This window comes from Alterotamlana spongicola (genome assembly GCF_035818475.1).
GTDB lineage: Bacteria > Bacteroidota > Bacteroidia > Flavobacteriales > Flavobacteriaceae > Cognatitamlana.
Genome location: NZ_JAYMGV010000003.1, coordinates 1 through 57,671, shown reverse-complemented (window position 1 = coordinate 57,671; position 57,671 = coordinate 1). Strand labels below are relative to the sequence as shown.

Genomic DNA, 57,671 nt, shown 5'->3' with positions numbered 1-57,671 from the left:
CCATAAAGCATGATCCAGAGTTTTAGTTTTCTTAAGAATCTTATACATGGATGCGAAATTTTCCAACGCGTTAATCTTGATATCCAGGTTAACCATGATCTTTCTTTTTGCAGCTGCCATATATTCTTCAAAGCTCGGTACGGTATAATCCGTTAGGTTACCTTTGTGATCCTTAATACGAAGCGCTTTAATTTCTTCCAGAGTTAAGTCTGAGATCCGTCCTTTTCCATTTGTGGTACGGTTTACACTTCCATCATGCATCACCACCAATTCGCCATCTTTGGTTTTGCGTATATCAATCTCAACAATGTCAATACCTTTATCAATACAGCTTTGCAATGACTCGATGGTATTTTCCGGGTAATTTTTCCAATCCTGGCGATGTGCCATTACCATTACGGCACCATTCCCCCCTTGTTTAAAATTCTTTCTTTTTTTTCTGAAACTACCACTTTGGGAAAAGGCATCAGGAAGAAGACACCCAATAAATAAAGTTAATACCAGTATTTGCTTTAATTTTAATGAGTACATAGTTATTATTTAAAACTTTCAAGTTGTTTGTACATCTTTTGAACAAACAGTATTTCTGCATAAAACTGCCAATCAAAATTAATAGCTTGGTTGGCCAGGTGAACATGGTGATCCTGATCAAGGATATAATTTGAAGGTTTTTCCAATATTCGGGTTTGACCATAGACAGCCTCAAAATTGTTTCTGACCTCTTGAAAGCTGTCCAATAATTTCCTGAACTCATTGATCTCTTGATTACGTGCACCCTCATTTTCTGCCTTGTCTATCTTTTCCATGGCCAGTAATACCTCGGCAGAAAACCGGGTAAGTTTGTTAACCTGCTCATATACTTGCAGCGTATATTCAGATCTAATGGTATTGTTCTTATACTTATTGATCTGATGTTCTACATATTGATTGGTCTCTAGTGCCTTTTGGGCCTGCTCTATTCTCCCTTTATTATCTTTACTCCATTTCCCCGGCTCAGACAACTCCGGAAAATCGATTACAGCTTTAGCTTTGTCTGCAGGCTGCTCCATACGAACCAGATAGTTTCTGTTTTCTCTTTTTAACAGTGCGCCTTTCCAGAATTTCACCGGTTCTTCAAGCCGGTCTATAAATGCATAAGATGAGTCTGACAGAGTATGTGAATATGAACGATGACGATATGAGGCTTTAAAGTCATCAATGCTTTTTGAGTTCCCGGCCCAGGTATATTCGGCAAATGCCAAAATCCCCCTCCAGTAAAGTTCAAAATGTGGTGAATCATCGTCCCACAATGTACATAGTAGTCCGTTGATGTCTTTATCTATAGAGTTGATCGCAAAATCCCGAATGTTTATGATGTTACCTTCATCCTGAGGCATTAGCACCCACCGTCGTTGTGCGGCTGTTGCCCCCATTACCTGGAGACCATGATCTCTGAACCAGCTCATAGCCTTTTGGTTTCCATAGGCTTGCGGGGAAGCATAATTCCACCGCATATAAATACAGTTTTTTGGAAAAAGATCAAGAAATTTGCTGAGCTTATGTTCATTTGATTCCCAGATGCTATCTACAGTCTGAACACTCATCTTTTTGTCAAACATTGATCGGTATACTTCCGCATGCCTGAGAGGCATATCATCCCAAACTATTGGAATTCGGTTATTTTCTTCCGCAAATTTGCAAACTTTTCGAAGCCACTCCAGTTGTAACTCCAGCGGTGACCTGCCACTATTACGTCCGGTAGTACTCACCTCATCCCCGCCTACATGCAAATACCTTCCTGAAGGAAAGGCCTTAAATGCATCTCTGTATAAATCAAATTGCAACTCATAGGTCTTTGGATCCAGGGGGTTAAAGGCCCAATCACTTTTTGGGTCATCCCTTAAGGAGACATACTTGTCATGCTTCAAAATAAAAGAGGCATGCCCCAAGCCCTGTATCAGTGGGCTAATTTCAATATTTTTACTTAATGCATAAGCACTTAAAGCGTTCCATTCTTCTATACTCATAGCATCATCAGATGCTATAGTAGACTCCTTCTCAAACCTCAGCTTATCTTCTACCTCCGCAATGATAGCATTAACCTTAAACCTGGCCAGTTTATCAATCATTTGATAATAATACGCTTTGCGGTTCAGGTGGTGTTTGACATCCAAATGAATGGCTCTATAGGCTAAACTGGGAAAATCCTTAATGGTAATATTTGGAAGGTATACAGCTTGGTCTGTAGCGTCTTCTATTATTTGACTCAATGATTGCAATGCATAAAACAACCCGACCTTATCGCGTACCTGTATTGAAATTGATCTATCTTTAATTTCCAGAGCATACCCTTCGGGCTTCATGGAATCTTCGGGTACAAATTCTACATGAACCTGGTTGTTATTAGCTGATGGAGATTGCTGTGAGTTGATAAAATCATCCAGTGTATCCATGCTGATTTTATCTATTTGTGAAATAAATGGCAGATCTTTGGGCTTTAAACTGCTATTACCGTCTATGAATATTTCTTTTGGTGTTGGCAACAATACAAATTCTCCTTGCTTTGTTGATGGCTTACAGCCTAAAAGTAGGCTAATGAGCAGCATATATAATAATCGTTTCACAAATAAATCTATTTTTTAATTACAGCTATTAATATCCAAGTCAACAATTTACATCAATTTATGATTTTACAAAAGTTCTTTTCTTTAACTAATCTTTGTAGGATTGAAATTCAGTAAAACTTGAGAACATTATACCAATGAGAAAGATTGCAGTATGTTATTATATTTATTCAACAATACCCACTTAAAAAGAGCCAGGAGACATACACCTCCTGGCTATTCTAAGGTTAAATGTTATCAATCAAATTGATATTTTTTACCTGATTTTAGTTGATATATCCAGGGTTTTGTTCTAAAACAGCTCCAATATTAGCTTCTATCTCACCTCTTGGAATTGGAAACAATTCATGGTGCGGTTGAATATCATCCTTATTCAGAGGGTTATATTTTACTACACGCTCATGCAGCTTCCCAAGACGAACAAGCGTCAATCGCCTTTTTTCTTCAATCCCCAATTCTCTAAGTCTTTCATCAAGGATAAAATCTATATCCACATCACTCGCATCAATAGGTACAGCATTGGCACGGTCTCTAACCACATTTATGTCCTGAGCCGCCTGATCTGTTTGACCAAGCCCCAAGTAAGCTTCTGCACGAATCAAATAGGTTTCCGCCAATCGCATATCATACCAATCAGTATAAGTACCTCCTCCTGTTCCATATATCAGGCCGTTTGCCGGGTTAATGATCCCTTCAGGATGATTTCCCGGTGTTGTTACTTTGGTCTGATAAGGATACATACTTCTGGGCCAATCTCCTGTATTTGTTATACTTGCCACTACCTCCGGATTGGTATCAATGTCAAATATAGTTCCCAGTGGATAACTTCCATTAGGATTATTATACTCATAGTATCTCGGCAAATTGTATTGTGAATTACGAATGTCATTCAAATCCAAATTACCCATGTCATCCATCCATATGGTATGAGTGAAATGATAGGTAGGTTTCAACCAGCCAATCCCTCGGCCTCCGGTATAATCGGAGACTGGCCAGCGAAACCTTGCCTTAGAAGATGCATTATCAAGACGTTTAATATCTCTTGTTAATGGAGGGTGCACCCTTTCTGCCTTATATGAACCATCTCTTGTAGTTGACAAACTTCCACCTCCCGGCACGTCAATTTCCCATTGGATCACAAAAACCCCTTCGGTATTGCCTGCTCCTCGGTTTTGATTATCTCTTCTAAACAAATCCCAATACACATCACCGGGCTCAGATTTTCTGGAGCCAAATCGTGATTTCATTAAGGCTAATCCAGGGTTATTTATGACTTCTGAAGAAGCTGTAACCGCTTTGTTAAAATCTCCCACACTTATGCAAACCTCTGCCAATAAATGATTGGCAGCAGCACTGGAAACTTTTCCATCAGCTACCTCTGTAATATCCGGAAGATTAGCGGCAGAAAATTCAAGATCTGCTATAATTTGAGCTAGACATTCCGCTTTGGTATTTCTAACAAAATCTGTTTTAGGTCCAGAAACTTCTTCTAAAACCAATGGCACACCTCCATATAAATAAGTAAGTGCACGATAGGCTGCTCCTCTAAAGAATTTTGCTTCAGCTTCTACTAAGACGCTTTCGCTTTCATCCAATGCAGATCCCTCTAAACGGCTTAAAATAGTATTGGCATGGGCAATCATTTGATAGTGTCTGGTCCAATTCCAACTCGCTGTACCTGCTGTAGGATCTAATTGTGAGACATAATTTCCAAATCGTTCAACAGATCTAACCTGACCGTTAAGTCCAAAGTCTGTTCCATATTGATATCCAAAGCAGTGCTCCTCACTACCGATATAAAATGCTCCTCGATAATCACTATACAACTGGTTTAAAGCCGATTGAAAATGCGTACTGGTCGTATATAAATTTTCAGCTGTAAAAATCCCAGATGGATTTTCTTCTAAAAACTCATCATTACATGAGCATAGAACGAAGCTGAATAAAGTTATTAAAATTAATTTTTTCACGATAATCATTTTTATTGTTATAAATCTTTTTTAGTTTAAAAAGTCACATCAAGGCCAAATGTGTAACTGCGCATAACAGGTCTGCCTGTATAAAAGACCCCACTTCCTGATTCGGGGTCCATCCCGTCCCAATCTGTTATTGTAAATAAGTTTTTCCCGGACACATATAGTCTCAGGTTTTCAAAACCTATTTTTTGAACAAAACTATTTTCAAAATTGTATCCTAGAGAAACATCCTGTAATCTAACAAAGCTTCGTTGTTGATATCTACCTGGAGTTATTGCTCCCAGTGCTCCGGGAAGCCTGTAACGTCCGTTAGGGTTTGACGGTGTCCAATAATCCAGACCTGCAAAGGTTGCATGCTTACCACTATTTGCACTACTATTCAGGCTTCCTCCCCAGGGGTCATTCCTGGACATATATCCATTTTTTCCGCCCTGAATAGAGTTGATATTAAACATTAGTGAAAAGTTTTTATAATCTAATTTGTTAAGCACACTAAATCGATAAGCAGGAGCGCTTTGCCCAATAATTGCCCGATCGTCTGCACTGATTACACCATCCCCATTGTTATCTTTGATCTTATAAGTCCCTATTCCATATCCATCCGGTATTTCATCATCAATTTGGTAAACACCTTCTATTTCATAGGTATAAATGGCAGACAATGACTCCCCAATAAACAAACCACTTGATGCCAGATCATCCTCTTCCCCATCGCCGTTTATATCTCCAAGCAATTTTGTAACCTCGTTCCTATTTGTAGAAAAGGCTGTTGTTACAGACCAATTAAAATTCTCATTATGTATTGGCCTGGCAGTCAAAATTAGCTCGAAACCGTTATTCTTAACCTCTCCAACATTACCAATAACTGAATTAAAACCAGTAATAGAAGGGATATCCTGACTCCAAAGTAAATCATTTGTAACAGTTGTATAATATTCAGCAGAACCGGTAAGTACATTATTAAAGAGTCCAAAGTCAATTCCCAGATTAAAACCGCTGGTTTTTTCCCATCTTAAATCATCATTTGGAAGCGATGTTGTGCTATGGCCAAAAGCCGTTGTGCCGCCATCTCCAAACACATAACGGGCTCCTGAACTAGCTCTTGCCAAAGAACTGTATCTACCTACCAGATTTCCATTTACACCATAACTTAATCTGAACTTAAGCAGATCTAACCAATCTTTCGACAGAAAAGACTCGTTACTGGCTTTCCAGGCAAAGGCTAAAGACGGAAAATATGCTGTTTTTTGATTCTTGGCAAAACCAGAAAACCCATCTCTCCTAAGTGTTCCCGTAAGTAAATAGGTTCCTTTGAAAGCATAGTTTATTCTCCCCATTTGGTAAGCTGATGTTTGTTCCCAGCTATCTGAAGCTGTAAACTGATCTGTGCCCTGTTCAATGCTATTGTAACCCAATGTCATGTTAGAAAAATTCCTTGCTGTGGCTGTAGTACTTTCAAATTTTCTTTTTTGGTACCCTGCAACCAATGTCAAATCAAGGTCGTGATTCTCATTGAATGATTTTTTGTAGTTGAAAATATTATCCAGGGTTACATCTTTAGCACGGCCATTTCGTTTTCTTACCTCTCCACCCTGTGAAGCTGCAAACTCATCGGCATAATAGTCACGGCTATACCTTATATTTTGCCCGTGATTAAGCCTATAGGTCAAGCCTTCTATAAACGGAATATCTATTTTGGCAAAGAAATTTGCAAAATAAGTATCATCTTTGCTTAGATCTCTTCTTTGTACCGGAACAAGAGGGTTTTCAATAGTTTCAAAACGGAATAATAAATCGCCGTTTTCATCATAAGGTGTTCGTAAAGGATTGGAAAGCACCAAATTTCCTATAGAGGGGGAAGCTCCGGAATTATCTGAAAAGCTTGCAAAAGACTGGGTTCCTACTGTAAGCCATTTGGTAATTTCTGACTCCAGGTTTAAACGAATTGATGTTCTCTTAAATTTATCATTGACAATCCAGTTCTTTTGATTATCAAAAGAACCTGAAACAAAATACTTCATACCAGGCTTATTTCCGGAGATACTTATATTATTCTTCAATAAATAGGCATCGTTTGTTGCCAGGTCGTACCAATCTGTATCTGTGCCATTTTGAAGTCCAACAATGTTTTCGGGACTCACTACATAGTTTTCAAAATCAAAGTCAGGATTGATTTCCGTATAACCTGATTCTTCGGTATAACCTTCATCCCAATACACGTCTCTAACATAGGTTAGATATTGGTCTCGGTTAAATAAATCCAATCTTTTAGCCGGTTCTATAAACGATGAAGACGTACTGAAAGAAATTTGCGGTTTTTCTGATTTTGATCCATCTTTAGTCGTTATCAATACCACTCCATTGGCTGCCTGCGCTCCATAAATTGCCACACTACTGGCGTCTTTCAATATATCTATGGACTCAATATCATTTGGATTTAGGCCATTTAAGTTTCCGTAATAAATAATCCCGTCTACAACAATCAGTGGATTTGTATTTCCTGAAATTGTTGTGGCTCCACGTATTGATAAAGAAGGGGTTTCTCCTGCCTGATCCACCATACCTATGTTCAGACCAGGAACCGTACCTTGTAATGATTGCAGTACGTTAGTATTAGGAGATTGTCTAAATGATTCTATGTCTGCTCTGTTAACAGCCCCTGTTAAATCACTCTTCTTTACGGAACCAAACCCGATTACAACTACCTCATCTAATTGTGCTGTATCTTCCTGTAAGGTAACCTTAAGGTTTGTTTGCCCATTAACAGCTACCTCTTGTGTTGTAAATCCTAAATATGAGAAAACAAGGATAGCATCCCTATTTGACACTACAATTGAATAGTTTCCGTCAAAATCGGTGCTTGCCCCATTTGTTGTTCCTTTTTCAACTACGCTTGTACCTGGTAATGGCTGGCTATTATTATCTACTACTGTTCCTATTACCTTAAAGCCCTGGGCCGTATTTTGACCAACTTCATCTATTTTTTCCTGTACAACAACTGTATTGTTTTCTGTAACTATAATACTGAAGTTACCGGTTAACAAACTCTTATTTAATAAGTCATTTGCTAATATTGTACCTTTTTTTACCTGAACCTTTGGAAAATCATTAAATATCCCTTCCTGATAGATAAATTTGTAATCCGTTTGATCCATTATCAGATCAAAAACTTCATCAACAGTTAAAATTTTATCGGTACTAATCTTAATCTTAGAATTTTGTGATAAAACATTATCAGGCACTAAACTGAATACTGTTGTGAAGCACAAAAAAATAAAAGCTCGCATAATGTTAATTAGTAGTTTTCTTCTAAAGCAGAAGAGAACATTTTGTAAATTAATTTTCATAAATTTGATTGTTATTAGTTGATTAAACAGTTAATTAATAATGATACAGCGGGGATTGAGTATTGTACTTTCCACGGTCTAAACTCTGTCCCCCTTTTTTTAGTAGTTGTACTAGAAAAAGGTCTTATTCTAATGTAATTATTTTTCCATTTATTTTATAGTTTTTGATTATACTTAAGGTTTTAATAGTTTCTAAAATTTCTTCAAGATCTTGGTCTTTCCCTAACACGCCTTTAAAGGTGATTTCTTCAAGCGCTTTACTTTCAAAAACAACATCAACATCATACCATCGGGAGATGACTTTCATTATATCTTTTAATGGTTTATTTCTAAAACAAAAGATGCCATCTTTCCAAGATACTTCATCCTTAACATCTACTTTAATAACTGAAATTGTATGGTTTGATACATCTAAAACAGATTGCTGACTTGGTTTTAAATTTTGACTTTTTTCTTCATAGTCAACTGCAACCTTCCCTTCTACCAGCGTTGTATAAATATGAGATTCATCTTTATAGGCTTTGATATTAAACGCTGTACCTAGAACTTCAACCTTCTGGGATTCGTTTAACACTATAAATTTACTTCCCTTGTTTTCCGTACTTGGGGTGACATCAAAATAGGCCTCTCCATATACTAATTCTACTTGTCTGTTCTGGCCTTCTAAAAACTCCTTCGGGTATTTTAGCTGAGTTTCTGAATTTAACCACACTTTTGTACCATCAGATAGCACTATATGGTATTGCCCTCCTCTTGGTATGGTCAAGTAATGGTACAAAAGCTCACTTTCCTTATTATCACCGGCCTGATAAACAATTTGCTCTCCATCACTATTTACATTCGACGTTTGGTAAGACTCCCCTTTTTCCAGAGCTATTTGAGAATTGTCTTCTAATGTTAATGTGGCCTTGTTTGTTCCTGGTTCAATTGTATTTGTATTGACTATTATTGGAGTATCTGCATCGTTAGCAACTTGATCAAGCAGATTATCCTTAAAGAAATAGGCAGTAGCCAATACTCCTACCAGTACAGCAGCAGCTGCATATTTATGCCAGGTCCTGTCAAATAATTTAAAAACCGATTTTGATTTACTTTGAGTCTTTCTAGACTTGGCCTCTATAGCCTCCCAGGCTTTATCTTTATTTATAGTTGAATATGAAGAAACCTTATCTACTAAATCTTCAATCTTAACATCGTTAGAAAAAGAGTGCTTCTGGTTTAGTTTCTCTAAATCTGCCTTTTCAGAATCTGTTAAAACCTTTAGCTTCTTTTTTATTATCAATCTCGATATGCGAAATATATCATTCATCTACAGGTGCATTTACATATAGAACAACTAATAATTAAAAAGGTACCATTAAAAATTGTATTTTTTTAAAAAAAATCAAAGACCAAACATTTAATCACTGTAAACAAGTGATTTAACTCATTATTAAAAAATAAATAAGTGTGTCGTATGCAATAAACTGCTCTCTTAATATTTTATAAGATTGCGATTTAAGTGTTTTAACGGTTTGAAGTTTTATTCCCAGGTCTTCAGCAATTTCATTGTTTTTAAGGCCCTTAAGGCTTAACTTAATAATTTCCTGCTTTCTGTCCGGAAGTCTACTGATAGCCTTATGGAGCTGCCTTACCACTTCTTCCTCAAGGATCTGCTTTAAAAATAAGGTATCATTCTCTAAAACTTGTACAGCTGTAGCCGCAAATTTATCCTTTACCTTATTATGCTTAATGACATTGTAACACTTGTTTCTGGTTATTTTATATAAGTAAGCCTTCAGTGATGTTTCGTCCGGAAACATACTTTCCTTTTCCCAAAGACCTACAAAAATATCCTGGACCAAATCTTCACATTCATCCTTAGAAAACAAAAAACGATTAGCGTATTGAACGAGTGACTCATAATACGTATCAAATATTTTTCTTAAATCGGTTTTTGTAAGTATGTGGCTACCAGCTACCAATTAGGGTCAATAATTAGGGTTATTGTCTTGCAAAATAACTAAAATAATAACAACTCCTTTGTTATATAAATATCAATTTTGTGTAAACGCATTGAAAAACATAATTAACTGCTTTATTTCAAACAATAATTTTTATAAGATATATAAGTGCATTGCCTTATTGTTTGAATACGGGTTTGGGGTTGGTTTTAGGCTTTGATATTTTACAGATGAGAGGATTTTGATAATCCAATTGCATCGTATTTGGTGCAAATACTAAAAGTAAGACTTACGTCTTTATCTTTTTTAGTGCTTGTCGGGATGACAGAACCAAATTAATAGTCTGTCATGTAGTATTATCACTGATAATTGTACAATAATCATTTTGGTTGTTCACCTAATTGCACACTATTTTCTGAAAGAACTATTAAAGAATAAAATTTGATTGTCTTTAATATCATAAAGATACAATTTTTGGCAAATACTTAAAATTAATATTTGTTCAACTCGTGGCTTTCCAGAAATGATAAAATAAGAAAGGGTTTTAAAAGAAAGAATATGCAGAAAATTAATGTATCCCTTTTAACTTATAGTCCAATATTTCATTGCTCTTTGAACTTACCTTAATATCAAAATTTTGCCCAACAAACAATAATTCTGGATGAACTACACCTTGTGTCTTTACTATCGACTGTCCAGTAATATCACTAAATTCGAATTTAAAGAACGATTTTCGTTTTTGCCCTAAAATAATTCGAACCTCTTCTATGGTAGCTTCAGTCCAATAGAATTCAGAATTAAGATTTTCTTTTCGATAAAAATTAAACAATAAAATCAGGGGTAGAATAATTCCAATTATGAAAACACAAACCAACACTTTTTTCCAATGTGTTTTAAAACTACAAAAGTTCATGTTATTTAGTTTTTAGAATTCGACACATGTTCAATACAATAAAAGTAACCAAATTATCTGTAATACAAATTAATAGGCATTGTTAGAGGACAATTTAATTGTTGATACAGTTTAAAAATAAATCTTTATAATTACCACTTATGGGGATTTTATAAGATTCAATACTCACCTGATTATTTTCTATTTTAGAAGTGTTTTTAATATTGATAATATAAGACTGATGAATTCTTATAAACTGAGTTGAAGGTAATTTTTCTATAATTTCCAAAAAGGTCATTCTTGATGAATATATTTTTTCTTTAGTTACTACATCCAAATAATTGCCTGATCCTTTTATGAATAAAATTGAATCATATTCAATTTTAAAGTTTTTAAATCCGTCCTTAAGAAAAAAATAGGTATTCAAATTGTTTTGTGAGTTGATTCTTCGTTTTACTTTTTGAATGGCAATTAGAAAACGCTCAAATTCGAAAGGTTTTAATAAATAATCAATTGCATCATGGTTATAGCTTTCTAATGCAAATTCTGCGTAAGCCGTCGTAAAAATCACATGTGGTTTTAACTTTAGTTCTTTTAACATTTCTAGACCAGATTTATTTGGCATATTTATATCAAGAAAAATTAAATCAATAGGGTTTTGCTTCAGAAAAATTAAAGCATTTTCTGCATTATTGAAATGAGCTATTAAATCAATATTTTTAATTTTAAGCAAATGATGCTCAATTACTTTTATTGCTTTTGGTTCATCATCTATGGCAACAGCTCTAATCATTCCTAATGGTGTTTTATTCTTACTTACTCTAACATTTAATGTTATTCAGCAATATTAATACTTAATTTTACCAAAAACATATTCTTTTCTTTTTTAACCTCTAAAGTATGTTTTTTAGGGTATACTAATTCTAAGCGTTCTTTTGCATTTTTAATTCCAATACCAAAACCACGTTCTTTATAATAAGTTTTAAAGTTTTCATCGTAACTGTTTACACACCTAAAATTAATAATGTTTTCAATACAATTTACTGAAACCGATAATTTTGAAGGTTTTGAAGGGTCAATCCCATATTTAAAAGCATTTTCAACAAATGGGATAAATAATCCAGGGCTTATGTTATGGTTCTCTATTTTACTAAATTGTAAATCTATTTCTGGTATTATTGCACATCTTAATTTTTGAATGACAATATAATCTTGTAAATATTTGACCTCGTTTTCTAGCGGAATAAAATCTTTAATAATATCTTCCTGCATATAACGAATTAGGTTAGCCAATTTAGCTGTACTCTCAGCAGTCCTAGAGGCGTTTTCTTCTAATGCTGTGGAATACAGTGTATTTAAAGTATTGAATAAAAAATGGGGGTTTACCTGTGATTTTAGAAGTTGTAACTCAGATTCTTTGGATTTTAACTTTGAATCCTTTTCATTGATTCGTTCTCTTGTATATGCATATAAGAAAGAAACAATCCAAATCACAAGATTTATAATAATATCATTCAATAGAAATCTATAGTTTATGTCATTCAAACCAAAACCGAGAAGAGAAAATGAAAGTGAAATGATTGCAGTTATGAAGGATAAAATTGTTAAAACCAGATATTTGATGTAGCGCTTCTTCTTTAATAAAAGTGGTGTTAAATAGAAGGTATTAATATAAAAGAATATTATAAAAATAGAGGTTGCAATAATATTTCGGAACTCAATTTTGTTTGGCATTATAAGAACATAGAAGAATATAAGACTTATTATTACACCATTTAAAATAAGCTCAAATCGTTTTATTGAAAAAACCCTTTTTAAAACTTTAATATCGATTACTAAAATACAATATAATAAAGCTATAATTCCCATAGGGATTATTGTTATTGCTAATGAACAAATTGATTCGAAGGTAAAGTATTCAAGCGGTTCAACCGAAATGCCTTTCCTCAAGAAAGCCGAATTACTTCTTTGAATAGCCCGTATCCAAGTCAGCAATACAGAATAAAAAATGGCGTATAAAATGGCTACGTAAAGATACTTTTTCCAATTCTTAAAAAGCAAAGGAATTATGTATAGAGCAAGAATGTAAATTGTGAAAATAAAGAAAAGAGCATCGAAAATCCCCCCTTGAAATAACTTCTGGTCGGTTTTTAAAATTCCAATTAATGTTACTGCAATACTAAAAATTGAAAAAACAGCAACAAAAGTATGCACAATTAGCTTGTACCTTGGTTTCAGAAATGATGATATATTCATATTATATTATTTTCGAGTAAAACTATATCATGTGATAAAAAGTAAAAAAAGAATGTTACATCTTAGTAATTTAATGTTATGAAATTATACTTTCGTGTGAAATTTAATTCTAAATCTTATAACATATTATAAGATTTCTATAACTAAAATTAGATCTAAGATTTAATATAAAAAAGGGGCAAAGCAAGAGGGTAGCGTGCTATCGCAGCGCTACGTTTCATTTGCTCCGCAAAGCCCCTGTTCATAGGGTGTTTGAAAAACGTGGAAAATTGAATAATTATAATTTGACGCAAAACCTCTGGAATCCCCTATAAATAGGCGTTTTTTTGCGTCAAACTTTGAAACAAAAAATACTGATAATCATACAATTAACAGTGTTTTGTTTTTACCTAAATATTAGGATTGTCAAGATGACGGAATTTTGATAATCCAATTACATCGTATTTGGTGCAAATACTAAAAGTGATGCCTTGGCATCACTTTTAGTGCTTGTCGGGATGACAGGATTTGAACCTGCGACCACACGGCCCCCAGCCGTGTACGCTAACCGGACTGCGCCACATCCCGATTTAATTTTTCTCTAGGAATCTTTTTATTCCTCGTTTCTTTATTTTACGCTCCAACTGCATAGCTTCAGAACGTGTTATGCAAATATACTTTTTCACCAATATCCAAGGTCGTCCTTTTGATGTATATTTCTTTCCTCCACTATTGTGAGTACTTAAACGCTTCTCAAAATTATTAGTATGTCCAACATAATACCTGTTCAAACTACTACTAAACAATATATAAACCTCAAATTTCAAATAAATAAACTATTGCAACCATTACGCCCTAGCGTAATACGCTAACCGGACTGCGCCACATCCCGTTTAAATTTCGGTTTCCAAAGAAAACACTTTTTGTTAAATTTTAAAACTAAAATTCAAATTTTATTATATAAAAAGCCGAAGCTATGCTCCGGCTTCCTTTAGTATCTTTTACTTTTTAATTATAAGTTGAAGTAGACACTTCAAAAGTGGCTTCTTTAGCCGCTAAATAACGCTCAGCATCCAAGGCTGCCATACAACCTGTTCCTGCTGCTGTTACCGCTTGCCTGTATACATGATCTGCCGCATCTCCGGATACAAATACACCTTCAACATTGGTTTTAGCGGTTCCCGGAACGTTAATGATATATCCTGTTTCATCTAAATCTAAAAAGCCCTTAAATATATCTGTATTAGGCTTGTGACCTATAGCTACAAAAAATCCTGTTGCAGGAATTTCATGTTTTTCTTCCGTTTTGTTATTGAAAACACGCACCCCGGTTACCACCTGTCCGTCTCCTAAAACTTCATCTGTTTCCGTATTAAAGAGTATCTCAATATTTTCGGTATTCTGTACTCTGGCTGCCATGATCTTAGAAGCTCTAAACTCATCTCTACGTACAAGCATAGTTACCTTTTTACATAATTTTGATAAATAATGTGCTTCTTCACAAGCGGAATCTCCTGCTCCAACAATCACGACTTCCTGATTTCTATAAAAGAAGCCATCACATACCGCACATGCTGAAACACCTCCACCAAGTTTTAAATATTTCTGTTCTGAATCCAAACCTAAATATTTTGCTGATGCTCCTGTAGAAATAATAACGGTATCACAATGAATCTCCTTTATATCATTTACCCATACTTTATGAATATCTCCGGAAAAATCAACTTTAGTAATCCAACCATCACGAATATCTGCATCAAAACGCTCTGCTTGCTTTTGTAATTCCAGCATCATCTCCGGTCCGGTAACACCTTCCGGATAGCCAGGAAAGTTTTCCACTTCATTTGTTGTTGTTAGTTGTCCTCCTGGCTGAGTTCCCTGATATAATACAGGACTCATATTAGCTCTGGCTGCATAAATTGCTGCTGTATAACCCGCAGGCCCAGAGCCTATTATTAAACATTTTATTCTTTCTATTGTATCTGACATAATCTCTATTTTTATCTTTACAAAAGTAGTTTTTTTGATAGAAAACTTACTTCTAAGTTATCAACAGTTTTTATCCAATAATAAGATTATATTATAAAAAAAAAGAGCCTCAGTGTATGAGACTCTTTTTTTTATATTTTTTTGATAAAGACTCCTTATTGAATCTGTGTTTTAACTCGGTTATCTTCAATATCTGCAGCTTCTTTCAAAGCATTATAAAGTTTTGTGTTTACAACATTAGACTTTTGCTGTTCCACTCTATTAGCTGCTGCCTGATAATTATCCAACTCTACAGCCGGTGTAACTTTAGTAACCTGAATCATATAAACACCTCTGTCTCCTTCTATTAAACCAGAAGTCTCTCCTTCACTTAAACCAAATGCTGTTCCTACAACTAATGGTTCTCTTCCCGCTCCTGATATCGTTGGGTTTTTCATATCAATCCCATTAGCAGTTCTTACTGTAGTACTTTCTGCTGCTGCTAAATCTTCTAATGTTGAAACTGATACTCTGTCTTTAATAGTTTGTGCTTTCTTTTCTTTTCTAACCAAAGGTAAAACCTTGGCTGTGGCATCTTCAACTGACATTAGTCCTTCCTTATGTTTTGCCACTAACTGTGCAATAACATAACCTCCGGGAATATTAAAACGTTTAATATCTCCAACCTCGGCACCATCTTCAAACGACCAACGCACTATAGGCCTTTGATTCCCTACTCCGGGTATGCTTTCATCCAACGCCTTTATACCATTAACAGGTCTAACGGTGTAATTATTTTCTTTTGCCACACTTTCAAAATCACTTTTTCCTGCATTGATTTCAAAACTTGAAGCATCTCTAAATACTTTATCTGTTGTTGTTTCAGAAGGTTCTATTTTTCTTGCTATAGTACCAACCTGAACAGCCTTTTTCTTATCTTTCTGACCTTCAATCTCTATGATATGAAATCCGAATACCGTTTTAACAACGCCTAAATCACCAACTTTTCCTTCAAACTCAAAATCATTGAATTCCGGAACCATAGTGTTATAAGGATGCCAGTCATAACGCCCTTCTTTAGCAAGGCTTCCTCTATCAGATGAAAATTCCTTTACTAACTCAGGAAATTTAGAACGATTAGTTTTTATAACAGCTAATAAGCTATCTGCAAGTGTTTTTGCTTCATCTTCTGTACGGGTTATGCTCTGATCTGAGCTTTGCGCTCCAAGAAATGGCACTAAAATATGTCTCACTTTAGCTGAATCCGGAATTTGCTTCACTGCAACTATTTTAGATACTTTAAAGGTTCCATTATCTTTATATGGTCCATACACTTCACCTTCATTCAGATTATAAATATCGTCTGCAAATTCAGTAGATAAACCGGGTTTAAAAACAAAACGGTTATCAAATTTTAAATCTGAAGCTGCTATTGAATTAATATATTCTTCGTTGTTCTTAACTTTTGAAAACGCTACAATAGTATCTTTTCTTCCTGTTTCATCAACTAATCTTCCGTTTACATAAGTTTCCAATTCTGCTTTAATGGCATTCTCATCTTCTACAGAAGCTTCTTCTTTAAATTCAATAAAACGAATATCTCTGGAAGCTTCAACTTCATATTGCTTTTTGTTTTCATTTATATAATCAGAGATTTCAGATTTTGATACTTGTACCGTACTATCCGGAATAGCTGAATAAGCCACTTGCACATATTTGATATCTACCTTATTTCCTTCAAATTTGTGCTCTAACTCCCCTTCAGTCAATGTCCCTGTTAGACCTGCCTTAACCATATTAAAGTAGTTTTGGTTTAAAGCATTGGCTGCTATCTGTTTTTCATAATTAATCCAGTTCTCATAGGCAGCCGGAGAAGTTTCTTTTAAATTAACAATGTATTCGTTTAATTTATTTTCATCAAATAATCCTGCTTCATTTAAAAATTCAGGACTTGTTGCTAATGCCGTTTTTAATAAATCTCTCATTTGATCTTTTTCAACAGAAATACCAAGTTCTTCAAACTGGATTTCCATAACAGCTTGTCTCACCTCCTGCTCCCAAACTCTATTCATGACCTGGGTGCTGGTTGCATTTGGCCCTGCTTGTCTTTGTGCAACCTCTACTTTTTGTAAAAAGTCTTCGCGAGTGATATCTTTTCCATTAATGGTTGCTACTACATTCTGTGACTTAGAGGTGAGGGCATCACTATTTTTAAACAAGTCTGCTAAAACAAAAGAAAATAAAGCTAATGCTATTATTAATATTAAGAATAGTGAACGTTGTCTTATCTTATTTAAAACTGCCATTTGTAAATTAAATTTTAATAATCCGTTATCCGGGATTGCTGTTAAGTTGGCGTCAATTATACAGTAACTGACAAAAATATCGTGCGCGAAAATACCATTTTCTATTTAATAATAAAAGCAGAACCTTGTATTTTAATCTTCTTCTAACACTTTAAGTTCTATAAGATCTATTTTGGTATTTGATACTTCTAAAATTGTGAATTGGTAGACCTCAATTTGAACAATCTCACTCTGATCCGGAATTTCTTCAGTATGATTTACAATAAGCCCTCCCAGCGTTTCATAATTTTCATTCTCGGGAAGGTTTATTTTATAGGTTTCATTAATATAATCCACTTCTAAACGGGCTGAAAACCTAAAAGTTGCTTTATCAATAGTTTCTTCTATTAAATCAACTGAATCATGTTCGTCCTCTATCTCTCCAAAAAGTTCTTCAACAATATCTTCAACAGTCATCATACCTGAGGTTCCTCCATATTCATCCAAGACCACCGCAATGCTCCTTCGTTTTTTTGTCAGCACATTAAGCACATCTTTTATAAGTACCGTTTCCGGCACAAATTCAATTGGCGTTAAAATTGACTTTATACTTTTTACGTTCTTAAAGAGTTCAAAAGAATGTACATAACCTAATATATCATCAATAGTGTCGTTATAAACCAATATTTTGGTTCTGCCCGTTTCAATAAAAAGTGTACTCAGTGATTTTATTGAATCATTAATCTCTACTGCAATAATTTCGGTTCGTGGCACCATAACTTCTCGGGCTTTCACTTCTGAGAATTCCAATGCATTCTGAAATATTTGTATTTCACTATCTACATCTTCATGGGCTTCTACAGATTCCATCTGTTCACTTATGTAATTCCCCAACTCTACTTTGGTAAAGGCTAATTGAATCTGATCACCTTCTGTTTTAAAAAAAACTTTCAAAATAAAATCTGAGATCCAAATCACAAAATCTGAGATAAAAGTGAAAATAATATAGAATATATAGGCAGGAAGTGCCAGTGTTTTTATTAGTGTATTGGAATAAATTTGAAAAAATACTTTAGGTAAAAATTCGGCTGTAATTAAAATGACAAATGTTGAAATTACTGTTTGTGACAGTAAATTCAGATCTGTTAGCAAATAATCTAAAAAAGCATTTGAGGTTGGTAATAAAGATTGAAACCAATTCATCAACATATCCCCCATAAAAAACCCATAAATAACCAATGCAATGTTATTGCCAATAAGCATTGTAGTAATGAATTTTGAAGGTTTTGCTGTTAACTTCCTTAAAGCTAATGCTATAAGTCCGTCCTGCTTTTTTTCGATTTCAATATGAATTTTGTTTGAAGACACGTACGCAATCTCCATTCCTGAAAAAAAGGCCGATAGCATTAATGAAACAATTATGATAATTACATAAATGCTCATTTATTTTGAGTTATTTCTTTTATCAAATTTCTTAATAAAATTTCTTCTAAAGAAAAACACAAAAATAGCTGTAGCTGAAAGTAATATTGACGGGTAATCAATGGTTCCTGCTTCAGTATACTTTGTAATGGCCACGTAAGCAAAATAGATTGCAAAAATGAGATAAGCGTAAAGAAAAACCCTGGAAAATTTCATTATTAAAATGTTTAGACTGTAAAGATACTTAAAAATGAGAAAGGGTTTTTATTGAAAACTCATTCTTCTAAAGTAATAATACCTGTTACTTCTAATACTTCAGCGTTTGTAAATTTAGAATTAGAATCAAAACCATTACCATTTATAAGGTCTTGTTCTGTTTTGAAAGACACTGGTTTATTAGTATACAGCCATTCTTTCTTGTTATCATAATACAATTGATCGGTTTTTAAAACTTGATTATCATGGGTGGTAATAACCACATTATCCTGCATATCAATGAGGTTTGTTTCTACATAAAAAAAGGCATTATCTGCTACTACTGTGCTTTTATTATTGTCTTTATCATATACATATAGTGTTACACCATCAACAAATTCACGAAATGGAAAATCTCGATTAGAATAATTTATAGCTTTTGTGCTTAATAAATTTGCAGTAACCCTACCCGAATCAGTATATTTTAAATTCAGGTTATAGTCTACTTCTATGGGGTCATTTTCAGATATTCCAAGTTTTTGAACCTGATCAAAACTATCATTACATGAAAAAAACATAGTCACAGCTAACACTGTGACTATGTTTAATATATAATATTTATGTTTTACTATCATTGAATAGCTGGTACTTTCACAGATGCCCCTATCCAACAAGCAATTTTTATGGTTTCTCCAGCTCTTCCTGAACTGAAAATTTCTCCTTTGTTTGGTGCTTTTGCCAAATAGTTAGCAATATTCTTTTCTGCTGCCTTTTTCACTGTAGGGTCAACTCTCGCTGCTTTTCTTGCTTCGTCAGCTGCTAACCAATATACGGCTCTTTTATCAAAAGGATTATTACCACAATTATTGGCACTAGCCGCATACATTGAAGCTATTGCTATATATGGCCTTCCGTTTGACGGATTAAGTTTTGATACTTGTCTGTAATAATTTCTTGCTTTTCCATAACTTCCTTTAGCTTTCATTTTTGTAGCAATTCTATAGTAAAGCTTTGATTTTTTGAAATTATCAGTTTCTAAACTAATGGCTTGCTCATAAAACTTAATAGCTTCAGATGATTTTTTTTCTTTATCCTTTAATAAGCCTAAATAATATGCAGAATTAGCAGAAGGACTTAATTCATGGTAAGCATTAACTAACTTAAAGAACAAGGGATCATCTGTACATTCTTTTTGAGACATTTTTCCTGCCGCTCTCTGTAACCAAATAGCATTGGTCTTGTTAGCTTCAAAGTCTCTTTGGTATAATGGAATTAAATTTTCACAATTTGCTCTGTCTCCTAATTTTTGGTCAATACTTCCAGAAATTTGATCGTAAGCTTTTAAATAACTTTCATAAAATCTTTTATAACTCCCTTCTTTTTTAGTCAATGTTGTGCCGGCATCTTTCTTTTGAATTAATTTGTTTAATTTCTCAGAGTAATTTTTCACCTCATCTTCAACTTTTTCAAAAATATCATCATATTTATTGAATAAATCTGCTGCCGGTTTTTTTCCTCCATCATACAAGTCTACCATTAAAGAAAAATAAGTATACAAACTTTTGGGGTTTGTAAATGAATCTTTATCCATGTGATAGGCATCATCAAAACATGCATATAACTCATCTTTAGATAAGCTTAAAGCCTCCCTGTTATCATATTTTAACTGGCATGCTTTTGCAAGATACTCTCCCTTAGGTGTTTTACTTGTAAAATGCTCTCCTCTTTGCTCCCATAATTTAATTAAATCGTTAATAAAAGCTATTTTCTCTGCTCCTGTAGCCTTTTTTATCTTGTGATTTAATATTTTCTCGCCATCAACATAAATGGCGTTATTAAATTTAGGACACTTATTTCTTACTGCCATCCATGGCTCATAGGCTGCGTCATAATTCTTAGCTTTTACGTATTCATGGAATATAGAAAGTTTGGTTATGCATTCTTCATCTTGCTGAGCAAAACCAAAACTTAACCCTATAAACAATAAAAAAAGTAATGTAATTTTTGTTTTCATGATAATAATTGTGCTTTATTGAAATTTTCTTTTCTGAAACCATCTATCGTTCAAAGATAAACTTAATTGGAAATTAATAAAATTCTCTTGTATTAATTTGCTATTAGTAGTTCCTCTTTGGCCAATTTCGAATCCTATATTAGCATTTGACAACAATCTTGCATCCCCAACTGGTATACCTACTCCAAAAGATATGCCAAACTCATTAATGGACTCATTATTAATATTTAAACCTGTTTTTTCAAATCGTGCTCCTGCTCTGTAAACACTGCGTTTAAGGAAACTTGAAAACGAATTGTATTGTGGAATATAAAAGCCTCCAATTGAGATTATAGAGCCATCTTCATAAGATGTATCTACACTACTGTACAAAATATTTGAAAAATTACTGGTCTTTTGAGTGGTATATTCAGCTCCTAAAAACCAGCTTCTGGGTTGTCCTATTCCCAATCCAAACGATAATTTAGACGGCAATGTTAAATCCGTATCTACTAAGCCTAAGGCCCCCAAGTCCACATCAATAGTATTTATAACAAATTCCTGCCCTGAACTTGAGTTTAAACTTATTGTTGAAATTGATCGTTCATTATTAGAATCGATAATACTTTCCGGCGCATAGGTTAAACCTGAAACAAGTTCTAATCTTTCAGTTATTTTGGTTTTATAGGTCAATCCAAAATTCAAACTCAGGCCACTTAAGTCAGATCTGTTATTTTCACGAGATTGACGTTCAATAGGTATGCCGTCATCATATTGAAAAGCTACTATACTATTTTGAATATTTCCAAAATTATAATGTAAATCAACACCAATAGATAGTCCCTTTGCTAATTGATAACCTGCTCCAAGAAAAACTTTATTAAGTCCTCCCTCACCTGTAAATCTATTTTCCAGATCTCCGCTTCCATTTAAAGATTCTAGTCTATATCCTACAGAGGTATAAGGCATGAGTCCAAACCCAAAACCTAATTTCCCTACGGGTATTGACATTGCCAGATAATTAAGAGCAGTAGCAGAAGCCTTTCCTTTACTAGTTTCGCTTTTTAAATTCGTACTTTTATAACTGCCCCCAACTGCTAATTTAACCGGTCTACTTTCATTACCCCAAATGGCTAGGTTTTCACCAGCATATGAAGCCGGGTTACGAAGGTTTACATGAATACTATCTGTATATATACTAAGCCCTCCCATACTCCTGTTTTCAACAGTTCCTTTGAAATTAAGGCTTCCAATACCATAAAAAGAATAAGGTGAGGCCGTTGCCTGCTGACCATAACTTTGAATTGCAAATATTGCAATAAAAACTAATACAAGTTTTTTTATCATTCGTTTGAGTTAAATTGTAAAATATAATTCAATCCCTCTAAAAGAAAATTAGAATTGGCAAATATGCTACTTTTTAATTGTTTAGACAAGAATTTAGCATCCCCTCCTGTTAAAATAACTGTTAAATCTGAATATTTGCGTTTATAAAGTTCAATAGTTCCTTCAATTTCATTTAAAACACCATATACTACACCTGAGTGAATTGATGCTTTAGTTGAGTCTCCAATAATACTTTTAGGGGCATCTAATTCTAGTAACGGCAAATTTGCTGTTAAATTATTTAATGACCTATAACGCATGACCAACCCTGGAGAAATTGCTCCTCCTAAGTATTCATTATTCTGGTTAACAAAATCGTATGTAATGCAGCTTCCGGCATCAATAATGAGTACATTTTTATTTTGAAACTGATCAACAGCAGCACACACTAGTGCTATTCTATCAACTCCTAATGTTTTTGGGGTCTTATAAAGATTTACAAATGGTAATTTGATTTTAGAATTTAAAACCAAAACGTCAAAATATTCAGAGATTTGTTCAGCGTCTTTTTTATTAAGCCTACCCACGGAAGAAATAATAGCCTTATTTATAGATCTGAACTTTTCTTTTACAGCTTTAACCTGTCTTAAAACTGTATTTATCTCAACGATCTCTTTATACTTTAATACACTTCCTTTAAATACAGCAAGCTTAACAAAAGAATTCCCAACATCAATAACTAAATTCATCTATCTTTTAAAAAGCCCTAAATTTACAAAACCAGATTTAATAATAATTCAATGTTATTATAATCTTAACAATAAATGAGTTATCTCACTGTTTAAAAAAATATATTAGAAATATATCATTTTTTACAATTTTAGTTTGGCGAATAACAAAATTGAATTTATATTTGCATCCGCATTTAGCGAGGTACCTTAGCTCAGTTGGTAGAGCAAAGGACTGAAAATCCTTGTGTCCCTGGTTCGATTCCTGGAGGTACCACGAAAAAATCCCGAAACTTCAATGTTTACGGGATTTTTTGTTTTACAGCGTGCTAATTAGGTAGGAGATCAGTTCATTGGAGTTGTTGAGTAAAAGTATTTTAAACTCCTCTTGATATTCTAGAGTGTTTGTATATATTGTTATAGAATTGTATAAAGGGTTGAGTATCGATTGAGATTTATTACTTCTTTTTCTTGGGCTTACCAATATCAAAGGCATAGGCATAACCAAAAGTCACTGTTACCTCATTTAAAGCATCTTGATTGGTTACACTTCTAAATACTTGAACTGCATTTAGATTTAAATTATGTTTTTTTGCAACAACCATAGATACATTGGTTCTAAAATTAAGAACACCTGTTTTTATTGCTTTGTTACTATTGGTATTATAAGCTATTCCAAATGTTGAGTTGAGTTTGTTCTCAAAAAACTTTTTACTAATACCTAAAGCACCTCCGTACGCATTGCTATTATCTCTACCAATATCACTGTATGTGTAATTTAATGACGTAGAAATGTTTAAACTCTTTTCGGGGAATCCAATCGTGTATACCGCATTTGCATTGTGAAAATTATTTACCTGTCCAACACGTATAATTCCTGCTTGCTCATTTGCCGATGATGCTAAGCTATAATTTAAATTCAAATTTTGACTGTTTTTTTCTCCTTCTACCAATACCCAGTTGACATTTATATTGGCATTTTGAGAGAGCTGCTTAAAATCTAATGCTTCTAAATCTTCATCGGTAAGATCACTATCATTTATATCATCAAATTGATTTAAATTTTTATTGGTATGGGTAGAAAAATTAGAATATGCCCCAGTAATCATGATTTTGTCTGTGACTTTTAATGTTGCATTAACGGCACCAACCAATCTACTAGTTGCTTGTGTTTTTTGATTTTCTAAATCATCACGCTGATACCCTACATTAAATGATAGGTTTAACTTATCATTTAATAAGGGACGCGAACCATTCAATGTAATGTTTTCAAAATCATTGTTAAAAAAGTAAGCTCCGAGAGTTTCATATCCTGGATCTATTCGTTCATAGGCCAAACCTATTTTCATTTGATCCAATTGAAAATCAAAACCTAATTTATAGGCATCATAATATTCTGTAGAACCTTTACTATTAAACAGTAAACTTGCCAAACCATTCCCCTCATCACTATTTTCTGCTCTTGTGTCTTGTGTAATAGCTGTAGAGGCATACTCTGCTTTTATGGTATAGTTTTCTGCAATAGTTAATTCTCCATCTAACCCAACTACTAAATTTTCTTTAGGTGTAATGTTCCTATCATCAGGTACTACTATAATAGAGTTTAGTTTATCTTTTGCATAAAAACCTATAAGCCCAACTTTATAGGTTTCTTTTTTCCATCCTAATTTTGTACCATAACCCATCCGCTCAAATGCAGGTAACGTTTGTTGTTGCCCATCATCTTCAGTAGCTTTTAGTAAACGACCAACCATAGCACTAATACTAAAAGAGCCTTCTGGTGTGAGTTCTACTCCCCCTCCTGTGAATTGATGCCCGCTTAAGGTATAGGGAGAAAATGTCATAGCCACATCTCCGATATGACTTTGTATCCATTTGTATTTAGGGTGAATGCTTAGTCTATTGAACTTAAATGGCGTTTCATAACTTATATTACTACCCTGGTTAGAAAAACTATAACTAAGTGGCATGCTAAAGGTAAGCCACCCTATATTTAAATTTCCTTGTAGAAAATAGGTAAATGGTTCTCGTGAGCTACGCCCGTTACTATTAAAAAAAACACTATTAGTTGAAATGCCTCCATTTATTTTTAAAGGGCTGTTTTTTATTTTATTTACCGTTTTACTGCCTATGTTTTCTAAATCCTGAGCTATAATTCCTAAAGAGAATAAGCATAGTAAAACAACTGGTAGTGTTTTTTGTGTGAGGTTAAGTTTCAAAATTAATATTTGGTATCTTTTATTTTATATGGAATTTATATTAGTTACTCATTGTTTATTTTCTTTTAACTGTTTTCTCTCACCTCATCACGAGTAGGGGCTCTCACTGGTAAGGTGAACTTTTTAATATGGCTTTTTATAACTACACGGTTGCAAAACTTATAAAGTATGCACCTTGTTTGTTATGAAATTTATACTTTCTTCTCATTTTATATTCTGTTTCTATCCCAATTACTAATATTGTCGCGAGCGGGACGCTCGCGCTAGCAGGGGGATGCCTTTAAAATTATTCTAACCCCGTTGTCTTCCTGAGCATTAATAAGAAAAGAGGTTAAGAATATTATTATACTCAGTATAAATTTATATTTCATTTAGTTTCGTTTTTAAGTTGCTTTATTTTTTTTGTGACAATCCGTTCAAATACCCAAATTATAAAAATCGGAATAAACACAAATATGATTGTATTCCTATTAGACCTTTCGTATTTTTTTTTATTAAATTCCTTTTCATCTGATTTTCTAATTTTTACACCACTTATTCCTTTTGCACTCCAAACCAAAAGTGTATCACCCAAACTCACCCCAATACCTTTTTCTTGATGACGAGGAATGATACCTAATGACAAACTCTTCTTTTCTTGATTAATATATCCATGAGCAGTAGCAGAATACCCTGCATTTCTTGATCTTGTGGAAAAGGAATCGATAACCATTTCTTTTGATTCCATCCTATCTGCATATTCTAATAAGTTATGGTAAGAATAAAATTTACCGCCATACCAGAATAAAAAAAATATTGAAATTACCTGAAGTGTTATAAGTACAACTTGGACTCGTATTAAATTTTTCTTTTTCATCATTCTCCTATTTCTAATTCGCTCCAAAATTCTCGATATATATTAAGTATTCGAAAATGGCTATTAATTTAATCAGTTCAGTTCTTAGTTTACGCATAAGTTTGGAAATTGTAGGCGAAATTCACCATATGTATATATTTTACCTGTTTTTAAATCTTTGATAGTTTCTACCCAAACATTTTCGGGAAAATCAAATCTACTTATAATTACTTGATCAGCTCCACCCATAAATTCAGGAGCTTTTACTGGCCATGAACCTACTTTACCAACGGCTAATTTTTCACCTTTTGGAATTTTAATAATAGCCCCCCTGTAGCGCAAGCGTCACGCTTGTGCCGTTAAACATACTAAGCCTATTATTACTTACTATCATATATCTATTTTTAAAATTGTTTGATCTTCTTGGTAATTCCTTACGCTACTATATTTCCAATCTATTGGGTTGGTAACAAAACCGCATTTAAGAATCATTTTATAAATATTTTTGAGGTTGAATTATACAAATATCCTTCTTTAGAAAGTAACATAACTTCATTTCCAAAACCCGTCATCTCTCTAAGTATATCAAGGTTGCTAAGGTCTTTTAAAAAAATTAGCTAACCAGCTCCGCAAAGTCTCCCGACTTTGAGCTATTCAACTCTTTACTCCCCTTTAAGCTTATTCATTTTTTTTGATAAATGTTATTAATTCATCTAAATTCACCCCTCCGTCACTACCTATATATTCCCTTTTAAAATTAGAAAAGGAATCTATTATTAATGAAGTTTTATATTTTTTTAAAATTTCTGAAAAACTTCTAAAAAGACTTTTATTTTCAACAAAAAAAGAATCATTTATCTCGTTTATAATTATAATATTATTAGTTTTTTCTTTTCTAAATTTTATTAGATAAGATTTTCCATTATTATAATTTATAACAACTTTAGATATAAAATCTACAGGGGTACTAGGGTCTAGTATTAATAACTCGGGTGTGTTTTTAAATCTCATAACTGTTTTTGCTGTTTTTAAAATTCCTTTATAAGATTTATTATAATTTTCAATCTTGAAATTATCAACCAAAAAAGGATGACTTACTGTAAATTGATATTCTTTTAAAGGAGAATTAATTAATGCATTTCTGAATTTTTTAGAGTATCATTAAAAGATCTATTATCATAGAATTTTTCTTTTAATTTGCTATCAAAATCATTTATACTTAATGATAATCGTCTCATCGATATTATATTATTCACAGTTGATTCAGAGATGATCTTTGAAATGTTTTTATCTTTACTTTCTTTATCAAAACACTGCAATAAAAATTGCGGAGTTGTATTTCCTAATAAAAGAAGTATTTGGTTTTGATTAATTAATTTACTTAAATACCATCGATTATTTATTTTTTCTAAAACTAATAGACTTACCCAAGGAAAAGGCAATTTTTCAAAAATCATAGAATATTTTACATAGGCAAACTCCCTTTCATTATGTCTAAATAAATAGGCAGATTCTAGTTGAATGTAATCCTCATTTTCATATTTTTTAACAGTATCAAAATGTTCTTGGTTTCTTGAAATGGATTTAGGCTTTACAAAATAATCACTTAATGCCCATTCTAAATTGTCAGCAGATAAATACGACTGCAATAAACCTTCAATTTTAGAATAATTTATTTCTTTTTGAGATTCTACTTGATTTATTCTTAATGGAGGTGAATATAATTGATATTTAATATCAATATCCCTATTCACTTCTACAATAAAACCCTGTCCTAATACTATTGTATTAACACATATAAATAAAATGCTAAATATTATTATTCTCTTCATTTTTAATTTTGCTTAATCTTATTAAATAAACTATTGCAGGAATAGAACCTAGATAAAATAAAAGGTGAATAAATATCTTTCTATAGCTTATACCTTTTATTTTATCTGTTTTTATTATAATTTTATCAATGTCTTTTTTATACCAAACATCAAAATAGTTTCTATTCTTTTTATCTGTTTTTTTTGATTTTTCTAAAATATTATATGGATATCTTAATTTTCTTATTTTATTTGAATCATCCAAATACCCTCCTATTATTTGAATTCCTTTGGTCGTAACATGGTCATTAACCATATCTGAATACTGATACTTAATATAAAACTTTTTCGTTTCAAAATTTTTAGAATAGTCAAAGCATAGATAATATAAAGTTTTTGAATACTTAAATCCTGTCAATACATCTGCCGATATGAAAAAAAAAGCAAATACTAGAAAAATAATAATCAATAATTTTCTCATTTATTTTAGTTTAGCAGGGAATTTATACTTTCTATTCATTTTATATTCTGTTTCTCCACTTTCTTACTCATATTGTCACGAGCGGGACGCTCGCACTAGCGAAGGGGTTTTTCTAATCAACCAAAACAGCTAAATCATTTCTTAATTCTTCAATAGAAGAAATTGTTTTTTTTAGATGCCCAACCTCCCGGCAATTAAAATTATTATGTGCAGCTTGGTTTTGTACAATTTTACTCGTCTAAATATTTTGATAAGGAATCTTTATTTTCTTTAATTACTTTACCTAGTTTTTCTATGTTTAGAATACCATTTGCATCTTTTACTAATGGCTTTAGTTTATTTATTTCTGGATACTTAGAGTTATTCTCATTGTTGTAAAATTGCCAAAAAGATTTATTAGAAAGTTTTAAAACTTCTTTAATTTCTTGTATTATTTTTAAAGAAGATATATTAGTATAGATTTGGCTTTCTTTTTCACCATGGTTATTCACTGTATTAAAATTTATACAAATAACGTTCTCATCATTCCATAGAAATTTTAAAACTGATTTAATTTTTAAATAATTTCCTGAAGCATCTTGAGATGTAAATAATACTGAATCTTTATAGTTATTTTGTAATTCTTGAAGAAAAGGATTTTCTTTCAATTCAGTGTTTTTATAAATTTTATATTCATAAAAATTACAATATGAAACACTATTCAATCCATAAGAAAAATGACCTTCTACAGTTTTACCTTCAGTATTAATCTGTGAATAAGTATTTACAAATAATAACATCAATAGTATAAGTAATAATTTTTTCATAATGCTATTTAAATAATCTATTAGGGTCTAAAATTGATTTTAAATTTCCTCTACTCTCGGTTAATTGTTTTTGTAAATCATTGAGTACATCATTAATGTTTATAATACCATTAAATTGATTTAAATTTAAAATTTGATTTAAATTTGAATTATCTGATCTAGTATTGTTAAAAATATTATCAATATATTTTGTATCAATCATTATCATGAAAAATGAAAATTGACTTATTTCTTCTTCTGAAGTAGTAAACCACCTTTCGCCTCTTTTCTTCATTGCTTCTGCGTAACCTAATACTGGTTTTTTATTATCAAGTAAGTTGTATTTAATAATTGCATATTTAAAACCGCTTGCTTCAAAAGAAACTTTGTATAATAATTTCACATAGTAAGCTTCAGGACTAACTTGTTTTATATATGCAAAATCTTGAGAACTATTTTGTTTTTTTTCTTCTCTGTTAAAATTATACCAATCCAAGTTTGTTGCAGATATAACAGATCTCATTAATTGTTCAGGGCTTTTGTTCTTTACTTTATCAAAGCTGTTCAATTTCTCTATCTTAAAATTTTCAGGATACTTAAATATTTTAAAATTTTTAGTGATTTGATTAATTCTAATTGTATTTGCACAATCCACTTGTTGCTCTTGCCCATAGCTTGATAAATACGATGTTGTAATAAGAAGTATAAGTGTAATTTGTTTCATTTTTGAATTATTTTAATTGTTTTAATTGTTTTATAATGCAGAAAAACAGCAATTGAAAATAAAGTAACTATAACTATCCATTTGCCTAATTTCCCCCAATAATTTATTGATTTATTAATAGTTAAATATTTCCATTTGAGAACTCTTGCTTGAGTTTTACTCAAAATTTTCACTTGTATGGTATCCTCTTTTTGGACATTAGATATAAAATCTGATATTATTTTAATCTCCGGATTAGGCATATCAACTGTAGCTGAATATGGAGAGTTTTCAAATTTACCCTTGCTTATAATTTTAAAGTCAAATATTGCATCGCCTCCAAATCCAGCCGAAGAACCACTTTTATTAGAAACCTCTATTTTTTTAACTATTGCGTGTTCTATATCTCCATACAAAATATGTTCATTCCATTCAGAACGAATTAAGAGCCAAGAGAAGAATAGTGGTGGAATACTTAATAATAAAAAAAGTCCACTAACTAATATTTTAATCCCTAAACTCATCGGTTTCCATATTATATATTACTTCCTTAACTTTTCTAATATTCCATAAAATATCTGAACATGTAAAATCTTTATCTAAAGGACCTAGTTTAACAGTTGCTGTGAATGCATACATTAGAGGATTAATATATAATCTGCCTAATATTTCATGCTTATTCCCCTTGTAAGGATATTCAATTTTCCCTCCTCCTGTGATATTAATTTTTCCACCTCCTACAACTCCAACAATAAGGTTACCTTCATCATCTTTTACACCACCTCCAATTGTTAATCCTACTTCTCCTTTTACTTTTATTCCTCCATTTGATAAAATTTTCTTTTCTTTAAATTGGTTTCCTTCATGATAAAATATTTCATCTTTCAAAATAGATACATTTAATCCAGCTCCTAATTGCGCATAAATTTCTCCTAAACCCAAACTATATCCAAAAACAGAAACTGCTAATCTTTTACCACATTTTAGTTCTATAATATTATCGGCAGCAGCTTCAAATTGAAAACGTTTAGTCTCTAAAATATGTCTTGAGATATTATCTTCTCGATTAAAATTAATCCATTTAAAGATTATTTTTTTGTCAAAATTCTTAAAAAAATCAGCTTGACATGGCATTACAGTACTCGCAACATCAGAAACCTCATTAACTACTTTGAAAAACTTTAAAAAGTTTTTTATTTTATTTGCATAACTTTTTGTTTCTTTATATTCGTCCACCCATTCCACATCTACACTTTTTTCAAGTGCATTAGGATTGCCAGCATTAACCGAAGTAGTTATAATATTATCACTTTCCTCTAAACTTCTGGTTACATTTGTTTTTGCAGTTGAAAAATATTGACTTTCTCCATCATAAGACCATTCTATACTGCTTGGAGGCATTAAATTGAGTTCTAACTTTGGGTCTATATGTAAACCATATTTAACTGTTTTAACATCTTTAGTTAGGGATGGTGGATTTATTAAATACAAGGTTTCTCCAGATTTGGCTAATCGCTTTTGGTTATGTAAAGCATACAATTCTAGTAGTTTAAATTCTTTGGATTTTCGCTTTATAGTGACCTGTATTTTTTTATCATTATAATTGACTACGACATCTAGAATATGTGTTTTTTTCATATCTATACCCAAATTATCATGCATGGTTTCGTTAGTTGCGTAGGCCGATGTATTGTCTGTTCCTCCTTTTAAAACTTGCCAATTAAACGTAGCATCTTTAGGATAGTTTTTTAATAAAAGGGCAAAATGAGGTTTCTCTTCATGGTATTCAACTTCTATAACATCCCCATCGTTATAGTTTTTATTTTCATACACTATTACCACTTCAGTGTTGCCGGTGTTTGATGAATTGTTCCCAGAAGAACTTGTGTTAGTTCCAGTATTTGAAGAGTCTGTATTATTAGAAGTATCTGTATAGGAATTGGTAATATTGGTATCAGTGGTATTTGAATCATTATTACCAATGTTATCAACATTTGTGTTATCATCAGTATTTGAACTCGTGTTACCAGAGTTATTCTGATCATTTGCATTTTCATCTAAATTTGAGTTATCATTTCTAGTATTACCATCGGTTATACCTGAATCGTTATCACCTCCAAAAACCTCATCTATAATATCATCTACACTCTCAACACTGCTCCAATTAGGATCATACGTCGTTTTTACAACCCCATCATATAGTTGGTAGTCTGTATTTATTTTAATCCTGCTAAATTCTACGGCTATTTTGGTATCTGCTAAATACGGTACTACAATAAAGCCCTTACCACTAAATACACCTTTACTACCTTGTATTTCTTTTACCGTTACAGGAAAATCACCAGCCGTAAAGGTTTCGTTTATTCCTAAATTACCTAAAGGGTTGGTATTGGCAATATCTATTTCGGGTACTATCCCACAACTATAACTTACGGTTTCATCTGCCTTTGGCATGGTAAACTGGTTGGGTGTACTGTAGGTATAATAATGATTCTGATCAGTCAGAGCATCGCAACTTCCTCCTACCCTAAACTCGTAGGTAATGCCTGCTTGTAGGTTACCTATTTGGGTTTGGTTGTTATATGAAAACACTTCAAACCATTCGTGATTTTCTTTTTTAGAGGTATAGCCTTTTTCTTTTTGGCCTTTTTTGCTGCGTTTCTTGTTTTTTTGTTCTCGCTTTTCGCGTTGTTTATCGGTTTCTTGGGTATAACTTACTTTTCTGTATTGTATGTGATATTTATTATGATCGGGGTGCGTTTGCCAGCTTATTTTTACGCGCCCTGTATTTAAAGGTTCTGCCAATCTATAGGTTGGTGGATAACAGGTGTTGGTGTATTTAAAATAATAAATCTCACTATAGCCATTATTCCTGAATACTGAGTTTTCACTTAACCCTGTGGTAGATTTTGCTTGTACGCGCCATGCATAGGTACGCCCCGGATATAATTGTGGCTTGCTTATATTATATAATAAGGTGGTTGAAAAGGTGGTTTCGGTATGATATGGTGATGATGCCAAAAATCCTGCTTGGGGATCTATTTGGGTGTCCCATATTTCCCGGAGTTCAAACTCGTAACTCACATTGGTAGCATTGGCATGACGCGGTGTCCACTGGAAAATAATATTGGTTGGTTTTATATCGGTGAGTTGAGCACCACGATTGGGTACATTAAGTAATGGTGGATCATTCAATAATAATAAGATGTTTGAACAGCCCATATTGGGATCTGAGATACGTTGTCCTGTTAAAAAGTCGTAAACTTCCCAACATATTTTATAAGTGCCATCAGGTAATGGTTGATTGTATTGTTGCGGATTTATACCTACTAAATTGTTTAACTGGAAATAGGGTGCTAAATCTATATTGGTAAGTTGCTGTTGTATGCCTCCGTTTAAGAAAATAAATGGTGCTCCTGTTACAAAGTCTACAGATTGTACATTTATGCCGTGCCCTTGTATTTTTAGTTTTAAACGGACTTGACGGTTGCTAACATTTACATCTGTCATGGTTAAATACAAGCGTAGTTTTACATCTATAGATGTTGTATAACTATTTAATTTGGTGTTATAGGGCGGCATGATAGACTGATTGACTTGTACTGGAAAGCGTTGAGCGGTTACCAGTTGGCAGAATAGCAGTAGGCTGATTGCAGTTAGCAGTCTTTTAGTGGGCAGTAGGCAGTAGGCAGTAAGCAGTGGGCAGTTGGTAGTAGACGGTAAACAGTGGGCAGTAGGCAGTGGGCAGTAGGCAGTAGGCAGTAGGCGATTTGCTATATAGAGTGTATTGGTAATTAAAAACAGATATTTCTTTAAAACACTACTCATTTGCTATTAAATTTTTCAGGGTTTTGAATCATGTAGCCTAGTAGTTTCCCAACTTCTTCGGATTTATTATGTAATTCTTCCTTTGCTTCTTTTGTTATGTATGTACAAGCCAACGCAAAATCCAACCAAACACTAGTTTCACTGTTCTCCATATCTGCATCTGATAATTTTGCTATAAAATGCTTTGGATAGATCCGTTTTCTATATCCTTCGGCAATATTGGCACAAACAGAACGTGAACTACGACGTATTTGATCTGTCAATGAGTAGCGTTCTTCTTTTGGAAATGATTTTGTGATTTCAAAAATCTTCATCGCTAATTCAAATGCTTTTTTATATGCTTTTAACTGTTTGTACATCTTTTTTTCTGTCTACTTATTTACACTACCTGCTGCTTACTGAATCACTGCTTCTGTATTTTAATATCACAAATAATGTAGGAATTAAGTCCGTCATCTACATAGCCTTTTATTTTAATGGCACCTTTACGTCCATCTGCTGTCTCTAACAAAACCACTCTTGGCAATACACTATTATCAAAATTCAATAATCCATTTGCTGTTTCTGTAATGGTTAAAGTATCTAAAAGTGTATCATCAGTTATGCTATCAAATTGCGCGACTGTTAAACTAGCAGCACAACCACAGATTTCTTGTGAGTTGATAAATTTAGTGTGTGTCGCATCCGGAATGGCTATAAAACCATTGGTTGCAACTTCATCAGGTGCTATAAATTTGTTAAAACTAAAACTGCTGTTGAGCCCAAAAAATGCAATGTCAATTTCGGCACCGTTATCTGTAGTAACTTCACCTGCTTGAAAAACTTCTCGTAAGGTTGTTGACAAGAAAGCGCCTATTACATTGCTGTTATGTGCTGTGTTAACACCTAATTCTATATCTGAAAAGGTTCTTAAATTGGTATCTGGCAGTATGGTAATGTCATGCGTTAGTGTATTTGTTCGTTTGCCATTATCAGCCTTTAAAGACATCGCATGGGTTCCTGGCATATTAAAGGTAACTGTTGGTATTTTATTGGTAGAAGTTGCTGGTGTTCCATTGGGAAATGTCCACGTGTACGAAGTCGCACTTATAGAGCTGTTGGTCATAGTAATGGTAACTGGAGCCTGGTAATCATCATCAAAAAAATCGACTTTCCAATCAAAAATGGCTTCAATATCTGGTGCAACGTTAATCGTAGTGCTTTCTGAAAATGATTCAAAACCATTATACACTTCCAATGTAATTAAGTGATTGCCTGGTGTTTCAAAAATAACATTAGAAGGATGCTGTTCTGTTGAAGTTACAGGTGCTCCATCTTCAAATGTCCAATTATAAGTCAGGCCTACACCATTTGTATTATTAGTAAGTATCACTTCAACAGGCAGATAATTGCTTTCTATAATTTCTGTTGAAAAATTAATAGCAATTCCATCGACTACCGGAATTTCTTTTTGATAGGTATGGGTACTACCATCTACATTTGAGGCTGTTAATACAATAGTATAAGTTCCCGCTGTGTTGTATATAATGGTTCCGGGGTTTTCTTCTGTAGAACTTATAGGTTCAGCACCTTCAAACATCCACTCAAAAGTATCTGCACCTGTACTTTGGTTTGTTATACTTACTTGGACAGGAACTGACTCGTCTGCTCCTACAAATGACGTGCTAAAACTGGCTTTGACTGGTGTCGCAGTTTCTTCATAACAAGCGGTAAATAACACCATAATACTTATTACAATCCCCCATGTTTTATTTAAAACTCTATGCATTCTTTTAATATTACTCGATAATCGAGATTTAATACTCCGAAGCTTGCCCCGGTTTTTATGTTACTTCTTTACGACCACCCTATTGCTCTAAGGCCGTTTACTATTCTACAATTAATCGTTTTATTTGAGTTTCTTGAGCTGTTTCTAAAACCACTAAATAAACCCCTGCTGATAAACTTATATTTATAGGAATGGTATATACATTCGTTGTTGTTAATGTAGGTTGAGAAAAGATAAAACTTCCTAGATTGTCAAAAATCCGCAAGGCTATAGGGCTTGCTTCTACTAAACCTATATACAATTCAAACTGTCCGTTATTTGGATTTGGCGTTAGGGTAAATTGTTCTATAAACGGATTTTCTGCATCTCCTGCATTTGGTAACCCTGTACGTTGCTCCACCACGATATTTTTATAGCTATCTTGATAGCAATCACCTTGTGTAGCGATAAGTCCTATTTGATAAGTTTCAACTTCTGGAAAGCGTAACGTTATTGTGGTTTGTGTTTCATCTATTATGGTGGCGTTATCAGGAATATTCCACTGTGATGTTTCTCCTAATGGGTTACTTACATTTAACAAAATAACATCTTCATCTATATAGGCTTGAGAACTTACCAAAAACTCGGTATTTATTTCTGTATCTGAAACTGAAATGACAATCTCATCTGTTGCTATACAACCTAAAGATGACGTTGCAGTAACTTGATAAGTTCCTGCTTCTGAAACAGAAACTTGAGCTGTATTTGCTTTAAACCCATTATTGGATGCCCATTGATATGTTGCATTTGGATCTGAAATACTAGCATCTAAATCATGCGATTGAGATGAACATAAGGTTCTATCTGCTCCTAAATCAATGGTAATTTCTTCGGGATGCTCCAATACAACCTCTGTAAAAGCCATACATCCATTAGCATCTGTTAACGAAAATATATAAGTTCCCTGTGTAAGATTTTTTATGCTAGTAGTAGTTGCTCCTGTGCTCCAAGAGTAGGTGTAAGGTGTTATACCTCCAGTAATGTTTAAAGAGATACCTCCATCATTACCTTGAAAACAAGTTGGGTTTGTTTGTGTTGTTATTGCAATGTTTAAACCACCAGGCTGATCAATGGTGATACTCCCTGACGCTTGGCAACCACGCGCATCGGTAACGTACACTACATAATTATTAGCAATTAAACCTGTAGCAGTTGTTGTACTTTGTCCGTTAGACCATTGTATTTCATACGGTGCTATGCCTCCTATAATATTTACTGTAGCAGTACCATCATTTCCGGAACCGCAGGAAATTTCGGTGACAGTAAGACTAACTTCCAGCAATTCAGGTTCTATAAAATCAAAAAGAACATCGGTTGCAGTAATTAGATTTAAACTTTCATACACACCAATAACTACGCCACGGCTATCCTCTACATTTAAAGCGTAATTTCCATGAGATAATCCTGTAGCAATATCAGAATTTTGATTTAAATCATCAAAACCGCCACCACTGTTTTCTTTTTTCCAATAATACCTATAGGGTTGTCCAGTAGCAAAAGGTAAGCCTCCAGTTACTGTTACTTGAAGTGCTCCATCTGAAAACGGGTTATTAAATACATTTTCTTGATGACATGAAATTGGTGTATGTATACTTATGCTTGCTTCAATAGGATCGTAAAGTATAAACTCATCATCTATAATGGTACAGCCATCTACTGTAGCTGCTAATGGGAAATTAGCATCTTCAATAGTTAGGTAATAACTTCCTTTTGGAATGTGGTTCAATCGTATTTGAAATGTACCGCTAACCGTGCTTGTTGTTGTTTGTGCATTTAAAATTACTCCTGCTTCATCTTGCCAGTAGTAAGTATAACTACCATTTGCAAAATCAGTACCTCCTGTAATTTGTGCTTCTATCCAACCATCGGATGCACCTCCTATACCTGGTGTGGCAAAAGCTGTGTAATTAATACTTAGGGCTTCGGTAGGTTGATTAATTTGTATGCTTCCAGAAACTTGACAGCCATAACTATCAGTAATTGCTACATCATAAATACCTTGGTTTAAATTAGACGTTTGTTGGGTTGTATCTCCATTACTCCATAAGACAGTGTAAGGTGGTGTACCTCCTGTAATAATGGCTTTGGCCCAACTATCACTTCCATTAAAACAATACACATCTTGTTTTTCTATGCTTAATTCTAATAAAGGGGGTTCTTCGAATAAGTAGGTAACATCTGTAGCACTTACCAATACATTATTTATATAAACACCAATAATGATTCCATTGGCATCTTCAATATTTACAGCATAGTTCCCCGCATCTAAATTGGTAGCTATATTGGTAGTTTGCGTTGTTAGTATCGTCCAAACACCAGGGCCCGTTTCTTTTTTCCACGTATAATAGTAAGGCAAGCCGTTGTTGTCTGTAGGTTGTAATTGTACACCGCCTTCTGCGATAACTTCTAAAGAACCATCACTAAAGGGATTGCCATAGGTGTTGGTACTATTACAGGAAATTGGAGTATGTAATTCTATTTCTGCTGTTAATGGTTCTGGCTCAAATAACTCATAGTCACTATTTATAATCGTGCAATTAGTTGCGTTTATTGCTAAAGGATAATTTTTGTCTTGAATAGTCAAATTGTAAATCCCTGCTCCGAGGTCGTTGAGTTTTATCACATAACCTGTTGGATTAATAACTTCGGTTACTTGTGCATTTAAATTTGTCCCATTAGCATCTTCCCAAAAATAAGTGTAAGCTCCTGAATCTAAAGGTGTACCACCGGTAACGGTTGCTTCTATCCAGCCATTGGTTGCTCCTGAAAAAGTGGGTTCAAAAAATGCGGTATAATTAATTTCTAATGGATTTTCTGGCTCTTGGATCGTAATTCTTGCCTGAGCCTGACAACTCTTTTCATCAGTAACTTCAATAGTATATGTTCCTGCTGTTAAAGTGTTAATATCTTCTGTCACTGCTCCATTACTCCACGAAATAGTATAATTCCCTGTGCCTCCTGTAATGGTAGCATCTATACTGCCATCATTTCCCCCGTTACAAAACACATCTATTTTACTTAACGTAACTTGTAATAAATCTGGTTGATTTAACGTATATAATTCATCTGTAGGGGTTACCAAAACATTATTAGCGTAGGTTCCTATAATAATGCCATTGGCATCTTCAATATTTACGGCATAATCGTCTGTATCTATATTAGATAATACATTGCTATTTTCACCTGTAATTACTTGATATACTCCTGAAGCATCTTTCTTTTTCCAAGTGTAAATATAGGCGTGTTGTCCGTCAATTAATGGGTCAAATGGCACACCACCAATAGCTGTAATAGTTAATTCTCCATCGCTCCAAGGGTCACCGAATGTATTGGTATTATTGCAGGAAATGGTATTGGTTTCTGCAAGTGATAGTTCTAATAAAGGAGGCTCATTTAAGGTAAAGTTTGCACTTATAATGGTACATCCGGAAGTATCTGTAGCGTCTATATAATTGGCATCCGTTACAGTTAAAGTATAAGTCCCTGCTATGGCATTTTCTAAAGTAAGGTACCAACCGTCTGTATTTACAATATCGCTAAACGTTGTCCAGGTGGTTCCGTTTTCATGTGTCCATGTATAATTATAGGTACCGTCAGCAAGTGATGTACCACCAGTAATTTGTGCCCTGATACGTCCATTGGAAAAGCCAAATGCTGTAGGGTCTTCATGATATACAAAATTTATTGCTACGGGTGCGTCGGGTTCTTTTATATCTATGGTTTGTATAATTTCTGCACCCAAACCTACTATTTGTCCACCACCATCTCTTTGAATTACTTTAGCAATACAACCATTGGAATCTCTTACTTTTAGCTCATACTTTCTTGGTAATAAACCTGTAATAGTATGATTTGCTCCTGTAGCAAAGGCAACCCACGTTCTGTCATCTATTTGATATTCATAAGTTCCTGAGCCGCCACTAGCTGAAAGGTTTATGGTACCATCACTACCTCCATGGCACCAAACATCTGTTTTTGTAGTGGAGAATTCTACGGGGGTGGGTTGGTTGATTGTAAATGTATCGGTATGTGTTGGAGAACCTGTATAATAATTTGAATTAAAAATACGGATAGAATAGTTGCCAGGAACTAAATCCTGTAATAAAAAAGAGTTGTTGGCATCAAAATCATCCTTTGTTAAATTATTATAATTACTTGGAAGCCCCCCGTCTAGAACAACTTCTAAACCAAATATTTCATTATCTTCTACTTCTCTATCAAGATAAACTCTAGCACTTCCATTATCGCTACTATAACACTGGGAATCAGTCTCATTTTGAATGTCAATGTGAGGTGCGGAGGGTTTTAATTCGAAAAAAACAGGATCTAAATCTAATGTTTCAACCCATCTTCTTCTGCGAAATCGGTAATAAAATCTATTTAACCCACACGGGTTAATACGTAAATACAGTTCTTTACCAATAGCATCAGTACTTAGAAATGATGACGGTTTAATATTTATTTCTTTTTCTCCTAAGGTTGTAGTACTTGGTAAATCATTCCAATTTCTTACATCCAAAATTTCACCTTCACCAACAACTTGATATTCCCACTCGTAAACACTATCATCAAATCCTGAAGAGTTAGACTCAACCGTAGCAGAAAATAGATCATCATATCCAATTAGGGTGTTAGTTGGTTGTATCATATCAACAATAGGTGTTGATGAATAGTCAAAATCAATTCTATCATTTTGAAATCCACTGTGATTATAGGTAAAACGATTTTGAGCTAAGCAACCGTTATTAAGATTTAGATTATCATCCCAATTAGCATTTCCAGTGCTGCTAAAGTTTACAAACCCTCTAATATGAAATCTAATAGGTGACTCATTTCTTAAGAGGACTATGTTTGTGGGAGCTTGATACGTATCATCTCCTATACCCCTATAATATACTTGTTCAGATGAATTATCAGAGTAGTATAAAATAATCCTCATATTTGAGTCTGTACTATTTTTTACATTTCTATCAACTTTGAACGAAAAATTTAATTTTATTTCATAAACCTGTGTTTGACCATTAGTCAATAATGAAAAACAAAACCCAAACAATAATAATAATCTCTTCATAACTTAAAATTTAACAACCACCTTTTTAACTATAGAAAACTTTCCATTGCTCAGGGTCGCTCTAAAATGATAGGTATAGACCTGATTGGGGTTTACAGTTTTATCTACCAGTCGTTTTATGTTTACAGGCACAATACGCCAGGTGGTGGGGTCTTTCTCATTTTCCTGTTTGTAAATGGTGTATTCGGCAATGTTATTATCATTTGCGCGCCAAAACAGCTCTATATAATTATCTTCTCTATAGACATTAAAATTGATTTCTTTAATAAGATCAGGAGGTGTTAGATTAATAACATGAATAGTTAAGGGTGTGGAAGGCAAAGATTCTAACCCACTGTTGTCTATGGCTCTTATACGGTAGCGATAGGTTTTATTGGTATCTACTGTATCATCTGTAAATTGCTGAATGGTATCTGTTACTTTATAAATGTCTTGCCATTCACTATTATCTGTCATGTTTTTACGTGAGAGCACATGTATGGCTTCTTCTTCTGAAGAATTTATCCAGGTAAGTTTTATCTTGCTTTGCTCAACGTTATAATTAGAAAATACAGGAGCTGTTGGCGGGATCACATCTGGTTTTTCTAATACCAGAACTTCAGATTTATCAGAATGGTTAAAACGTTTATCGACTGCCACCACCTGATAGTATACTTTAGAGTTTAGATTTTTTACTTCAACGGTGTCTACAAATTCATTGCTTACTATTGGAGAAACCGTTAACTGAGAAGGTTCTTCTTTTTCTGTAAACCCTCTAAAAATACGGTAGCCTAAAATGTCTTTTTCTTCATTTTGTTTCCAGTTAAAGCGTGCAATTCCTAAACTGTCTATATGCCCTTCTAAGGCTGTAGGAATAGCAGGTGGCATAGAGTCTATAGGTTGAATCAATGTGCTAAACGATGTCTTTTGTTGTTTGGGTGTTTTCCCAACAGCGGTAATGGTAAAGTAATTGGAAGGTTCTAATTCTGAATATATAAGTTCTCTTTGTGTTGGAGGTATATTATCTACAACTACCTTGTACGGCCCTGCATCTTTTTCGGCATGGTTCAGTTGAAATTTTGCTGTGATTGCTTCGCCTTCTTTCGGGAATTCCCAAATGATAATGGCTTCATTGGGGTTTTTGGTAAATTTAAAATCTCTAATCTTTGGAGTGAAAGGCAATATAGGTTGCCCACCCCCAGAAATAGTATCGGAATATGTTCCATATTCTCCAAAAGGTGAGATACCATTTACTCGATAATAATAGGTTTTATTGTTTTGTGCCAACGAATCTATATAATACATGCGTTTGGCAGGTGCATTAGGCTTGTCATTAAGATTCACCAAAGGCTCATTACTTAAGGGAATAAATGTTTTGTTGTCTTCTGAACGCTCTAAATTATAGGAGGTATAAATGCTTTTAAAAAGTTCATACTCCCAGGTAAGAATTACATTTTTATCTCCAAAAACCCCTTGCAGGTCTATAGGGGCCGGTAAAGGCTCATAGGCGCTTAATCCAGCCAAAACAGAAGTACTTTTAATAGCCAATTGATCTTGTGGTTGCGCCGATTTAATTTTATAGACATAACGCTCATTTGGTTTAACATCAGTATCGGTATAGCCCCAGCCCGCTTTGGTTGCAGCTTCAAAACTCATATCGGCAGCCAATAATGCAAATGAAAAACGCTGTTCTATTTCTTGTGACAGATTTACAATATCTGCAAGCTCCCCTTGAGAACCTTCTATTAAAAAGCTCTCACCATAAAGTGCCTGGGCAATAATGGCAGCATAGTTGTCTTTCTCAACTATTTCCTGCCAGGTTTCCAGTAGATCTGCTTTTATGGGTTTTTGCCATATTTTTTGTGGTTGCGACAAACGTTTACCATCTTTTGAAAACAGATACTTTTCCAGTATAAAACCACTCGTATTTGTTTTTTGCCAGGCTACGGCATCGTCCACAGCCCAGCGCAATAAAATTTGATTTTTTTGTACGCGGGAAAGTATTTTAACAGTTGGTAAACTATCTTGCGCAATGCCATCTACCAAACCTAAAAAAACAAAAATGAGAGCTAGTAAATAAGTGATATAATGACGGATACTATTCAAGTTATTCTATGTTTGTAATTAGTACTCGGATGCAAAAAACAATTTACACCCGAGTACTATTTTTGTTATTGTTTTTTGAAAGTAACCATATGGACGTATTTAATGTTATCAGTCCCACTCATAGATTCTTCCACATTAGAATATGTAAGTTCATTGCTGTTTAAACTATAAGAATCATCTGGGAAGGGTTCTGGTTCTCCACTATAAATTAAGGATATTGTGTTTCCGTCTACTGTATAAGTTCCTGTATTTTCTTCAGACATACCATCCTCTACATAGATGTCAGTAAAAGTACCATCGGTTTTAAAAGTTAATTCCCAATAATTATTAGCATCGACAACGTCGTTTTCTATCCCTTGTGAAGTCCCGTTAATGAAATGCTCAGAAGCACCGGACTCTATAAACCAAGTCCCTACTATAGATGGTTCACTGCCATCATCATCGTTTTTACATGAAGTAGATAATGTTGTTGCAAACACTACAGCTATTAAAAGAATTACTGTTTTCATTTTTCTTAATTTGTTCATTGTTTTTAAAATTTATAATTATTGATTTAATTAATATTAATCTCTAAAATCGTTTGGATTCTTAAATTTATAGGTAGCAGTAGTACCAGCAATTCCACCGGGAAGTTTATAGCGTAAGGTTGTTTTATAAAACCCATAGCGCATAAACAGATAGTTTTCATCTAAGAAATTTAAAACGGAGCTTCCGCTGGGTATTAAACCATCTACCTGGTCATTTACTATTTGTGATTGTATATCTACCCAATCTTCTTTATAAGCCAATCCTAAATTGTAACGGAAAGGAAATATTGTACGCAACATGTTTTCATTGACCTGATATTCTAAACTATTAATGTAATTTGATAAAATAGGCAAGGCATATTTAGGTGGCGTTCCCAAAATTGTTCCATCTCTATGCTCAAAAACATATTGCCCTCCCATCATTGGATATTGTGAATATAATGGCGGATTCATATCGGCAGTAAAATAGCTGTCATCTAAAGTTGCCTCTACACTTACTAAAGGAATATTATTTGTATATTCTGAGCCTAAGAGTTCGGCAATATCAAAAGGTTCATGACTATTTACTCTGTTTATTAAATAAATCACATCCGAATAAATAACACCCCAACCATAATCGTTTGTATTTAATGAATTGATTTTTCTTTTGAATGTTTTATATTCAGAAGTCCTAAAATCATATGCCAATCGTTCAATCTCTCCGTCTTTTGAAAGGCTTTCTGCTTGATAGGTTTCTATAGTTGCCGTATTATCTCCTCCTGTTTGATCCCCTATATCCAATTTTTTACTAGTCGATTCATTTCCATTTGATGAGGAATCATCTCCTTTTAACCTGCTAACAATTGCCATATGGTATTGTGAAGATTGCGATATATCTGGCAAGTTGTAATTAAGCATATTATCTGCCGTGTTATAGTTAAAAGCAATATCAGATGATGACACTTCATTGTCTTTGGTAAACGTGATAGAGCTTTCCCAATCTGCGTTATCAAATAAATAATCTTGCCCTCGTTTTAATTGGATATAACCTTGGCTATACTCATCTTCAAAGAAATATTTTTGATCTATTACCGGGTAAGCGTAGGTAATATTATGTAACGGAATATAGTCTGGGGCACCGCCTGTAGTAAAGGTGCGTTCTTCTAACTCTTTAGCAGGTTGTCCATCTACCATAATAGTTTGGAAGATGCCATTTATTTTTTCTTTAAAGCTGATTTCTACTTGAACAGTTATCTCTTCATTTGGAGGTAGAATATCTGTAGATACAAAATTAGCTCGGTCTTTGTAGGTTGACCACTCTAATGTTCCTGGAATTTCTTGTCCGTTATGCAGAACAGCAAACCTTTCTAACTCAATGCGATAGGTTTTATCACCGTCATCTTCAGGAATTACCAGTGGTTCTCCAACTTTCATACTAAAAGTAGCCTGTGGTAATACAAATACATCAATATTATTGATGCCATCATCTGGCGATACATCGGTAATGATTTTTAAGACTCCTAAGGGTGTTCCATTTTCAAACTCACATGCTTCCCCAATGGTGAGTTTAAATCTAAATTTCCCTTTAACTAAACCTCCCAGGATATTAAAATTACCACCTACATAACCTCGCATCCAAATGGGATTTGGGGCTTTGGCCTGTAACAATACGGCCGCACCTCCTTTAATAATCGGAATTTTCTTTTTAATAAAAAACAGTTTAATACGGATGCCTAATTCCCCTTGCAAATACGCATAGGCTTGCCCATTGGCATACCAACCGTTAATTCCAACCTGATCTCCGGTATTAGAACATTGAGCTTCTCCATAATCTCGGAGCATGATATCAAAACCTGCACCTGCCTGAAAACGCGCATAGAATATTAAAAAACGTAAATCTCCTGTATCTATAGCGACGTCTGTACCAAAAGCAAATCCACTTCCGCTCTCTAATGCATTTTCATCACGCATATAATCTAAGACCTGTGCATCAATACCTAATATTTGAGCAACTTCTGGTGGTGGTGGCGGAGAACCTGGTAGCACAGAACCTACCATAAAATACCCTCCAGATTCAATACTTACTGGTCCGACACCTATGCGTAAACCTAAGCGATCTTCAGGTGTACCAACATAGATATACCAATCTTCCGGGGCAAAATGTAATACTGCCCAGCCTGCACGACCTCCTGAACCTCTACCTTGCACAAAACCTCCCGGAACATTTATATAGGCATCTAATTCTCCATGGAGTACATCATTTTGAAAATCATAGGTAATTCCAACTTTTGCACTGATAGACATCTGTTCACTTGGAACTTGAGGAAAATTATTTTTCGCCTTATCTAATAAATTTTTACCAACCCAAGATTGATCTTCTTCGGGTTTGCTAAGAAATTTTTCTGCTACATCTACATTTTCTTTAACCTTATTCATTAGGTCAGATATTTTTTCCATTCCAGGGATCTTCACCCCTAAAAAAGTAGCTTGGCCATAAAAGCCCATATTGTCAATACCTCCATTTCTATTAAAAGCAATTTCAAAACCTGCACTGCCTTTAATAACTTCATCTTTAACCATATTAAACATGACCATTGCTTTTAACCCTAAACCTAAGCTCGCATCAGGAGTGTACCCTATTCCTGTTGGAGAAAAAGATGAAGAAAAATCTTTACGCTTCATCCTATAAGATGCACCTCCGGCAAATCCACTTATATTAATTAACCCTGTGCCTATTGAAAGCCCATCTACCATAGCTTCAAATTGCCAATACCTAAAGCTTGTTTTTCCAAAAACACCTTTAGCTGTAGCTTGTATTCCTAGACTTTTAAAATCTACTTGTAGATTTGCAGAAAAACCATCACCATATTCTGGATCATCATGCATTATTAAAAGATTTCCTTTTATCTCAAATCCTCCTAAATCTGCATTAATGGCTATGGCATCTATTTCTATCTTATCAAATTTCCACTTTTGACGATGGTCTTCCTCTTCAAAAGAACCAATAATTCCCAAGCTTGTTTTAGCAGCGAAACCATTATTCTCGCCCATTAAATTAATCTCTAGGTCAAAGTATAGATTAGCATTATATTTATTAGCTGTAATGCCTATATTGGATATGGTAACAGGGAAACCTGCAAGTGACACTTCGTCCTTGTACCCCATGTAGTCTACACTAAACACAGGAGATTCTGTTTGTAACACTAAATTTTGAAAAACAATGCCTTTAAACTCTATCAGTTTTTTTTCAGGTACACCATCACCGTTGATATTTCCTGTTACTACTTGATTTCCTTCGTTCTCTATACTATAGACTTGATTAGAGCTAATAGCCAAACGTCCATGCAAAGTAGCCTTAGGTCTAAACTGCCCTTCCTTTACTGCAAATTCTATAGAACTATTAGGCAAAAGTTGCCCTTTGGCTTTCCATAAATTAAAATCTATGATAGAATCATTACTTACATTAAGTAAATATTCTTCAGGAGAAATGAGTCCTAAATATCGTAACCCGACTCTGTCTGGACTACTATTAGTCGATTTTTTATTTTTTGAAACAGGCAATAAAATACGTCCTTCAAAACCTGCGGCTATAAAGTTATTAGCAGCTAGAGACACTTCAATATGATCTAAAGAGTATGCCCATGCTTTACTACTATTAGTTCTCCCTTTATTTAAAGGAAAAACATTATCTGCGTAAAATGTTCCAGAAACCCCATAATTATCTACTATTAAATGATGAGCACCAAAGGCAACACGTTTATCTCCTTGGCTGATAGTCTCTGAAGTTTTAAACTCTTTAGGAAGTTTAACTTCTACCGTATTTACATATACGCCTCTCCAAGAGCGTTCATTGGGGAGTAATAATCCGTTTTCATGATAATAACTTGGAAAAGCTACTGATGGATCATTACGTAAATCACTAAAATCTAATACCGCTTGATTTACAGCAAACTGAAAATTGCCATTATAGTCTCTATTGTTACGCTTTTTTGCTAATACAAAAGGCTGTAAATCAACCCCTACTAGTAAATCATTCCAATCTGTCGCTATAACATTAAAATTACCTTTAACTCTATAAGGAACTTGAATGGTTTGTGTGCCATTTTCAGTTTGAATGGTTTCGTTAACCATCGTTTTATTTTCATCTACCTCACCATTAGTTTCAATTGGTAAAATAAGTTCTCTTGAGAATTCAACCTCTCCTTGAATCCCTAATTCTTTAACACCACTACAATTAATGATTACAAAAGTTTTGTTTTTTACATTTCCTGTTCTATAATTAAAACCTCCTTTTAACGTAAGCATCCACTTACCAGCATTAAATGGAATATGAAAATCGCCTAACAATACTAAATTAGCATCACCAATAATACCTCCTTGATGTGATAATTTTACGTTATTGGCTCCAAAAAATAATTCTATGGGATATCCATTACTATTGGTTTGTGGTAAACGTACTCGAGCAAAAACGGTAAGTTCTGTATGATCTCTTGTGAAAATAGCTTCAGTAATACCGATGGCGTATTCAATATTTTCTCTAGTATGCTTAACGCCAACTGGTAATTCCTGTATATCTTCATTTGTAAAACTATCAACCCAGGAACTACTATCTTCAATAACGATAAACGCACCTTTAGCTAAGCCTCTTGCAGAAGCAATTGAGTCTGAAACAACATGTTTTTTTTCAATATTCTCCCAAGAGAATTCATTGTTATTCTCTAAATATGAGGGAGCGGTATAGGCTTTATGCTTGAGAAATTTATCAAATCCTTCAACAGAGGTAGTTTTTTTTGTAGTATTTACATAACTATTTTCTGCAATTGGAGTAGCAACAACTTGCAATACATATAAATAAAAAAAGCAAAGAAACGCAATTTTTTTTACCATATTAATTTTAAGATTTGGGGGAAATTATCAACCTAAACTAAAATAATTGGGCTCTTATTTTAGGTATATCGATTTAACAAAAAGGCTATAATTCCTACAACAAATAAACTAAAAAATTGTTGTATATAAAAACATTCATACAAATAAAATTACCATATAAGGAAATTTAAATAACATGAATTATCGTTTATTTTTACTCATTATTCGACAAATAACATTTAAATTGTATTACAAAGAATAAAATGCATATTTCATAGATGAATTTAAGCTATGTTAGCTCTGACTTTATATCTTTATAAATGCTATAACTAATACAATTTATTACCAAAACAACCCGTGGTTAACCTAACTCCAGAAGAAAGAAAGCTCAAAACTATTGTTCAAGGTAGGATTGGAGAACACTTAAGAGCTATACGAATAAATAAAAAAATGCGACAAAAAGAGGTAGCCGACTTGTGTGGGTTTTCACGTAGCGGCTATAACCTTATAGAGCAAGGACAACGGAATCTTACTATCTTTTCGTTATATAAAATATCAAAGGTTCTTGAAGAACCTTTGGAAAATTTGGTTAAAATCTCTGATATTGATAAAATAGAATGAGCAATGCTAAATTCTTTTTTACAAATCATTTTATTACCTCAAAATTATCTGTCTTTATTTGGATAGAAACTTTGGTATAATAAAAGAAGTAGATTTTCCTCTTTTAGGATATATAATTATTAACAAATTTAAGTTTGAAATTTATAATCAAAATGTAGCTGCTTAAATTTCGCAATTAACTATCCTTATTTTTGTTGCAAGACCACTTGGAAATGTGATTTTGATTCATCATTGGAAGTTCAAGAGGATATGAAAGGGTTATTTGGAGGTTTCTATAATGTGATAATGAAAATTTAGAAACTTATCTAAACCATTAAATAATAAATACAAAGCCTCTCAATAGGAGAAGCTTTATACACTCCATATTTACTAAGGACAATTATACTTCTTATTTAATTACATATTCGCACGAATATGTAGACTAATTATTAAAAATTATAAACCATGAAATTATCAAATGATTCCACAGCACAACCAACACTTATTTTCATTCCTGATATAAGTGGTTTTACCAAGTTCGTACACGAAACTGAAATATCTCATAGCGAACATATTATTAAAGAGTTGTTAGAGGCTCTCATAGATGCTAATGAAATGGAACTTCAAGTTTCAGAGATTGAAGGGGATGCTGTCCTTTTTTACAGAATAGGCAAAAAACCTACAGCTGTTGAAACCCTTGCTCAAGTACAAAGAATGTATACTAAATTTCATGCAAGTTTACGTAAATATGATTCTCAAAGAATATGTCAATGCGGTGCCTGTATAAAAGCTAATAGCTTAGCTTTAAAGTTCATCATTCATTATGGGAATATATCAATTAATCAAGTTAAATCCAGTTCAAAACTCTTTGGAAAAGATTTAATTGTAGCGCACCGTTTGATGAAAAATGATATCTCCTTTAAAGAATATGTTTTAATTACACATCAACTTCTAAATGCATGTTCCACCTGGATAGAAATCGATCATATTGCTTGGGAAAAGCCAAGTCAAGGAAATGGTAGTTATGACTTTGGAGATATTAAATATTGTTACTTATCGTTAGCCCCTTTAGAAGCACATATCCCACAACCTACCATTGAAAATTACACATCTGACCCTAAAATGAGTAAAATTCTCTCTGTTGAATCTGTAATAAATGCACCTATTGAATTAGTCTTTGATGTTGTTTCTGATACCCATGCGAAACATCTCTGGGTGCTTCATGTAAAAGCAAGTGATAAGACAAATGGCAAGATTACAAAAAATGGTAGTACGCACAGATGTATTATGAATGAAGATGAAAACGATCCTTTTCTTACCTCCCTTAACTTTGAAATCACAAAAGACCTAATAACCTGGACAGATATAAATCATATAGCAAAATCTGATCTATTGATAACCCTTAGACGTATTGGAAACCGTTTAACAAGAATCAACTTAACGGTTTTACAAAGACAAAACCCTATTAAAAAAATATTTTATAATCTATTTAAAAAGAAAGGCTTTGTACAATTCTATAGTGGCTCATTAACAAAACTCAACGAATACTGTCAGGGTTTAGAAAGAGAAGGTCGAAGACATTCTTCAGGTATCTTGTTGGAACCTGCTATTAAAACCAGTTCTGAACAAAATAATTAGGCAAACAAACTTATTTTTTATTAGTTCTTTATTGAATATTCCCCTTCTTTTTTGTCAACAATGTAATTAAACCTATAATAGGGCCAAATGCTAAAATAGTATAAATGCTATTGGAGTCTGTTAATGTTCTGACCCCATTAATCATTTGTATACTTAAAATGGTAATACTAAAACCTATACAATTAACTATTGTAAGAGCTGTTCCTTTGATTTTAGGTGAAGCATTTTGTGCAACTAATGTAGAGAATAATGGTGAATCGGCTATCACTACCATCCCCCAAAAAAGAAGAAATGAAACGAATATAATCTCAGATTCCAAAGAAAACATCAATGGAGAAATAAGGCAGCATATACATGACAAAAATAATGATATAAACGCCATCTGTTTGGTTCCTATGACTTGAGACAAATATCCTCCAAGCACACAGGCCAATCCTCCTATGCCTATAATTAGGAATGACAAAAACGGAATATTAAATATGACTTCTGGATGCTCCTTACTATAGGTCATTAACATAATGGGTACAAAAGCCCAAAAAGCGTACAATTCCCACATGTGACCAAAATAACCAAACGCTGCTGAACGAAATTTGCTATTCTGGAATACACTAAAAAAAGCTAATAGTTCCAATCGTTGACTAGGTTTTCTATAAGGACCATCAGGAACTACAATCATCATCAATAAACCACCAAATATGGCAAGTGTTGATGTAGCTACCAATACATACTTCCATGTAAATACACCAGTAATCTCTTTTAATAAATGAGGAAATGCTGTTCCAATTACTAACGCACCAACTAAAAAACTAAGTGATTTACCAAGTCCTTTTTCATAATAATCTGCAGCTATTTTCATCCCTACTGGATAAATGCCTGCAAGAAAAAAACCTGTAACAAAACGAAATAAGAGTATGCTTTCAAGACTATTGCCTTCCCATATTATACTTGCATTAAACAGAGCACCAAGTAAAGCACAGATAAAAAAGACCTTTGAAGGAGAAAAGCGGTCTGCAATAGTCAATATTGCAAATGTCAACGTACCAATAATAAAACCAAGCTGAACAGATGATGTTAGGTGTCCTAATGCACTTATATCAAGTTGGAATTTAACAATCAAATCGTCCATTACCCCATTACCAGCAAACCAAAGTGATGTACAACAAAACTGTGAAATGATAATGATTGGAAGAGTTAGTTTAGACTGTATCACTTAAAGTTATATTTTATTGTTCCAGCATTTTAGTAAATATATAGTATTTATGCAACTATGGCCTGGCATTAACTATTTACTTCCACATCCCTTTAAACTACTAATAAACAAGATCTTATCTTCATTTATTATTTTAGTAACAAACCATATATGAAATTATTAAAGGTTCAATGCATTATTAAATACAAGGGAAAAACAATATTGTTTGACAATGAAACCAATGCCTACATTCCATTTAATATTTTTAGAAAAATTCTACAGTTACAAATTCCTTAGATAAAAAAATGCAATATCCTGGAGGAGGTTTATAAAGATTATCAAAAAATAGAGTCCGTATTAAATATGCTCTCGGATACTCAATAATGAAGTTTCAAAAACTATAAAATCTTCCTTACTTACCATCCACCTCCCAAGGCTTTATACAATAAAATATAGGCTATTTTTTCATCACGAATAGCATCATTTAAACGTAATTCAGAATCAAACAACAATCGCTGGGCATCAAGTACGTCCAAATAATCAACTACACCATTTATATGTTGAAGCTGGGCTAATTTAAGATAACCTCGTGATGCCTCCTCTAATTTTTCTAGAGCCTCCCGAACGTCTTTAGCTTTTTTAACGGCTGCCAAAGCATTATTGGTCTCTTCAAAACCTTTTAAAACCACCTGATCATAAGCCAGGGCTTTTTGTTTTAAAACGGCTCGTGCCGCTTTATGTCTTGCTTTATTTGCCCCTGCATTAAAAATAGGAGCAAATAACTGCCCCGAAAGAAATTGGTACGGGCTACTAAACAATTCTGATAAAGCAGAGCTATTTGCCCCTGTTTCTGCTGTTAAACTAATTTTTGGAAACATATTGGTCAATGCCATGCCCACTTCAGCATTGGCCGCAATAACTTCCTGTTCTGCCTGTCTAATATCAGGGCGTTTAACCAGTAAGTCCGAAGGCAATCCATTTGGTATGGAATCCGGAACCTTATATCTTGTCTTAGACGTAGCTACAATACCCTCTTCTGGGAATTTACCCATAAGTGTAGCCAACATATTATTAGTTGAAGTAATATCAAACTTAACCGAGGGTACCAAAGTAAGTGTTTTGGCCAATTCTGACTCAGCCTGACGATAAGGGGTTTCTGATGTCAAACCTCCTTTATAACGAAGCCGGGCTAAATACACACCTTCTTCCCTGGCAATCTTTGTTTGATCAATAATTTTAAGCTCTCTTTTAGAAGCCATTAATTCAAAATACGTTACCGCAACATCTGATATTAAAGCCTGTAAAACGGCACTTTTGTCTTCTTTAGCAGCCAGGTAATCTGCAACTCCTGCATCACGCTGCCACCTGAGTCGTCCCCATAAATCAAGTTCCCACGATAATTCAGCATAAATTTCATTTTTATTGAAACGCGATTCCCCTTTATTTTTTTGATAACTTTTCTCTGCTTCTAACTCTATTGCAGGAAATAAATCACTACTGGCTATTCTGCTCTGAGCCCTGAACTCTTCAATACGGGAAACAGCAATTTGAAGCTCCCTATTATTTTCAACGGCCTCTTCTATATAGTGCACTAAAAGCGTATCATTAAAAATTTCCCACCAGGATGTATTGGCCAAAGATGTCGTATCGGCTTTTTGTCCGGAAAATGTTTCAGGCATTTTCATTTGTGATCCCTGATACTTATGTCCTATTTTACAGGCACTAAAAAACAGGAATAAGAAAAAAATGTAAATCAGGCTCTTTTTCATGTATCGCTTTTTTTTGTATTAGTCTTTCTTTTAGAAGCATATATTAAATTGAAAAAGAAAGGCACAGCAATAATACCAAAAGTAATTGAAAAGAGCATGCCAAAAAACACACCTGTGCCTATTGAATGCCTGCTTGCTGCACCAGGCCCTGAAGCTATAACCAAAGGAAACATACCCAAAACAAATGCCAATGATGTCATTACTATAGGCCTAAAACGCACTTTTCCGGCATGTAATGTGGCTTCTAAAACCCCTGCTCCTGATTCTATTTGTTGTTTTGCCACTTCTGCTATCAGAATAGCATTTTTAGTAGCCAGCCCTATTAAGGTTACCAGCCCTATCTGAAAATAAATATCATTTTCCAAACCAACTACCCAGATACCTAATAAGGCGCCAAGGGCTGCTATAGGCAATGACAACAGAACAGAAATTGGAATACTCCAGCTTTCATATTGTGCCGCTAAAAACAAAAAGACAAAAATCAATACCAATACCATTACATATCCTGTTTGTCCGCCGGCTTTATTCTCCTGGTATGAAATCCCACTCCACTCCAGTCCTAAATTTTCAGGTAGTTTTTCTGCCACAAGTTCTTCCATAATGCGCATAGCCTGCCCTGTACTATATCCTGAAGCGGCCTCTCCCCTGATTACTGCCGAAGTAAACATATTAAATCGTTTAATACTTCCCGGTCCGGTAGTATAATTAAAATCTCCAATGGCAGTAACGGGAACCATACTTCCGTTATTGGCTCTCACAGAAAATAAATTGAGATTATCCTTATCTCTACGATATTCTCCATCGGCCTGAATATTAACCCTATAAATCCGGTTAAACATATTAAAATCATTGACATACATGGCACCTAAATAGGCCTTCATAGAAGAATAAACATCCGAAAGCGGAATCCCCTGAAATTTTGCGGCATCTCTATTAACATCAAAATATAATTGAGGAACTTCTGCCTGAAGTGACGAAGAGACACCCAATAATTCCTTTCTTTGTTCTGCATAGAACAGTAATGTATCTACGGCCTTGGCCAAGTCATCAAAAGAGGCCTCGCCTTTAGCCTGCAATTGCATTTCAAATCCTCCTGCACTTCCCAGTCCCGGAATAACCGGAGGTTTTGATATATAGAAACGAACTTCCGGATAGTAATAAAATTCATCCTTGAGCCCCTCTATTATGGCATCGACCTTGCCTTGAGAATCATTTCTATCACTCCAATCTTGTAAAATAATAGTTAATGTAGAACGTCCTTGTGAAGCTCCTACACGAGGACTTGTTCCTGTTACATTTTGAACACTTTTAACATACGGATTTTGAAGAATAAAATCAACTGCACGCTCAGTAACTTCTGAGGTACGTTGTAAAGTAGCGCCCTCAGGAAGCTCCAACTCAACTGTAAACTGCCCTTGATCTTCTGCCGGAATAAAAGAACTTGGTAAGGTTTTAAATAAAACAAAAATAGCAATCAAAATCATTCCAAAGGCCACTAAAACACGTCGTGACTTTTTAATAGATAAGCTGATCTTATTTAAATAATAGTTTTGACCAAAATCCAGCCATTTATTAATAGCATCAAAAACCCTGTTCCTTTTCTCAGTTCTGGGTTTTAAAAGCATGACACACAGTGCCGGACTTAAAGTAAGAGCTACAATTGTAGATAGTAATACTGAAATTACAATTGTAATGGAAAACTGACGGTACAATTGGCCTGATATACCATCTAAAAAACTAACTGGAACAAAAACGGCTACCAATACTAAAGACGTAGCAATCAAAGCTCCGGATAATTCTTTCATGGCCATATGTGTTGCTTCTTTTGCAGAGATCTTTTTCTCTTCCATTAAGCGCTCTACACTTTCTACAACCACAATAGCATCATCTACTACAATACCTATAGCTAAAATTAATCCTAATAATGTGAGTAAATTGATTGAAAAACCAAAGGCCAGCATAAAGGTAAATGTTCCTATAAGGGAAATTGGAACCGCTATAATGGGTACTAAGGTTGCTCGCCAGTTTTGAAGTGATAGGAAAACCACCAAAACCACCAAAAACAAAGCTTCAAAAAGCGTTATATATACTTCTTTGATAGATGCTGATATGTAATAGGTCATATCAAATGGAATGTCATAATTGACCCCGTCCGGAAAGTTAATACTAATCTCATCCAACGCACTTCTAACATTACTGGCCACTTCCAACGCATTGGCTCCGGGTAAAAGAAACACAGATAAAATAGCTGCATTTCTATTATCCATTCCGGATTCCTGATTATAACTGGAAGCTTCAAGTTCTACCCGAGCCACATCTCTTAAACGGATTATTGCTCCATTTGACTTAGCCCGTATTATGATATTTTCAAACTCTTCAACTTTTTCTAAACGCCCAGAGGTTACCAAAGGAATTGTTATATCCGTATCAGTAATGGGCTGTAATCCCAATTCCCCCGCTGCAGATTCCCTGTTTTGATCTCTGATGGCGTCTCTGATATCATTTACCGTTAATCCAAATCCTGCCATAACATCAGGATATACCCAAACTCGCATTGAATAATATCGGCTACCCACATTTGAAACTCGTCCAACACCGGGAACCCGGCGTAAAACGTCTAAAATATTTATGGTGGCATAATTACTCAAATAAATCTCGTCAAATTTATCGTCATTTGAAGTCAACGAAATAGTCAATAGCTGTGAAGCAGCCTGACGCTCTATTTTGATTCCATTTTGTACCACTTCAGCCGGTAAACGGGCCTCTGCTAACTTCACCCGGTTTTGAATATCTACGGCAGCAATTTCCGGATCTACACCAACATCAAAGGTCACATTAATAGACAACCCCCCTGAGTTAGAGCTGGTTGACTCCATATAAAGCATCCCTGGAGTACCGTTCAATTCTTGTTCTATTGGAGTAGCAATGGCTTGAGCTACAGTAACTGAACCCGCCCCCGGATAACTGGCACTTACCCTTACTAAAGGTGGTGTGATTTGCGGGTATTGCTCTATTGGCAAAATTATAATAGATATTGCCCCTAATAATACAATCAGAATGGAGATTACCATAGAAAGAATCGGGCGATCAATAAAGACTCCTAATTTCATATGTCTATTCTTTTAGTTGGTCTTTTTTCGTCCATATTGAATCTCCTAAAGTAGTCGGTATTACTTTTATTCCGGCTTGCAATTTATGTTGGCCTTCAGTTATAATTTGTTCATTGGAATAAAGCCCCCTACTAACAACTACCCGGGTTGTTAATTCTTCTGCAGTTTGTATAAATCTTTTTTCAACGGTTTTATCATTTCTCATAACAAAAACAAACTCTCCGCCTTTTTCTATGATGATTGATTTGCTTGGAATAATAACGGCATTTTCCAATACATTAAGAAGCACCTTAACGCGTGTAAACTGACCTGGAAGCAACTCTTTTTTAGGATTAGGAATTGCTGCCCGTAAAGTAAATGTCCCTGTTTTTGAATCCACCTGAGGATTGGCAAAGTCTACAAGTCCTCTAATTGGGTAATCAGAGCGATCTGCTCTGGTTATACCAACAGTTGGCTTAAATACTCCTTTCTCCGTTTTATCTTCCGTCAAATCCACATTATTTCCTTTGCTTTTTAAATAATCTAAGGCTGTCATATGAAAGTGTACAAAAACTGTATCTGTTTGAAAAACGGAAGTCAGTAGCGAAACACCGCCCGAACCTACTAAGGTTCCTATATCAACTTGACGCTCACTTACAAAGCCGGAAATTGGAGATCTCACCTTAGTAAAACTTAACTCTAACTGTGCTTGTTCTAGTTCTGCCTCATACATTAATATATTTGCCTGTTCTTTTTCAAGACTTGCCTGAGCATTATCTAAATCTAATTGACTAGCTGCATTTTGCTCATATAGAGGGCGTAATCTGGCAATATCTCTTTCTGCCTTTGCAGCTGCTACTTTAGCCTGCTCAACCTGGGCTTTCATTTTATTGGTTCTTGCAATGTACTGGGCAGGATCAATAGTAAAAAGTATATCGCCTTCATTAACAAACTTTCCTTCTTTAAACAACATTTGTTCCAAAAACCCATCAACTCTGGCTCTTATTTCAACCGTTTTTTTGGCTGTTAATTGCCCTACATACTCTCCATAAATCTCAACATCTTCCATGGTAGGTTTTTCAACTATAACTACAGGCGGGGTTTCAATTTCTTTTTTACAAGAATATCCTAATAGAAAAAAAAGGCAAAACACCAAGATTATTCTATAATGGGTAAGTACTCTAATATTCATATGTATACTGAATTTAGGATTTAGGTTAAAATATAATAATTAAATTAAAGGTTTGGTCAATTTAACTCTAATATACATCAAATTTCTGATTAGCCATTTGTTTTATCAATAGATAAAATCACAAAAAAGTTTTGAAGAAAAATAGACTTAAAATAGTTGTAAAAAAAAAATCCCGATTCTTAAAAAAGAATCGGGATTTATAAAAACACTGATTATACAGTATCAAAAAAGGCAGCGACCTACTCTCCCACGAGTGTAGTACCATCGGCGCTAATGGGCTTAAC

Annotated in this window: 40 protein-coding genes and 2 tRNA genes (1 of these 42 running past the window's edge); 3 read left to right on the top strand and 39 right to left on the bottom strand. The window is 33.9% G+C overall.

Going from position 1 to position 57,671, the window contains the following annotated elements:
* The 19 genes from VOI54_RS14490 to VOI54_RS14400 all read right to left on the bottom strand — a co-directional run.
* Positions 1-531, bottom strand: partial view of a glycerophosphodiester phosphodiesterase family protein gene (locus tag VOI54_RS14490; protein WP_326283621.1) — the 5' portion only. It extends 390 nt beyond the left edge of the window; the window shows 531 of its 921 coding nt (coding positions 1-531); it begins with the start codon at positions 529-531; the stop codon falls past the left edge of the window.
* A 5-nt stretch (positions 532-536) separates the two neighbouring features.
* Positions 537-2,603, bottom strand: coding sequence for a glycoside hydrolase family 20 zincin-like fold domain-containing protein (locus VOI54_RS14485; RefSeq protein WP_326283619.1), 2,067 nt, complete (start codon positions 2,601-2,603; stop codon positions 537-539).
* A 266-nt stretch (positions 2,604-2,869) separates the two neighbouring features.
* Positions 2,870-4,582: a RagB/SusD family nutrient uptake outer membrane protein gene (locus VOI54_RS14480; protein WP_442809386.1), complete on the bottom strand. Its 1,713-nt coding sequence runs from the start codon at positions 4,580-4,582 to the stop codon at positions 2,870-2,872.
* A 26-nt stretch (positions 4,583-4,608) separates the two neighbouring features.
* Positions 4,609-7,866: a SusC/RagA family TonB-linked outer membrane protein gene (locus tag VOI54_RS14475; RefSeq protein ID WP_326283616.1), complete on the bottom strand. Its 3,258-nt coding sequence runs from the start codon at positions 7,864-7,866 to the stop codon at positions 4,609-4,611.
* Positions 7,867-8,050: 184 nt separating this feature from the next.
* Positions 8,051-9,235, bottom strand: coding sequence for a FecR family protein (locus VOI54_RS14470; protein ID WP_326283614.1), 1,185 nt, complete (start codon positions 9,233-9,235; stop codon positions 8,051-8,053).
* A gap of 112 nt (positions 9,236-9,347) precedes the next feature.
* Positions 9,348-9,890, bottom strand: a complete 543-nt coding sequence (locus tag VOI54_RS14465; RefSeq protein WP_326283612.1) for an RNA polymerase sigma-70 factor — start codon at positions 9,888-9,890, stop codon at positions 9,348-9,350.
* A 547-nt stretch (positions 9,891-10,437) separates the two neighbouring features.
* Positions 10,438-10,782 (bottom strand): hypothetical protein, encoded by a 345-nt coding sequence (locus VOI54_RS14460; RefSeq protein WP_326283610.1) that lies wholly within the window; start codon positions 10,780-10,782, stop codon positions 10,438-10,440.
* A gap of 94 nt (positions 10,783-10,876) precedes the next feature.
* Positions 10,877-11,554 carry a LytR/AlgR family response regulator transcription factor gene (locus VOI54_RS14455; protein WP_326283609.1) on the bottom strand — a complete coding sequence of 226 codons (678 nt, stop codon included), beginning with the start codon at positions 11,552-11,554 and terminating at the stop codon, positions 10,877-10,879.
* 41 nt (positions 11,555-11,595) lie between these two features.
* Positions 11,596-12,975 (bottom strand): sensor histidine kinase, encoded by a 1,380-nt coding sequence (locus VOI54_RS14450; protein ID WP_326283607.1) that lies wholly within the window; start codon positions 12,973-12,975, stop codon positions 11,596-11,598.
* Positions 12,976-13,509: 534 nt separating this feature from the next.
* A tRNA-Pro gene (locus VOI54_RS14445) sits at positions 13,510-13,584 on the bottom strand.
* Between the two features lie 2 nt (positions 13,585-13,586).
* Entirely contained in the window at positions 13,587-13,823 is a 237-nt protein-coding gene (locus VOI54_RS14440) for a GIY-YIG nuclease family protein (protein ID WP_326283605.1), read from the bottom strand.
* 181 nt (positions 13,824-14,004) lie between these two features.
* A complete protein-coding gene (gene trxB, locus VOI54_RS14435; protein WP_326283603.1) occupies positions 14,005-14,985 on the bottom strand; it encodes a thioredoxin-disulfide reductase in 981 nt (326 codons plus the stop codon).
* Positions 14,986-15,140: 155 nt separating this feature from the next.
* Positions 15,141-17,270 carry a peptidylprolyl isomerase gene (locus VOI54_RS14430; protein WP_326283602.1) on the bottom strand — a complete coding sequence of 710 codons (2,130 nt, stop codon included), beginning with the start codon at positions 17,268-17,270 and terminating at the stop codon, positions 15,141-15,143.
* A 132-nt stretch (positions 17,271-17,402) separates the two neighbouring features.
* Positions 17,403-18,692 (bottom strand): hemolysin family protein, encoded by a 1,290-nt coding sequence (locus VOI54_RS14425; protein ID WP_326283600.1) that lies wholly within the window; start codon positions 18,690-18,692, stop codon positions 17,403-17,405.
* Positions 18,693-18,887 (bottom strand): hypothetical protein, encoded by a 195-nt coding sequence (locus tag VOI54_RS14420; RefSeq protein WP_326283598.1) that lies wholly within the window; start codon positions 18,885-18,887, stop codon positions 18,693-18,695.
* Between the two features lie 59 nt (positions 18,888-18,946).
* Positions 18,947-19,501: an LPS export ABC transporter periplasmic protein LptC gene (gene lptC / locus VOI54_RS14415; protein WP_326283597.1), complete on the bottom strand. Its 555-nt coding sequence runs from the start codon at positions 19,499-19,501 to the stop codon at positions 18,947-18,949.
* Positions 19,498-20,880 carry a tetratricopeptide repeat protein gene (locus tag VOI54_RS14410; RefSeq protein WP_326283595.1) on the bottom strand — a complete coding sequence of 461 codons (1,383 nt, stop codon included), beginning with the start codon at positions 20,878-20,880 and terminating at the stop codon, positions 19,498-19,500. The genes lptC and VOI54_RS14410 overlap by 4 nt, the downstream gene beginning before the upstream one ends.
* 15 nt (positions 20,881-20,895) lie before the next feature.
* Entirely contained in the window at positions 20,896-22,206 is a 1,311-nt protein-coding gene (gene bamG / locus VOI54_RS14405) for a BamG family beta-barrel-assembly machinery protein (protein ID WP_326283594.1), read from the bottom strand.
* Positions 22,203-22,934 carry a type III pantothenate kinase gene (locus VOI54_RS14400; protein ID WP_326283593.1) on the bottom strand — a complete coding sequence of 244 codons (732 nt, stop codon included), beginning with the start codon at positions 22,932-22,934 and terminating at the stop codon, positions 22,203-22,205. Before VOI54_RS14400 ends, bamG begins: the two co-directional genes overlap by 4 nt.
* 183 nt (positions 22,935-23,117) lie before the next feature.
* Here VOI54_RS14400 and VOI54_RS14395 point away from each other — a divergent pair.
* Positions 23,118-23,190, top strand: a tRNA-Phe gene (locus VOI54_RS14395).
* A gap of 181 nt (positions 23,191-23,371) precedes the next feature.
* Here the strand turns inward: VOI54_RS14395 and VOI54_RS14390 are convergent.
* The 16 genes from VOI54_RS14390 to VOI54_RS14315 all read right to left on the bottom strand — a co-directional run bounded on the left by VOI54_RS14390 (position 23,372) and on the right by VOI54_RS14315 (position 47,931).
* On the bottom strand, positions 23,372-25,132 hold the full coding sequence (locus VOI54_RS14390) for a hypothetical protein (RefSeq protein WP_326283591.1): 1,761 nt from the start codon (positions 25,130-25,132) through the stop codon (positions 23,372-23,374).
* A 367-nt stretch (positions 25,133-25,499) separates the two neighbouring features.
* Positions 25,500-25,991, bottom strand: coding sequence for a hypothetical protein (locus VOI54_RS14385; RefSeq protein ID WP_326283590.1), 492 nt, complete (start codon positions 25,989-25,991; stop codon positions 25,500-25,502).
* Positions 25,992-26,072: 81 nt separating this feature from the next.
* Positions 26,073-26,309: a hypothetical protein gene (locus VOI54_RS14380; protein WP_326283588.1), complete on the bottom strand. Its 237-nt coding sequence runs from the start codon at positions 26,307-26,309 to the stop codon at positions 26,073-26,075.
* A gap of 336 nt (positions 26,310-26,645) precedes the next feature.
* Positions 26,646-27,050 carry a hypothetical protein gene (locus VOI54_RS14375; protein ID WP_326283586.1) on the bottom strand — a complete coding sequence of 135 codons (405 nt, stop codon included), beginning with the start codon at positions 27,048-27,050 and terminating at the stop codon, positions 26,646-26,648.
* Positions 27,051-27,097: 47 nt separating this feature from the next.
* Positions 27,098-27,799, bottom strand: a complete 702-nt coding sequence (locus VOI54_RS14370) for a hypothetical protein (RefSeq protein ID WP_326283584.1) — start codon at positions 27,797-27,799, stop codon at positions 27,098-27,100.
* Complete coding sequence (locus VOI54_RS14365; RefSeq protein WP_326283583.1) at positions 27,777-28,259, bottom strand: hypothetical protein; 483 nt, start codon at positions 28,257-28,259, stop codon at positions 27,777-27,779. Before VOI54_RS14365 ends, VOI54_RS14370 begins: the two co-directional genes overlap by 23 nt.
* Positions 28,260-28,489: 230 nt before the next feature.
* Positions 28,490-29,065: a hypothetical protein gene (locus VOI54_RS14360; RefSeq protein WP_326283581.1), complete on the bottom strand. Its 576-nt coding sequence runs from the start codon at positions 29,063-29,065 to the stop codon at positions 28,490-28,492.
* A gap of 4 nt (positions 29,066-29,069) precedes the next feature.
* Positions 29,070-29,768 carry a hypothetical protein gene (locus VOI54_RS14355; RefSeq protein WP_326283580.1) on the bottom strand — a complete coding sequence of 233 codons (699 nt, stop codon included), beginning with the start codon at positions 29,766-29,768 and terminating at the stop codon, positions 29,070-29,072.
* Positions 29,765-30,271 (bottom strand): hypothetical protein, encoded by a 507-nt coding sequence (locus tag VOI54_RS14350; protein ID WP_326283578.1) that lies wholly within the window; start codon positions 30,269-30,271, stop codon positions 29,765-29,767. Before VOI54_RS14350 ends, VOI54_RS14355 begins: the two co-directional genes overlap by 4 nt.
* Positions 30,255-33,329 (bottom strand): fibronectin type III domain-containing protein, encoded by a 3,075-nt coding sequence (locus VOI54_RS14345; protein ID WP_326283577.1) that lies wholly within the window; start codon positions 33,327-33,329, stop codon positions 30,255-30,257. The genes VOI54_RS14350 and VOI54_RS14345 overlap by 17 nt, the downstream gene beginning before the upstream one ends.
* Before the next feature lie 242 nt (positions 33,330-33,571).
* Positions 33,572-33,934 (bottom strand): four helix bundle protein, encoded by a 363-nt coding sequence (locus VOI54_RS14340; protein WP_326283575.1) that lies wholly within the window; start codon positions 33,932-33,934, stop codon positions 33,572-33,574.
* Positions 33,935-33,978: 44 nt separating this feature from the next.
* Positions 33,979-35,343, bottom strand: coding sequence for a PKD domain-containing protein (locus VOI54_RS14335; RefSeq protein ID WP_326283574.1), 1,365 nt, complete (start codon positions 35,341-35,343; stop codon positions 33,979-33,981).
* A 100-nt stretch (positions 35,344-35,443) separates the two neighbouring features.
* Positions 35,444-40,453, bottom strand: coding sequence for a T9SS type A sorting domain-containing protein (locus VOI54_RS14330; protein ID WP_326283573.1), 5,010 nt, complete (start codon positions 40,451-40,453; stop codon positions 35,444-35,446).
* A 3-nt stretch (positions 40,454-40,456) separates the two neighbouring features.
* A complete protein-coding gene (locus tag VOI54_RS14325) occupies positions 40,457-42,538 on the bottom strand; it encodes a fibronectin type III domain-containing protein (protein WP_326283572.1) in 2,082 nt (693 codons plus the stop codon).
* A gap of 65 nt (positions 42,539-42,603) precedes the next feature.
* Positions 42,604-43,065: a lipocalin family protein gene (locus VOI54_RS14320; RefSeq protein ID WP_326283570.1), complete on the bottom strand. Its 462-nt coding sequence runs from the start codon at positions 43,063-43,065 to the stop codon at positions 42,604-42,606.
* 36 nt (positions 43,066-43,101) lie between these two features.
* The gene (locus VOI54_RS14315; protein ID WP_326283569.1) at positions 43,102-47,931 is read right to left on the bottom strand and encodes a hypothetical protein; all 4,830 of its coding nucleotides are present in this window, start codon (positions 47,929-47,931) and stop codon (positions 43,102-43,104) included.
* 336 nt (positions 47,932-48,267) lie between these two features.
* Between VOI54_RS14315 and VOI54_RS14310 the strand changes: the two genes are divergently transcribed.
* Together VOI54_RS14310 and VOI54_RS14305 are read left to right on the top strand one after the other, a co-directional pair.
* Complete coding sequence (locus VOI54_RS14310) at positions 48,268-48,531, top strand: helix-turn-helix domain-containing protein (protein WP_326283567.1); 264 nt, start codon at positions 48,268-48,270, stop codon at positions 48,529-48,531.
* Between the two features lie 444 nt (positions 48,532-48,975).
* Positions 48,976-50,148 carry a DUF2652 domain-containing protein gene (locus tag VOI54_RS14305; protein ID WP_326283565.1) on the top strand — a complete coding sequence of 391 codons (1,173 nt, stop codon included), beginning with the start codon at positions 48,976-48,978 and terminating at the stop codon, positions 50,146-50,148.
* Between the two features lie 28 nt (positions 50,149-50,176).
* On the opposite strand, the gene VOI54_RS14300 is transcribed toward VOI54_RS14305, so the two are convergent.
* From VOI54_RS14300 to VOI54_RS14285, 4 genes are all read right to left on the bottom strand, one after another.
* The gene (locus VOI54_RS14300; RefSeq protein WP_326283563.1) at positions 50,177-51,358 is read right to left on the bottom strand and encodes an MFS transporter; all 1,182 of its coding nucleotides are present in this window, start codon (positions 51,356-51,358) and stop codon (positions 50,177-50,179) included.
* A 395-nt stretch (positions 51,359-51,753) separates the two neighbouring features.
* Positions 51,754-53,106, bottom strand: coding sequence for an efflux transporter outer membrane subunit (locus tag VOI54_RS14295; protein ID WP_326283562.1), 1,353 nt, complete (start codon positions 53,104-53,106; stop codon positions 51,754-51,756).
* A complete protein-coding gene (locus VOI54_RS14290; protein ID WP_326283561.1) occupies positions 53,103-56,216 on the bottom strand; it encodes an efflux RND transporter permease subunit in 3,114 nt (1,037 codons plus the stop codon). The genes VOI54_RS14295 and VOI54_RS14290 overlap by 4 nt, the downstream gene beginning before the upstream one ends.
* Positions 56,217-56,220: 4 nt before the next feature.
* Positions 56,221-57,387, bottom strand: a complete 1,167-nt coding sequence (locus VOI54_RS14285; protein WP_326283560.1) for an efflux RND transporter periplasmic adaptor subunit — start codon at positions 57,385-57,387, stop codon at positions 56,221-56,223.
* Positions 57,388-57,671: the final 284 nt, after the last annotated feature.

Excerpts from the sequence above, each read along its gene's own strand:
- VOI54_RS14480 (WP_442809386.1), bottom strand. The coding sequence starts at position 4,582 with ATGATTATCGTGAAAAAATTAATTTTAATAACTTTATTCAGCTTCGTT.
- VOI54_RS14475 (WP_326283616.1), bottom strand. The coding sequence starts at position 7,866 with ATGCGAGCTTTTATTTTTTTGTGCTTCACAACAGTATTCAGTTTAGTG.
- VOI54_RS14470 (WP_326283614.1), bottom strand. The coding sequence starts at position 9,235 with ATGAATGATATATTTCGCATATCGAGATTGATAATAAAAAAGAAGCTA.
- VOI54_RS14460 (WP_326283610.1), bottom strand. The coding sequence starts at position 10,782 with ATGAACTTTTGTAGTTTTAAAACACATTGGAAAAAAGTGTTGGTTTGT.
- VOI54_RS14455 (WP_326283609.1), bottom strand. The coding sequence starts at position 11,554 with ATGATTAGAGCTGTTGCCATAGATGATGAACCAAAAGCAATAAAAGTA.
- trxB (WP_326283603.1), bottom strand. The coding sequence starts at position 14,985 with ATGTCAGATACAATAGAAAGAATAAAATGTTTAATAATAGGCTCTGGG.
- VOI54_RS14430 (WP_326283602.1), bottom strand. The coding sequence starts at position 17,270 with ATGGCAGTTTTAAATAAGATAAGACAACGTTCACTATTCTTAATATTA.
- VOI54_RS14425 (WP_326283600.1), bottom strand. The coding sequence starts at position 18,692 with ATGAGCATTTATGTAATTATCATAATTGTTTCATTAATGCTATCGGCC.
- VOI54_RS14420 (WP_326283598.1), bottom strand. The coding sequence starts at position 18,887 with ATGAAATTTTCCAGGGTTTTTCTTTACGCTTATCTCATTTTTGCAATC.
- lptC (WP_326283597.1), bottom strand. The coding sequence starts at position 19,501 with ATGATAGTAAAACATAAATATTATATATTAAACATAGTCACAGTGTTA.
- VOI54_RS14410 (WP_326283595.1), bottom strand. The coding sequence starts at position 20,880 with ATGAAAACAAAAATTACATTACTTTTTTTATTGTTTATAGGGTTAAGT.
- bamG (WP_326283594.1), bottom strand. The coding sequence starts at position 22,206 with ATGATAAAAAAACTTGTATTAGTTTTTATTGCAATATTTGCAATTCAA.
- VOI54_RS14400 (WP_326283593.1), bottom strand. The coding sequence starts at position 22,934 with ATGAATTTAGTTATTGATGTTGGGAATTCTTTTGTTAAGCTTGCTGTA.
- VOI54_RS14385 (WP_326283590.1), bottom strand. The coding sequence starts at position 25,991 with ATGATGAAAAAGAAAAATTTAATACGAGTCCAAGTTGTACTTATAACA.
- VOI54_RS14370 (WP_326283584.1), bottom strand. The coding sequence starts at position 27,799 with ATGAAGAGAATAATAATATTTAGCATTTTATTTATATGTGTTAATACA.
- VOI54_RS14365 (WP_326283583.1), bottom strand. The coding sequence starts at position 28,259 with ATGAGAAAATTATTGATTATTATTTTTCTAGTATTTGCTTTTTTTTTC.
- VOI54_RS14360 (WP_326283581.1), bottom strand. The coding sequence starts at position 29,065 with ATGAAAAAATTATTACTTATACTATTGATGTTATTATTTGTAAATACT.
- VOI54_RS14355 (WP_326283580.1), bottom strand. The coding sequence starts at position 29,768 with ATGAAACAAATTACACTTATACTTCTTATTACAACATCGTATTTATCA.
- VOI54_RS14350 (WP_326283578.1), bottom strand. The coding sequence starts at position 30,271 with ATGAGTTTAGGGATTAAAATATTAGTTAGTGGACTTTTTTTATTATTA.
- VOI54_RS14345 (WP_326283577.1), bottom strand. The coding sequence starts at position 33,329 with ATGCCGCCCTATAACACCAAATTAAATAGTTATACAACATCTATAGAT.
- VOI54_RS14340 (WP_326283575.1), bottom strand. The coding sequence starts at position 33,934 with ATGTACAAACAGTTAAAAGCATATAAAAAAGCATTTGAATTAGCGATG.
- VOI54_RS14335 (WP_326283574.1), bottom strand. The coding sequence starts at position 35,343 with ATGCATAGAGTTTTAAATAAAACATGGGGGATTGTAATAAGTATTATG.
- VOI54_RS14330 (WP_326283573.1), bottom strand. The coding sequence starts at position 40,453 with ATGAAGAGATTATTATTATTGTTTGGGTTTTGTTTTTCATTATTGACT.
- VOI54_RS14320 (WP_326283570.1), bottom strand. The coding sequence starts at position 43,065 with ATGAACAAATTAAGAAAAATGAAAACAGTAATTCTTTTAATAGCTGTA.
- VOI54_RS14315 (WP_326283569.1), bottom strand. The coding sequence starts at position 47,931 with ATGGTAAAAAAAATTGCGTTTCTTTGCTTTTTTTATTTATATGTATTG.
- VOI54_RS14305 (WP_326283565.1), top strand. The coding sequence starts at position 48,976 with ATGAAATTATCAAATGATTCCACAGCACAACCAACACTTATTTTCATT.
- VOI54_RS14295 (WP_326283562.1), bottom strand. The coding sequence starts at position 53,106 with ATGAAAAAGAGCCTGATTTACATTTTTTTCTTATTCCTGTTTTTTAGT.
- VOI54_RS14290 (WP_326283561.1), bottom strand. The coding sequence starts at position 56,216 with ATGAAATTAGGAGTCTTTATTGATCGCCCGATTCTTTCTATGGTAATC.
- VOI54_RS14285 (WP_326283560.1), bottom strand. The coding sequence starts at position 57,387 with ATGAATATTAGAGTACTTACCCATTATAGAATAATCTTGGTGTTTTGC.